Source organism: Bradyrhizobium sp. HKCCYLS20291 (genome assembly GCF_051167715.1).
Taxonomy (GTDB): domain Bacteria; phylum Pseudomonadota; class Alphaproteobacteria; order Rhizobiales; family Xanthobacteraceae; genus Bradyrhizobium.
This window is the reverse complement of sequence record NZ_JBNPTO010000027.1, coordinates 1-57,671: the sequence shown is the minus strand read 5'-3', so window position 1 is coordinate 57,671 and position 57,671 is coordinate 1. Positions and strand designations below refer to the sequence as shown.

Here is a 57,671-nt window from a genome sequence, read left to right as displayed (position 1 = left end):
AAGATCTGCACCGAAGCGGCCATCGCGCCAACCTCGTCACCGCGGCCAACGCCGGGAATCTCGCCATCGAGCTGGCCTTCGGCGAGCTCGCGCATACGGCTGCCGAGACGGTTGAGCGGCACGCTGATGCTGCGGCTGATCAGCCAGGCAATGCCGCCGGCGACGACCGCGATTCCCGCGCAGGCCAGCCACATCAACAGCTTCAACGGCTTCATCTTGGCATCGAGATCGTCGACATAGACGCCTGTGCCGACGAACGTATTCCAGCCGGGGATGGCTACCGCATAAGAGATCTTGCGGATCGGCTGCTCCTGGCCCGGCCGCAGATATTCATAGTGCAGGGTCACCTCGCCGTCCTTGGCGACGCCGTCGCGTAGCTCGACGACGAGCTTGCGGCCGTTGAGCTCGAAATCGATGACGTTCGAGCCGCGCAGCTTCGGGTCCTGGGACAACACGACGTTGCCCTCCATCGTGTAGGCGAACAGATAGCCCGAGCCCTTGTCGAAGGTCATCGTGCTGCCGCGCTTGACGAACTCGTCCAGCGCCGCCTCCTTCGTCAACTTGCCAGCCTCGACCTCCTTGATGAGGCCCATCGCCATGTTGCGCGCCGTCTCGACGATCGCCCGGCACTGCTCGATGCGGGCGTTGACCATCTCTCGATGCATCAGGTTGGCGGCGAACGTTCCGGCCGCAGCAAGACCCAGGAGCGCGACGCCGACCACGATCGCCAGCTTGGGAGCGATCTTCATGTTATTCAACAGCACGCGACGAACTCCTCGGCAAATGTCATCAATCGCCAGCGAAAAATCGTCGAACAATTCAACACGTGTTGGTTAGGGTTCCGTTGCGGAACTTGCCCGTAGAACCACGGGTCAGCCCGTCATCGCCGCCTCGCGGGAGGCGGCCGGCCGCAGCGGGGCAAACTCCTCGGCCGTCAGCGTCTCCTTGGCGATCAGCAGCGCAGCCCCGCGCTCGAGATCCGGGCGGTGGCGTTCGAGAATCGCGCGTGCCTGCTCATCGCCGTCGGCGATCAGCTGCCGCACGGCCAGGTCGATCTCGCGCCCGGTCTCCTCGGCCGCCGAGACGATCTGATCCTGCGGCTGCAGGAACGAAGCCTGCGGACGCGGCGCGTAGGTCCTCTGACCGACCGTCCCATCCATTCCGTATTTGGTGACCATCTCGATCGCGATCTCGGTCGCACGCTGCAGGTCGTCGGCTGCGCCGGTCGACACGTCGCCGTCGAAGATCAGTTGCTCCGACGCCCGCCCGCCCATCAGGACCGCGATGCGGTTCTTGAGCTCGCTGACGGCGAGCAGGAAGCGATCCTCGGTCGGACGCTGCATGGTGTAGCCGAGCGCGCCGACACCGCGGGGAATGATCGAGACCTTCTGCACCGGATCGACGCCGGTGAGATTGGCCGCGACCAGCGCGTGGCCCATCTCGTGATAGGCGACCCGGCGCCGCTCGGCGGCACTGAGCACACGGCTCTTCTTCTCGATACCGGCGACGATGCGCTCGATGGCCAAGGTGAAATCATCGAAAGTCACGTCGCTGCCGTTGCGGCGCGTCGCCGCGATCGCGGCCTCGTTGATGAGATTGGCGAGGTCGGCGCCGGTGAAGCCGGCCGTCAGCGCCGCGACCTTGTCGAGATCGACGCTCCCGGCCATCGTGATCCTGCGAACATGGACCTTCAGGATCGCGAGCCGGCCGCCCTTGTCGGGCCGGTCGACCAGCACCTGGCGATCGAAGCGGCCGGCGCGCAGCAGCGCCGGATCCAGGATCTCGGGCCGGTTGGTAGCGGCAAGCAGGATCACGCCGGCGCTCGGATCGAAGCCGTCGAGCTCGGCGAGCAGCTGATTGAGCGTCTGCTCCTTCTCGTCATAGCCGCCGAGCTGACCGCCGGCGGTACGGCTGCGGCCGAGCGCATCGAGCTCGTCGATGAAGATGATGCAGGGCGCGGCCTTGCGCGCCTGCTCGAACAGGTCGCGAACGCGGGCAGCGCCGACACCGACGAACATCTCGACGAACTCGGATCCCGAGATCGAGAAGAACGCAACCCCCGCTTCGCCGGCCACGGCCCGCGCCAGCAAGGTCTTGCCGGTGCCGGGCGGGCCGACCAGCAGGATGCCCTTCGGCACGTGCGCGCCGAGCCGGCCATAGCTCTTCGGATCCTTCAGGAACTGCACGACCTCCTGCAGCTCGAACTTCGCCTCGTCGACACCCGCGACGTCGGCAAAGGTCACCTTGGTGTCGGTCTCGACATAGACCTTGGCGCGCGACTTGCCGATCGACATCAGGCCGCCGAAGCCCTGCCGGTCCATGACCTTGCGGCCGAGAAACACCCAGATCAGGTAGAACATCAGCGCCGGCACGATCCAGGACAGCAAAGTCTGAATCGCGCCGCCGGAGGGGACGCCGGTCACGGTGACGCCCTTGGCCGCGAGCTTCTCGGCGAGCGGCGGATCGACCCGCGCCGTGATGAACGAGGTCTTGCCGTCGGCCTGCTTGTCCTTGAATTTGCCCTGGATCGTATCCTGGCTGACCGACACCTCGGCGATCTTCCCCTGCTCCACCAGTTGCTCGAACTGGCTATAGGGGATGGTCTCGACGGTGTTGTACGTGGTCAGCAGCCATTGCAGCAGCAGCATGCCGACGCCGGCAAGAAAGATGTAGCCGACGGCAATGGCCTGCTTGCGGACATTCGGATCGGATTCCATGTCGGCACACTCGGGTTGGCGTCCAGAGCTTGATTGCAGCCCCGGAACTGCACCAGCCTTAACAACCGGGCCTGTCCCCGCGCTTGTTCTGGATCAAGTCCGCCTCCCCGTCGCGGATGATCGATGCTTTGCTTTCGCCGTCATTTGCGTCACAACGGCCAACGTCTCCTCATTTCTTCGCAGGACGTTCTCATGACCGAGGTGCAGCCGCCGCCATCTGCCTCCGCCCAGCTGGAGGCGGTGTTCCGCCACATCGATGCGGAGAAAGAGCGCTTCCTGACCCGCGTGATGGACTACGTCCGGCATCCGTCCATCAGCGCGCACAATATTGGGATCGCCGAGGTCGCCGCACTTCTGGTCGACATGCTCAAGGGAATCGAGCTCGACGCGGAGACGCTGCCGACTGCCGGCCATCCGATGGTGCTCGGACGCTGGCAGAAGAAGCCGGGTGCGCCGACCGTGCTGCTCTACGGCCACTATGACGTTCAGCCGCCGGATCCGCTGGAGCTGTGGCTGAGCCCGCCGTTCGAGCCGACCATCCGCGACGGCCGCATCTATGCGCGCGGCATCGGCGACAACAAGGGCCAGCACTTCGCGCAGCTGATGGCGATCGAGTCCCACCTGAAGGTGCATGGCGAGCTGCCGTGCAACGTGATCTTCCTGCTCGAGGGCGAGGAGGAGATCGGCAGCCCGCGGATTGCCGATTTCGTCGCCGCCCACAAGGAGCGGCTCAAGGCCGATTTCGTCGTCACGGCCGACGGCCCGATGCATCCCTCGGGGCGGCCGACCATGACCTATGGCGTGCGCGGCATGTGCTCGTTCGAGCTGCGCGCCAGGCACGCCAGCCGTGACGTGCATTCGGGCAATCTCGGCGGCATCGTGCCGAACCCGATCTGGACGCTGGTGCATCTGCTGGCGACGATGAAGAATGCCGCCGGCGAGATCACGATCGACGGATTGCATGATGCGATCGTGCCGCCGAGCGAGCTGGACGTCGCCGCGGTGAAGCGCCTGCCGCTCGACCTCGACGCCGCCAAGACGAGCCTCGGTCTCAGCCGGCTCGATCAGCCGGCGGACCGTGGCTACTACGAACGGCTGATGTTTCACCCGACGCTGACCATCAACGGCCTGCATGGCGGCTATGGCGGCCCGGGCACCAAGACCGTGCTGCCGTGCGAGGCCGTCGCGAAATGCGACATCCGCCTGGTCGAGGCGATGACGCCCGCCGACGTGCTGGCCAAGGTCGAGGCCCATGTCAGGAAGCACGCGCCGGAGGTGGAGTTCATTCCCCACGGAGGCATGCTGCCGTCACGCGTGCCGATGGACTCGCCCTATGGCGCGATCATCCGCAGCGCCCTCGAGCTGGCGCAAGGCGTCTCGCCGTTCGAGATTCCCTGCACTGGCGGCAGCCTGCCGGACTACGTGTTCACCAAGATCCTGGGCGTGCCCGCCTTCGTCGTGCCCTATGCCAACGCCGACGAAGCCAACCATGCGCCGAACGAGAACATGACGATCGACTGCTTCTACAACGGCATCCGCACCGGAGCGGCCCTGCTCGACCGCGTCGGCGCCGGCCGTCGATGAACTCATGCGGAGGCGGGAACGAGCCCCGCCCCCGTAATCAGCAAGGTCCGGCACCTAGCCGGACGGCTGCATCACGATGGACTTGTCCTTGGGCCAGCGGACGCGCCACGCGAACGAGACCTCCTTGGTCTCGTTCGGCTTGGCGTCGAGCAGCCATTCGGTGACGCCGCGCCGGTCGCGCACATTGGTCGCGGTCGGCGGCGTGGTCGACGGCAGCATCTCGACGGTGATGTCCTCGTTCTCGCTGACCGGCAGCTGATCCTGGATCGCCACCTTGACCGGGAAGTCATGGGCGTTACGCACCGTCGTCTTGAAGGCACGCTCGTCGATCTTCGCCGTCGTCACGATCAGTCCCGCCGAGCCCTCGTTGCGCTTGACCACGCTGCGCTCGACCTTGACCTTGTCGTCGGCTCCGAAGCCGAGGCGAACGGTCTCGACCTTGCCGGAGGAAGCCAGCTTCGACGTGCCGACGAACATGCCATCGCGATAGATCGCGACCTTGCCGGGCAGCAGCGGCGCGTCCTCGCTCTGCGTGAAGCTCGCCTCGAGATAGGCGGTGGGGTCTGCCACCGGCGCCGAACGAATGATGAGCTCCGGCATGATCATTGCCGTCGAGATGCGCAGGCTCTTGGCGCCATCATGGGTGCCGAGGCTGACACGGCCGGGAAGGCGGAACGCGGTCTGGAAGGCGCTGATCTCGACAGCGGTCTCGCGTTCTTCTGCTCGCTTCGCCATCTCGGGAGCTGCGGCGCTCGGGGCGAGCGCTTCCACGCTGCGCTGCCTCGGTGCCTTGTCGGCCAGCGTCCCGAGCTGGGCCATGGGCGGAGCCGGCGGCGATGGATATTGCGCAATCACCGTCCTCAACTCCGGGGCGCTGCCGCCGCGCCCGGTCCTGACAGTTGAGACCGAGAGCGCCACATCCGACCAGTCCTCGCCGGTGCTCTGCTGAACCTCGGCACGGCGCACCAGTTCCAGCGCGGGCTTGCGGTCCTTCGCCGACGTATCGAGGCGCGCGTCGTAGAGCGGCACCCAGCGCGCGTTGCGCACGGCGTAGGTCACGCGGAGGGTCGCCTTCGTCGCAGCCGCAGCCGACAGCTCGATCTGGACCTCTAGCTTGCTCGGAGGCTTCGCGGCGCGATCGGCCTGCAGCCGCGCGATCTCGCGATCGATGTCGCGCTGCTTGCGCTCGGCGTCGCGAATGGCCCCGTCGGCCTGACCGACCTCCTCCGCAACGGCCGCGAAGGCAGTGCGCCATTCCGCGATCGGACGCGCTTCGCCCTTCTCGCCGAGACCGGCGGGAGAGGCCTCGGCAAAACGCTCGGCGAATTTCTTGCGCGCGAGCGCGGCGGCGATGGCGCCGTCGAGATTGGCGCGCTCGTCCTTCAACGCCTCGATGCGCTTGTCGATATCGGGCAGATTGACGGGCGGCGCCGCACGGGGAGGCTTGACATCCACGGTGCCGATCACGAGCTTCGTCCCGGCCTCGCCCTCGACACGCAGCGAAGCAATATCGAGGCCGAGCGGAAAGTCCTTGGCAAAGGCGGTGCTGTCACCGGCGGGAACATCGAGCGTGATCGCCCGCGTCACCGTCGCGCCATCCGGATAGACCGTCACGGCGTCGACCGTGGACGTTGCATCGAGGTTTGCAGCATGGCCGGGCGACGCCGTCAGCGCAGCACCCAGCACGAGACCCGTGGCAAGCAGGCCCTTGTTTCGCATGGTCATCACTTTCTCCGCAGCCCAACGCCCGCGGGACCGGGGCAGCCGGTCCTTCATCGGGCGTTAGACGCAGCGAAAGAAAGCCGGGTTCAATCGAGAGAAGTCTCCCCGTACCCGTTCAGAATCAAAAACGGCGGCAGGCCAGAGGCCGTGCCGCCGTTTCAAGTCATCCAATCAGGCGATCAGAACGCCAGCGCCTTGGCCTGCTTGACCTGCGGCAGCGCCTGGATCTTCGCCAGCAGCTCCGCCGGCACCGCGCCGTCGATTTCGACCAGCGCGATGGCGTCGCCGCCGGCGGCGACGCGGCCGAGGTGGAAGGTCGCGATGTTGATCTTTGCGTCGCCGAGCAGGCTCGCGAACTTGCCGATGAAGCCCGGCTTGTCCTCGTTGGTGACGTAGATCATCGCCGAGCCGAACTCGGCGTCGACACGAATGCCCTTGATGTCGACGAGGCGCGGCTTGCCGTCGGCATAGACCGTGCCCGACACCGCGCGCTCCTGGTGCTCGGTGGTGACCGACACCGTGATCAGGCTCTCATAGTCGCTCTCGCCGGCACGCAGCACCTCGTCGACGATCATGCCGCGCTCCTTGGCAATGACCGGCGCCGACACGACGTTGACCTCGCCCAGCATCGGCCTGAGCAGGCCGGCCAGCACCGCCGACGTGAGCGCCCGCGTCTTCATCTCCGCGACGTGGCCTTCGTAGGTGATCTGGATTTTGGTGATGCTGCTCTCGGTGAGCTGGCCCGCGAACGAGCCGAGCTTCTCGGCGAGCGCGATGAACGGCTTCAGCTTCGGCGCTTCCTCGGCGGTGATCGACGGGAAGTTGATCGCGTTGGAGATCGCGCCGGTCAGGAGATAGTCCGACATCTGCTCGGCGATCTGCAGCGCGACGTTTTCCTGCGCCTCGGTGGTGGACGCGCCGAGATGCGGCGTGCAGATCACGTTGGGGTGGCCGAACAGCGCATTGCTGGTCGCCGGCTCCTCGGCGAACACGTCGAGCGCCGCACCTGCGACATGCTTGCTGTCGAGCGCCGCGAGCAGCGCCTGCTCGTCGACGAGGCCGCCGCGCGCGCAGTTGATGAGACGCACGCCCTTCTTCATCTTGGCGAACGCCGCGGCGTCGATGATGTTGCGGGTCTTGTCGGTCAGCGGCGTATGCAGCGTGATGAAATCGGCGCGCTTCAGCAGCTCGTCGAGCTCGACCTTCTCGACGCCGAGATCGAGCGCGCGCTCCTCGGTGAGGAACGGGTCGAAGCCGATCACCTTCATGCGCAGGCCCTGCGCACGGTCGCAGACGATCGAGCCGATGTTGCCGCAGCCGATCACGCCCAGCGTCTTGCCGGTGATCTCGACGCCCATGAAGCGGTTCTTCTCCCACTTGCCGGCCTGGGTCGAGGCATCGGCCTGCGGGATCTCGCGCGCCAGCGACAGCATCAGCGTGATGGCATGCTCGGCGGTGGTGATCGAGTTGCCGAACGGCGTGTTCATGACGATGACGCCCTTGGCGGTCGCCGCGGGGATCTCGACATTGTCGACGCCGATGCCGGCGCGGCCGATCACCTTGAGCCGCTTGGCGCGCTCGATGATCTTGGCCGTGGCCTTGGTCGCGGAGCGGATCGCGAGGCCGTCATAGTCGCCGATGATGTCGGCGAGCTTGTCCTTGTCCTTGCCCAGATTGGGCTGGAAGTCGACCTCGACGCCGCGATCCTTGAAGATCTGCACGGCAGCCGGCGACAGTGCATCGGAGATGAGAACTCTGGGTTTGGTCATGGCGATGTTTCCTTCACGGCCTCCTCGACAGAGGCGCGGCGCACGGCGCCGAAATAAGGTGAAAGCTCGTAGGGTGGGCAAAGCGAAGCGTGCCCACCGCTCTCTCGCGTCAGGTCAGGTAGATGGTGGGCACGGCGCTGCGCGCCTTTGCCCACCCTACGCTGCTCATTTTCGTCATTGCGAGGAGCGAAGCGACGAAGCAATCCAGACTTTCTTCGTGGCCCTGGATTGCTTCCGCCTTCGCCCGTTGGGCTTCGGCGGACACGTCGCTGCGCTCGCAATGACGCAAGTGCCTCAGGCCACCTTCGGCAGCGCGGCCTTGGCCTCGGTGAACGCCCAGTCGATCCACTGCGTCAGCAGCGCAACGTCGCTGGCCTCCACGGTCGCGCCGCACCAGATCCGCAGGCCCGCCGGCGCATCGCGATAATGCGCGAAGTCGAAGCCGGCGTTCTCCTTCTCGACCAGCGACACCAGCTTCTTGGCAAACTCCGCCTGCGCATCGGCCGACAGCGCGGTGATCGCGGGATCGACCACTTTCAGGCACACCGACGTGTTGGAGCGGATCGCGGGATCCTGCGCGAGGAAGTCGATCCAGGGCGTACGCGCCTTCCAGTCCGCCAGCACCTTGGTGTTGGCGTCGGCACGAGCGATCAGCGCCTTCAGGCCGCCGATCGACTTGCCCCAGTTGAGCGCGTCCAGATAGTCCTCGACGCACAGCATCGACGGCGTGTTGATGGTCTCGCCTTCGAAGATGCCGGCATTGAGCTTGCCGCCCTTGGTGAGGCGGAAGATCTTCGGCAGCGGCCACGCCGGCTTGTAGGTTTCGAGGCGCTCTACCGCACGCGGCGACAGGATCAGCATGCCATGCGCGGCCTCGCCGCCGAGCGCCTTCTGCCAGGAGAAGGTGACGACGTCGAGCTTCGGCCAGTCGAGCGGTTGCGCGAACGCGGCCGAGGTCGCGTCGCAGATCGTGAGGCCTTCACGGCTCGCGCTGATCCAGTCGGCATTCGGCACGCGCACGCCCGAGGTGGTGCCGTTCCAGGTGAAGACGATGTCGCTGGCCGGATCGACCTTCGAGAGATCCGGGATCTCGCCATAGCCGGCATGCAGCTTGGTGACGTCCTTGAGCTTGAGTTCCTTGACGATGTCGCTGACCCAGCCCTCGCCGAACGATTCCCAGGCGATCGTGGTGACGGGTCGCGCACCGAGCAGCGACCACAGCGCCATCTCGACGGCACCGGTGTCCGACGCCGGCACGATGCCGATCTTGTAGTCGGCGGGCACTTCGAGCACGTCGCGCGTCAGCTCGATCGCCTGCTTGAGCTTGGCTTTGCCGACCTTCGCGCGATGCGAGCGGCCGAGGGGAGCGTCCTTGAGATTTTCGGAGGTCCATCCGGGGCGCTTGGCGCAGGGGCCGGAGGAGAAATGCGGCACGGCAGGCCGCTGCGAGGGCTTCGCTGCAGTCATCGTCTATCCTTCCAGATAGTAAGCCTCCCGTTGGGGGGAGGTGTCCCGCCGGCGTGATTAAGGGAACGGTCGTTCCTCGTCAAGGAACTTCGCGCGCGCTGATATCCCCGCTCACGCAGACGTGCTGGCATACAAGCAGCACTATTCCGGCGGCGATCCCACCGGCGCTTGGCCGGCGGGCGGACGGTGCAGGAACGTCATCGACGCGTAGGCGCCGATCCATGAGCCCACCGCCGCGAATGCGACGTAGATCCAGTTCTCGGTATAGCTGATGACGGCGAAGGACGAGAGCATGTACCAGATCGAGCTCCACGTCGCGGCCGACAACCGGCGCCGCGCGACCACCGCCGAGGTGAACATCACATAGACGGCGTCCGTCGCCGCAGTCGCCACCACGACGCCCAGCGCCGTCAGCGGATTGATCTCAGACATCGCCCCTCCAATTCCGTTCTCGTTGTGGCGCACCATGCGAGGTCATTGTCTGGCCGCATGCATCCATGCACAATGAGGTCATCCAAACGCGCCGAACAACAAGGATCAGAACAATGGAACGCGTCCGTCTGGGGAGGACCTCGCTCGACGTCACCCGGCTTGGCCTGGGCACAGCGCCGCTCGGCGGCCTGTTCGAGCCGGTGAGCGATCAAGATGCCGAGGCCACGATCGCGGCCGCTTGGTCAAACGGGGTGCGATTTTTCGACACCGCCCCCTTCTATGGCTTCGGCCTGGCCGAGCAGCGGCTCGGCGCATTTCTGCGCCAGCAGCCGCGCGACAGCTATGTGCTCTCGACCAAGGTCGGACGCCTACTGCGGCCTGAACCGAATCCAGCGGAAGACCCGCAATTCAAGGGCGTCCCACCGGTGCGGGCGTATTTCGACTATTCCTACGACGGCGTCATGCGTTCGGTCGAGGAGAGCCTGACCCGCCTCGGCTTCGATCGCATCGACATCCTGCTGGTGCACGATCCCGACGACCACTACGACGACGCCGTCGCCGGCGCGTTCCGCGCGCTGCAGCGGCTGCGGGACGACGGCAGCATCAAGGCGATCGGGGCCGGCATGAACCAGTCGGAGATGCTGGCGCGCTTCGCGGAAGCCGTTTCAGTCGATTGCTTCCTTCTGGCCGGCCGCTACACGCTGCTCGACCAGGGATCGCTGAACACGCTGCTTTCGTTGTGCCAGAGGCAGAGCATCGCCATCCTGCTCGGCGGCATCTACAACAGCGGCATTCTGGCGGATCCATTCGGGCAGGCGAAGTTCAACTACGAGGACGCCAATGCCGACCTCGTCGCCCGCGCACGCCAGCTCGATGCATTGTGCAAACAGCACGGCACCGAGCTCAAGGCCGCCGCGATCCAGTTCTGCCTCGCTCATCCCGCCATCACCGTCGGCCTGCAGGGCGCGCGAACCGCGCAGGAGGCGGCCGACAACATCGCGATGGCGCAGGCGCCGGTTCCGGCAGCGTTCTGGCGCGCGCTGCGCGACAGCAACCTGGTCGATGCGCGGGCGCCGCTGCCCGGAGGCGCCTGATGAGCCGCCGCATCGATGCGCATCAGCATTTCTGGGACCCCGCTCGCGCAGACTATCCGTGGATGGCCGGCGACGCGCTGGCGCCGATCCGGCGGCCGTTCGGCCCCGCCGATCTCGCGCCGCTGCTCGCGGACCACGCGCTCGATGTCAGCATCCTGGTGCAGACCAGATCGTCGCTCGACGAGACCGAGGAGTTCCTGCGCATCGCGCATGAGACGCCGTTCGTCGCGGGCGTCGTCGGCTGGGTCGACCTGACCGATCCATCGCTGGGAGCAACGATTGACCGGCTGCGCAGCCTGCCCGGCGGCGACAGGCTGATCGGAATCCGCCATCAGGTTCACGACGAGGCCGATCCTGATTGGCTGTCGCGCAGCGACGTGCGGCGTGGCCTCGAAGCCGTGTTCGCGCACGATCTGACCTACGATCTCCTGGTGCGCACACGCGAGCTGCCGTCGTCGATCGCCACCGTGCGCGCGTTCCCGACAGCGCGCTTCGTGCTCGACCACGCCGCCAAGCCCCCGATCGCAACCGGCTTCGATCAGGCCTGGGCCGATCGCATCGCTGAACTGGCAACCGCCGGCAAGGTCTGGTGCAAGGTCTCGGGGCTCGCCACGGAAGCTGACTGGACCGCCTGGGATGCCGAGCGGCTGCAACCCTATGTGATGCATGTCGCGCGCTGCTTTGGCCCGGACCGGCTGATCTTCGGCTCGGACTGGCCGGTCTGCCTGCTCGCCGGCAGCTATCACGAGATCAAACAGGCGCTCGACTCGTGCCTGACGCAACTCGGCCCCGACATCCGCAACAAGGCCTTCGGCCCGAATGCCATGGCGGCCTACCGGCTGCCGACGTAGCCAACGTCAGAACCGCATCACCATGCCGAAATGGCTCTTGGCAAAGCCGAGCCGCTCGTAGAAGCGTTGCGCGTCGGTGCGGCTCTGGTGCGTCATCAGCTCGATCAGATTGCAGCGCCGGCTTCGTGCCTCACCGATCGCCCATTGCAGCAGTAGCTCGCCGATGCCGCGGCTGCGGCGGTCGGTGGCGACACGGACATCCTCGACCAGCGCCCGTGATGCGCCTTGCGAACTGAGGCCGGGCAGGATGCACAATTGCAGGCAGCCGACCACCCTGCCCGCCTCCTCGGCCACCACCACGGTGATGTTCAAATCGCGCGAGATCGCTTCGAAGGCCGCGAAGTAGGATTCCGGCAGCGGATCCTCGAGGCGCTCGCGGGCTCGCCCGAGATGATCATCGGCGAGCATCGCGACGATGGCGCCGACATCCTCACGCCGCGCTGGCCGGATGGTGATCGACATTTTGTCCGACCCGTTCGGGACAGCCGGATCAGAACTTGTAGCCGACGCCGGCGCGCACCGTGTTGATATTGGTTTCGACGGTCGAGGTGAAGCGGACGTATTCGTATTCCGCACGCGCAAACAGGCCGCCGACCAGATTGACGTCGACGCCGAGGCCGGCACTGTAGCCGTAGATCAGGCGATTGTGGTTCAGATTGTTGGCGTTGAACGTACTGACGACCGTAAAGGGGCCGGCAGCCGCCGCCCCCGTCGAATCCTGAACGGTCGCAGTCTGACCGATGTTGGCATTCCCGATGGCCACGCCGAAGTGGGCATATGGCAGGAACGCGCCCATCACATAACCGGCGCGACCGCGTATCGTCGCCATGTCAGTGATGGACATCTGCGTCGTCTGCGTCACCGTGACACGATGAAACAAGGTGTCCGACAACGCAGCAGCTGAAACGAACGCCCTGGCCGCCGAAGGCTGGATCCCGAAGGGTCCGTGCATGTAGTTCGCTTCAACGCCCAGAACGACGTCGTCCCATTGCGAGTTGTAGCCGGCAAAGGCGCCCCAGCTCGAGGATCGGGAAGTTTGACTGCCGAAACCAGGCGACCAGTTCCAGGTGGACGAGGGCATCTCGGCCCCGATCACCGTCCCCTGAACCGCGCCGCTGGCAAGGCCCGCATTGGTGTTGCTGAAATGCTGGTCGGTCGAGCCGTAGCCGCCCTGGATACCCGCGTAGTAGCCGTCCCAGTTGACCCGTGAGTTGTTGAGACCTTCGGTCAGGCCGCCCCTCAGGATCGGCAGATCGGGCAAGTCGGCAGCCTGAGCAGCCGAGACCATGCCGAATACCGAAATCCCCACCATCAGGCTACGCATCGCAACGCTCCAAATTCCACTTGAACTCTCAGGCGTGATCATCGCGCGTTAACCTTAATCATCCGTTGCCGGAACACTGTCCGCGGTAATTCTTTCATCGCCGTACGGCTCGACTCGCGGCTCAAAAAGCAAACGGCGCGGGAGGCCCGCGCCGTCGCAACTCAGGATCAGGATCGTTCGGCTCAGCCCTTGCGGATGAGCGGCGGCATCGGAGGCGGCGGAGGATTGTCGAAGTTCCAGCGCACGCCGAGCTTCAGGTCGTGAGACGTGATGTCCCTGAACTTGAAGATGTTGCCGGTGGTGGTGCCGGTGTAGGTCGAGAGCACGCCGGTCTGTCCCTGCCCCAGGTCGACATAGCTGTAGGCCAGTTCGAGCACGAGGTTCGGATTGACGTTGTAGGCGAGACCCGCGTGCGCCGCCCAGGCGAGATTCCACTTCGAGGAGGTCGGAGCCGTCGCAAAGCTCGTCGTCGCGCCCGGGCTGTTGTTGATGCCCGTATCGGTGAAGTTCGAGATGGTCACCCGCGAGCCGCCGACACCGGCGCCAACGAACGGCGTGATGCACCACCAGGTGCCGAGGTCGACATAGACGTTGGCGAGCACCAGCCACTCCGACTTGCTGGCGCTGTAATTGTCGATGCCTTGATAGGTCGTGCCGGCCGAGGTGAAGTTGAAGCGGTCGGTGGCCTTGAAGTTCGAATTGCCGCGATACTGGCCAGTCACATCGGCGCGGAACCAGCTGTTGAAGCGGTAGCCGGCACCGATGCCGTAGATCCCGGCGGTGTCGAACGCCGACGTCTGCTGGAACGAGGTCATCGGCGCATAGAGCGCTGCGTTGGTATAACGGATGTCCTTGACCTTCTGGTTGCTGAAACCGATGTCGCCGCGCAGATACCAGCCGCCGAAATCAGCCGCGGGGGGCGGCGCGTAGACCGGGGGAGGCATGATGGGCATATCGGCCGCAAAGGCCAGGGTTGAAAACAGAGAGGCCGCTCCGGCGGCGATCAAAGACTTAACGCTACGCATTGGCTTCGTCCCTTTGGCCGGTGAGGCGTTCGGAATGGGCCCCACATCACAACTGACGGCTGTACAATCGCACCAAATGCTTAAGCAGCGCTTAACCCTAATAATTAAGGTTGATATTTCCTGATCACGACGGAACCGTTAACGCACGCGCAACGCATCCTAATGATTGGTTAGCGAGGGCATCTCTGTCGGACTGACAACCCACCAAGCTAAATCGTGCATAGACTAATTAGTTCGGACAGAGCATTCGCTTTGGATCCCACCCCGCTCTTCGGGAGATCGCGACACGAATTTTCACCGCACGCGAGTTGCGCTCCCTCTCCCCGTTCTTCACGGGGAGAGGGTCGGGGTGAGGGGCAGCCGCTCGGGCGGTGCCGCTTCAGTGAAACGAACTGATCCTCTGTTAGTTTAGCAAACGGACTCTCGCGATACTTTCCAGCAATGCGAAGGACGGCGCCCCGTCCGACAGACCTCGTTCCAGGCCTCTTATGTGCCATGCCCCTCACCCGGATTGCTGCGCAATCCGACCTCTCCCCGCGAAGAGCGGGGAGAGGTTTCACCGGCAATGACGACAGAGGGTGCCTCGATCGGAGGCCAAGAGCCTTGTTGTGATCGAGGCGACTGACGAACCCGCAAGAAAAAAGGCCTGCCATCGGATGACGGCAAGCCTCTGCAGCAAGCGGAAAGCAGATGATCAGGCGGCGGCGGCAGCGTTGCCCACTGCGGCGACGATCTCGTCGACGACCTCCTCGACCAGATCGCGGTCGTCGCCCTCGCCCATCACGCGGATGACCGGCTCGGTGCCGGAGGAGCGGACGAGCAGACGGCCGTGGCCGTTGAGGCGCTTCTGGCCGGTGTCGATCGCCGACTTCACCTCGTCGGCATCGAGCGGCTTGCCGCTGCGATAGCGCACGTTCTTGAGGATCTGCGGCAGCGGGTCGAACTTGTGACAGACCTCGGAGACCGGGCGGCGCAAGCGCTGCACCGTCGCAAGCACCTGCAGCGCCGCGACGAAGCCGTCGCCGGTCGTAGCATAGTCCGACAGGATGATGTGGCCGGACTGCTCGCCGCCGAGATTGTAGCCGTCGGCCAGCATGCGCTCGAGCACGTAGCGGTCGCCGACCGGCGTGCGCACCAGCTCCATCCCCTGCCCCTCGAGGAAGCGCTCGAGGCCGAGATTGGACATCACGGTGGCGACGATGCCGGGACGCGCCAGGCGGCCGTCTTCCTTCCAGCTCTGCGCGATCACGGCGAGCAGCTGATCGCCATCGACGATGTGGCCGCGCTCGTCGACCAGGATGACGCGGTCGGCGTCACCGTCCAGCGCGATGCCGATGTCGGCACGCATCTCGCGAACTTTCCGGCACAGCGCCTCCGGCGAGGTCGAACCGCATTCCTTGTTGATGTTGAAGCCGTCCGGCTCCACGCCGATCGAGATCACGTCGGCCCCGAGTTCCCACAGCGCTTCCGGCACCACCTTGTAGGCGGCGCCATTGGCGCAATCGACGACCACGCGCAGGCCGTCGAGCGATAGGTCACGCGGCAGCGTGCGCTTGGCAAATTCGATGTAGCGGTCGTGCACGCCGTCGATGCGGCGGGCGCGGCCAAGGCTCGCGCTCTGCGCCAGCTTCTTGTCGAGCGATTCATCGAGGAGCTGCTCGATCTGCTTTTCGACATCGTCGGACAGCTTGAAGCCCTGCGGGCCGAACAGCTTGATGCCGTTGTCCTCGAACAGGTTGTGCGACGCCGAGATCATGACGCCGAGATCGGCGCGCATCGACTTGGTCAGCATCGCGACCGCCGGCGTCGGCATCGGGCCGACCAGCAGCACGTCCATGCCCACCGAGGTGAAGCCCGCAACCATGGCGTATTCGATCATGTAGCCGGAGAGGCGTGTGTCCTTGCCGATCACGACGCGGTGGCGGTGCTCGCCGCGCTGAAACAGAAGGCCTGCGGCCTGCCCGACCTTGAGCGCGAGTTCCGGCGTGATCAGGCCGTTGGCGCGGCCACGAATCCCATCGGTCCCGAAATAGTTACGGCTCATACGACCCCCAGCAACAGCCCCTGGTTTCCCTGCACCGGTCGCGCTCGAATCACGGGATCGACGGTCCGGTCAGCCCGCGGGTTATAGTCGCCTTGAAGCTAAGATGGCTTCAAAAAATGTGATGAATCATTACCTCGAAACCGCCACCATAGACGTAAGGTACTGTTAAGACTAATTTTTCGCTTTCCGACGGTCCGCCGGGCAGGCTCGTCCCGCACCGCGGTGCGGCCTGCCACAGCAAAGCATCTCGCCCCCGCCGAGTTCCTGGACCGGCAAACAACCACACGTACGGCGGCCCCGATCGGGGGTTGCAGGTAATGGCCTCGCCCTGGATGCGGTTGCAGGCCCCAAGCCGGATTTGGCAGGCGCCGCAAAGATGCTAGATCACAGCCAGCTCGAGAAACGACACTCGGTGGGGAGCCGACGACCGCAATGAAGCACATCACCTGCATCGAAGATCTGCGCCTGCTGCACAAGCGGCGCGTCCCGAAGGCGTTCTTCGACTACGCCGATCGCGGCTCCTATGCCGAGGAAACGCTGCGCGCCAATCGCGACGACCTGCAGAAGATCAAGTTCCGGCAGCGCATCCTGGTCGATGTCTCGAAGCGCGATCTGTCGACCACGATCCTCGGCGAGCCCTCCTCGATGCCGCTGGTCCTGGCCCCGGTCGGCCTCTTGGGCATGCAGCATGGCGATGGCGAGATCCACGCCTGCCGGGCCGCGCAGGCCGCCGGCATTCCGTTCACCCAGAGCACGATGTCGATCTGCTCGATCGAGGACATCGCCGGCAGCGTCGAGAAACCGTTCTGGTTCCAGCTCTACGTCATGAAGGACCGCGGCTTCATCAAGGCGCTGGTCGAGCGCGCCATCGCCGCCAAGTGCACCGCGCTGTGCCTGACCGTCGACCTGCAGGTGATCGGCCAGCGCCACCAGGACATCAAGAACGGCATGAGCGTGCCGCCGGAATGGACGCTGTCGAAGCTGTTCGATTTCGCCACCAAGCCGGCCTGGGTGCAGGGCGTGCTGCAGGGCAAGCGCCGCACCTTCGGCAATATCGCGGGCCACGTGAAGAACACCGAGGATCTCACCAAGCTCTCGGCCTGGACGGCCGCGCAGTTCGACACCTCGCTGAACTGGAAGGACGTCGACTGGATCCGCTCGATCTGGCCGGGCAAGCTGATCATCAAGGGCATCCATGACATCGAGGACGCCAAGCTCGCGGTCGAGACCGGCGCGCAGGCGCTGGTCGTTTCCAACCATGGCGGCCGCCAGCTCGACGGCGCGCCGTCGTCGATCCACGTGCTGCCCGGCATTGCCGAGGCGGTCGGCGACAGGATCGAGATCATGTTCGACGGCGGCATCCGCTCCGGCCAGGACGTGATGCGCGCGCTCGCGCTCGGCGCCAAGTCCTGCATGCTCGGCCGCGCCTACGCCTACGGCCTCGGCGCCGGCGGCCAGGCCGGCGTCGCCAAGGCCATCGACATCATCCGCAACGAGCTACTGACCACGATGGGCCTGTGCGGCGTCAACACGGTGGCCGAGATCGACCGCAAGGTGCTGGCGGATTAGTTCGAGCCAGGTCGCAAGTCTGGTTATGCCGTGAGGCAATCGTCATTTAGCCGAGCTAACAGCTAATCAGTTGCACCATCCGTGCCGCTGCCCCTCACCCCAACCCTCTCCCCGTGAAGAACGGGGAGAGGGAGCGCACCACCGGTTCACCTCGGCGGCGTCAATCCGTCGCGGAGGCCGTCATGACAACGGATCATCGTCCTTGCGCACGATACGCCTGCATAAGATCGCCGACCTCCCTGACACGGCCGGAGGATGGACGCTCAGGGCGAGCTCCGTCGCGAATGACGGATCGCTGCTGTTCCTCTCCGTCGCTGACGCACGCAGGGAAACCAGCGAGGGCGCGCCATGCGGCGTTGGAACGTCCGATCCCCAGACTCCCACCGGCAAGGCCTTTCGGCTGTCGATCGTACCTGTCCAGGGAACGCCTCAAAGCGTGGCGCTGCCGCCGCTTGATATCGCGGCTCACTATGTCGACCTTTTTCCGGATGGACGGATCCTGCTCGTCTATCCTCGCTCATACCCTGAAGGCGTCGGAAACGCCGTCATCTACGACCCGGCTTCGGGACAGCACACGCGCATCGATCTCGACGATGGCATCAGCCACGTGTACGTCGATTCCCTCGCCCGCATCTGGGTCGGCTATTTCGACGAAGGGGTGTTCGGCGGCGGAGTTGGATCTGCGGGGCTGGTCTGTTTCTCGGCAGCAGGCGATATCATCTGGAGCTATCCGCCGGACGACGGGATGGCGGACTGTTACGCGCTGAACGTCAGCGGCGCGGAAGCCGCGATGTTCTTCTACACCGACTTTCCGCTGTGCAAGATTTCCTCGGATTTTCAGCTGTCCTATTGGACGACCGAGCTGGGTGGCTGTCATCGTTTTGCGTTGTCCGGATCAGACGTCCTTTTCTCACGTCAATACAAAGATCCCCCGGATGCGGCGTATTGGGGACAGCTGACGGCGGACGGGACGTTGCGCACGGAACGAGTGCAACTCCAGCTTCCGGACGGCTCCCCGCTCCCGAAGGGACAATTGCTCGGCCGGGGCCGAGATCTCACCTTTTTCGGCGCCGAAGCAGTGTACCGCATCAGCCTGACTTGAGATTCCACCCGACAAATTAGGTGCGTCCCCGAACACCATCGCCGCGCATCCGGGGACCATGAGCTCAGCCTCACATCGGCGGTGTCAACCCGTCGCGGCCGACGCTGACGCGGCTGGTTTCGAGGGAGCCGTCGGGCAGTTGCTTGACGGTCGCGATCACCTTGGCGCCCGGCTTCAGCTCGGACTTGTCGCCGGGGACGAAGGTGACGATCGGGGTGTCCGGCGTGATGTCGACGCGCTTCTCGCCGCCCTTGTACTTCACCAGCAGCGTGTGGCCATCCGTCGAGACCGAGCTTTCCGCCACGGTCGCGTTGGTCATGCTGGAGTTCGGCTTGAGATCCCAGGGCCGCGAGCCCTCGCCGGTGCCGCGCATGGCCTCCGGGAAGATGTGGATCTCGACGGCCTTGGGCGCGCCGTCCGGGCCCGGCACCGTGGTGGCGCCGATGAAAGATCCCGGCTTGATGTCGGAGAGCTCCGCCTTCACGACACCGCTCACGCTCATGTCGCCGGCGACGTGCAGCTTGAACAGCTCGCCGCTGCGGGCCTTCACCGTCATCGTGTCGGCATCGATGCTCTCGATGGCGCCGCGGATTCGCGTCGGCACCGGGGCCTGCTGGCAGATCGCAAGAGCGGACGTCGCCGCAACCATCGCGAGCGCGATGGCCGGACGGATCAGAAGGGTACGGACAAACATGCAGGGGGGCTCCGGGACTGAGGCGAACGCTCCGCGCTTCATAGTCTGGGCGCGGACGCATGAGGAGTGAAACGCCAGTGTGGGGAGCTTATTCCGCGCTCAAGCCTTTGTGAGATCGGCCTCGATCAGCGCGCGAAGCTCGGCCGTGACCTGCGGACGCTCGCCGAACCACAGCTGAAAGCCGCGCACGGCCTGATGCAGCAGCATACCGAGGCCATCAGCGGTGCGCAGTCCCCGCGCTTGCGCGGCGGCGAGCAATGGCGTCTGCAGCGGCACATAAACGAGATCGGCGACGACGGCCTCTCGCGGCAGCTGAGCGAGATCGATCTGCAGCGGCGGCTGACCATGCATGCCGAGCGACGTCGTGTTCACCAGCAGGCCCGCATGCGGCAGCAGCGCGGCGACGCGCTCCCAGCCCTCGGCGACGACGCGGTCGCCGAACTGATCCGCCAGCGCCTGCGCGCGCGCGGCGGTGCGGTTGACGACATGAATGCGGCCGATGCCGCGCTCCAGCAGGCCGAACACGACGGCACGAGCCGAGCCGCCGGAGCCGAGCACGACGGCCGTGTCGGTACGATCCCAGCCCGGCGCCACCGCATCGAGATTGCCGATGAAGCCCTCGACATCGGTATTGGTCGCGCGCAGGTGTCCGTGCTCGTACCACAGCGTGTTCGCGGCACCGACGGCGCGGGCCCGCGCGTCGGGCTCGGTCAGCTCCAGCACGCGCTCCTTGTGCGGGATCGTGACGTTGGCGCCGACGAAGCCGCGCCGGTCGAGATGCAGGACGAATTCAGCCAACTCTTCCGGCGGCACCGCCTCGATCGAGTAGCCGCCGGCAAGGCCGAGCTTGTGCAGCCAATGATGATGGATCAGCGGCGAGCGCGAATGGGCGGCGGGCCATCCGATCAGGCAGGCGGCACGGGGTTTGGCGGCGGCGGTCATGGCGGTGACATCGGACAAGCTCCGGCCGGAGTCAATGGTCCCGGGCGGAGGCGCGGCCTCGGCTCTGCCGCCTGTCGGCAGCACCTCGGTCCCGGCCAGCGTGCAGTCAGGCGCTCAGCTCGCGGCCAGCCCGTCGGCGGAAATGTCCTCCTGCGGCGTCTCCTTGCCCTTGATGTCGGCCACTGCGCGCTCGATGGTCTCGCGGTAGCGCACCAGCGGCGGCCGCACGCCGTGGGTCAGCAGCGCGCGGCGCACCGTCGGCGACGCGCCGGTGATGAACAGCCGGATGCCCTGCTGCTTGGCCTTGGCGGCGACTCGGCTCATCGCATTGGCCGCTGTCGAATCCAGGAACGGCACGGCGGCGAAATCGACCACGAAGGCCTTGCGGCGGTCGGCGATGGAGTCGAGCACGGTGCCCACGGTCGAGGCCGCACCGAAGAAGAACGCGCCGGTGATGCGATAGACCAGCACGTCCTTGTCGGCGCTGAGCTTCGGATTGTACGGCACGCGCACGCCGTCCTCGAAGTCTGCTCGGTCCTCGGCGACCAGGGGCGATCCGTCCTCGACGCCGGTCATCTGCGCCATCCGGTTGATGAAGAGCACGGCGCCGAGCGCGAAGCCGACCAGGATGCCCTCGGTGAGATCGCGGAAGATCGTCAGCCCGAAGGTCGCGAGCAGCACCGTGGCATCGCCCCAGGAGGAGCGGATCAGGGTCGCGAACTCATGCTTCTCGGCCATGTTCCAGGCGACCACGACCAGCACGGCGGCCAGCGCCGCCAGCGGGATGTAGCTCGCGAGCGGCGCCGCGATCAGCATGAACACCAGCAGGAACAGCGAGTGCAGCATGCCCGAAACCGGGCCGCGCGCGCCGGCGCGGACATTGGTCGCGGTGCGCGCGATCGTCCCGGTGACGCAGATGCCGCCGAACAGCGCCGAGCCGACATTGGCGAAACCCTGAGCGACCAGCTCGCAATTCGAGCGGTGACGGCGCCCGGTCATGCCGTCGGCCACGACGGCCGACAGCAGCGACTCGATCGCGCCGAGCAGCGCGAAGGCAATCGCGTCGGGAAACACCGCCTGGATCTTGGCGAGCGAGAACGCGGGCAGCGCCGGCGCTGGCAGCTCACGCGGGATGCCGCCGAATTTGGTACCGATGGTTTCGACCGGCAGCTGCAGCGCATAGGTGAAGATCGCCGCGACCACGACGGCGATCAGGATGCCGGGCCAGGTCGGCCGCAGCTGCTTGAGGCCGACGATGATCGTGATCGACATCGTGGCCAGCGCGACTGCGGCGAGGCTCGCCGTCGGTGCGCCATGCGCCAGCGCGATCAGCTTCGGGATCAGCTCGCCGGGCTCCTTGGCCGTCAGCGTGATGCCGAACAGGTCCTTCAACTGACTGGCGAAGATGATCACGGCGATACCGGCGGTGAAGCCGACCGTGACCGGATAGGGGATGAACTTGATGTAGGTGCCGAGCCGCAAGTACCCGGCGATCACCAGTATCACGCCGGACATCATGGTCGCGAGCAGCAGGCCGTCGAGGCCCTGGCGATCGACGGTGGCGGCGACGAGGACGATGAAGGCGCCGGCGGGACCGCCGATCTGGAAGCGGCTGCCGCCGAGCAGCGAGATCAGGAAGCCGCCGATCACGGCGGTGTACAGGCCGCGCCCCGGCGAGACGCCGGAGGCGATCGCGATCGCCATCGACAGCGGCAGCGCGACGATGGCCACCGTCAGACCCGCGAGCGCATCGGCGCGGAAATCCGCGACGCCATAGCCCTCGCGCAGGACGGTCAGAAGTTTCGGAGAATACAGCTCGGCAAAGGTCGGCTCATGATGTCCGACCCGCCCCCGCGCGCCGTGCCCGTCTGCGATGCTCATGCCCATCACGCTCCCACCGCAGGCCGCAATGCGGCTCACGGCGCGTCTCACACGACGGGCTCAGCAGCCGTCGTGCCGCGCGATGAAGCTAGCTCGCGCCATCGCGCGCAGTGTCAGTTTGACGGCCCACGGTTGGGCGGTCCCGGGTCCTTCAGGCGAACGCCACGCCCGCCATCCTCGCTGCGGGCACGCTCGCCGATCAGATCCACGCCCGCACGATTGAGCGCATCGACGACCTTGGTCAGCGAGTCCACCACGCCGCGGACGTTGCCCGTGGAGGCTTCCATCCGCTGGATCGTCGGCAGCGACACGCCGGCCAGCTCGGCCAAGGTTTTCTGATCAATCCCGAGCAGCGCACGCGCTGCCCGCATCTGGAACGACGTGATCACGATGGCCTCACGTAACACACACCATAATTGATGCGTAAAACAAAGACAATGATGTAAAATACATCATCTCCAGCGAGGAAGGCAAGGCTTGGTTGCGCCGGCGCTGCGCGGAAAGTCTGCCATCGGCATCTGACCGCGGCGACGACGCTGGCCTCGCGGCCCGGGACTGAGGTCAGGCCGCGTGTCGGATCGGACCGGTCGGCCTCATCATCGATTCGACATCTGCCAACCGCAGGTCGAGCGGGTCGGCCCTCCGCCGAAGTCCGAGGTGGTGCAGACCCACGTGGCGGATCCGCCACGCAGGCTCGGCGCCAGGTTCGGCATGTCCGGCACGGTCACGCGCCACACGGCGGACGACGTCGCAGCGACGACGTAGTTCGGGTTCGTCTGAGTCCCCGCAACCGTGAGCGCATAGCTGCCGAGCGGCGTCCATGGCGTGATACCGTAGCTGCTCGACAGGCCCGTGAGCACGCTCACGCTTTCGCCGTTCTGCAGGCCGGTCGCCGCAAGCCCGGGATCGGAGGATGGCACGCCGATCACCGATGTGCCGCCGAGCGGCCGCACCATCACTTGCGCGGGCGTCACGCTCAACGCGCCGCTGCCGAAGCCGAATGCATAGCCCGCAGCCGACGCGAGCGAGCCCTGTGCGACGTTGATCGCATAGGGGCTGCCGGCGACACCTGCGGTCGCCGCCGCCCCGCCGGAGGTCAACGAGGGCACCCCGGTGAAGGCCGTTGCGGCGGCATCGCCGAGGAAGGCATTGGCGGCGCCGGACTGATAGCCGGACACGCCATAGCTGGTCGCCAGCGTGGCCGTCGCATCGGCGCCGTAGGTCTTGCTGAAGCTGATCGGGCTGAAGGTCAGCGTCGGCTGCATCGCGAACAGATAGCGGTTGCCCGAGGCCGTGACGCTGGCGGGCGGCAGGCTGGCATAGGTCGCATTCCAGATCGCGGTGTTGCCGCTGTTGAGGCTCCCAAAGCTGTCGGAGCCCGGCGCGCTGGAATAGATCAGCCAGCGGCCCGAGGTTGCCGTCACGGCGTTAGCGCCGGCATTGTTGATGAAGGCCAGCGCAGTGGACAGGACCGGGCTCGTGGCGGAGACGATCGCTCCGCTGGCAAGGGTCAGGTTGCCTGTGGTGAGGACGGTAGCGGCGCCACTCGCGCTGATCCCGGTCGTCCCCTGCACGGTGCCGATCGTCAGAGCTTGCGCGTTGGAGAAGCCGAGCGAGCCGATTCCGCTGGCCGCCAGCGTGCCGACCAGATTGTTGGCGTTCAGCGCATAGCTTGCCGAGCCCGAAAGCTTCAGCCCGGTGGTAGTGACGGCGCCGCCGGTCTGCGTCACCGTCCCGGTCCCGGTGAGCACCACGGGTGCAGCATTGGACGTGATCGTGGCTCCGAGCTTGCCGCCACCGCTGCCGGCCAGCGTGAGCACGCCCGCGCCGTTGTTGGTGATCGTCGTTCCGCTGGCCGACATGTCATAGCCGAACGCCGCTCCGGATGACGTGGCTCCCGACAGCGTCAATGCGCCTGATGTCATCGTGATCGCATTGCTGCCGCCGGCGACGAGACCCGATCCGCTGCTGCTGGAGCCCGAGAACTGGACGCCGCCTCCGATGGTGGTCAGTGAGGCTCCGTTTCCGATCGTGAGCCCCGAGCCGCTGGTGCTGTTGCCAGCGAGCGTCACGGCGCTACCGGTCTGATTGTCGACGGTCATGCTCGCGAGGGAGATGCCTGCACCGGTCGTCGAGGTCCCCGCGATCGTCGGCGCGCCGCCGGCAATGGTAAGCGCATTGCTGCCGAGCCAATACAGGCCGGCGTCGCTTGCCGATGAGCCGGACATGTTGACGCCGCCGGACAACGACAAGCTGGTCGCGCCATTGAAGGCGATGCCGCTGAAGCTGCTGCTCGAACCGCTGAGGCCGAGCGTCCCGGCACCGGAATTGACCAGGCTCGAACTGCCGCTGTTGAACCAGACGCCATGATTGCTCTGCGAGGTTCCGGACCAGGTCGCATTGCCGGCACTGCTGGAAATTGCGTTCGCGCCCAGGAAGTAGATCGCAACCCCACTGTTCGACGTTCCCGAGATGCCGATGTTGCCGGAGGTGGTCACGGTCGCGCCGGAGACGACGAAGCCCTGGCTGCTGGTGCTGGTTCCGGTCAGCGAGAACGTCCCGGCGCCGGCATTGGTCAGGGCGGAGGTTCCCGCGAGGAAGGCGCCATGCCCTGAGGTCGACAATCCGGCCAAGGTCAGATTGCCGGCGCTATCGGTGATCGTGTTCACACCATTCAGCACCAGCCCCGTGCCGCTGGTCGAGGTGCCGGTCATCGACACGGCGCCCGAGGTGCCGATCGATCCGCCCGACGTGAGATTGATGCCGTCGGTCGAGCTGCTGGTTCCCGACAGGCTCAGCGCCCCCGAAGCCGCTGTGAGCGTGTCGCCACCCACGGCGACCAGGCCCAATCCGCTCGCGCTCGTTCCGGAGAGCTGCACGGCGCCGTGGCTCGTGAGATTCGCTCCGTTCTCGATCTTCAATCCATACCCGCTCGAGCTCGTCCCCGCGAAGGTGATCGCCGCGCCGGTCTGATTGTCGATCGTCGCGGAGCCCTGGAAGTAGACGCCATTTCCAGAGGTCGAAGTCCCGCTGAGGGTCGGCGTGCCGCTCGCAATGGTGATGGTGTTGCTGCCCTTGAACGACAGGCCATCGCTGCCGCTGGATGTGCCATGCACCGTCACGGTGCCCGACGTCGTCAGGTTGGCGCCGGTGTTGAAACGGACGCCGCGACCGGTTGCGCTCGGCGTAGTTCCGGTGAGTTGCAGCGTGCCGGCACTATTATTGACGAGATCCAAAGTATTGCCCTGGATCCAGACCGCATTGTTATTGGAGGCTGTTCCGTTGAGCGTCAGGTTGCCGGCATTGTCGGTGATCGTCGTGCCATTGAGATAGAGGCCATAGGCTGCATTTGTGTTGTTGCCGGTGACCGTGATGTTGCCCGAGGTGGTCAGGTTGGAAGCGATCGCAATACCGTACTGGGCGGAAGCGGCGGAGGTACCGGCCAGCGACATAGCTCCTGCGCCAGCGTTGACCAGCGTCACAGTCCCGGACGCAAGATTCAAGCTGGTACCTGACGTTGAAGTCGCCGTGACGGTCAGATCTCCGGATTGATCGGTGATCGAGGTCGTTGAGCCCACGTTCACACCATCCCCTGCGCCGGACTGTCCAGCGATGGCGATCGCCCCCGAAGTTGTGATGCTCGCGCCACTCTTGATCTGGGTTCCGTAGCCGGAGGTGTTGAGTCCGGTAACGGTGAAGCTGCCCGCGCCCGTGTTGGAGAGCGCGGTGGCTCCGGTCATCAATGCACCAACGCTGCCACTGTTCGTAGTTGCGCCGCTGTCATTGGACGTTCCTGTCAGAGACAGCGTGCCGCTCCCGGAATTTCTGACGGTTGCGCTGGCGAGTCGAAGGCCGATCGTGGCCCCCGTTCCGGTCGTTGCTGTGGAGGTGCCGTTCACACTCACGTTCCCACCGGTCACATCGAAGCTCGATCCGAAGAAAGCTCCCGTTCCAGTGCTGGAAATGCCAGCGAGTGCAGCATTGCCGGACACGGTGACGGTCGAGCCGCTGAAGAAATCAAGCCCCCGATAGCTGCTTGTCGTGCCGTTCAACCCAAGCGCGCCGACGCCAGAGTTGACGATGGACACCGTGCCTCGCAGTTGAAGCCCTGCATCACTCGTCGCATGACCGCTGAAGGTCAAATTGCCGCTGGACGCCGTGACCGTATTGTTGCCCTCAAACTCCATTCCGATGTAGGACGATGAGGTACTGTTCAGGCTGACGGATCCGGCGGTGGTCAGGTTTGCACCAGGCGCGAAATCCGTCGCCGCCGTCGTGGTGCTTCCCGTGTTCGTGCCTCCGACGACCAGCGTTCCGCCGCCGGTCGTTGTCAGGCTGGTGTTGCCCGCAAGAAGAGCTCCATAACCTGTGCTGGAGGTGCCGCTCACCGTACTTGAGCCGGCTCCGACGGCTATGCTACCACCATTGAAGCTGAGGGCCGTATTGGCTCCGCTCGCCGTCGAAGTCGCGGTCAGCGTGCCGCCGAGATTGACCGAGCTGTTGAAGGAAATCTGCGATCCGGTCAGCTGCAGGCTGCCATTGCTCGCGGTGATACCGGCGTTGAGCAGGATCGCGCCAGCGGCATTGAGCGACAGCGAATTGCCGCTGCTCCAGGTCAGCGCGTTGGCCAGCGTGATGTTGCCGCTCTGCGCGCCGGAGCTGCCGGTGTCGACGGTGACATTGGCGCTTGCGAGCGCGGTCTGCAGCGTCGCGACCGAAAGGATCGACGAGTTGGCGGTCGGCGAGTAGGTGCCGCCGGCGTTCGACACCGTGGTGTCGCTGCCGGTCGAGATGGTGATGTCGTAGGGATCGAGCAGCAGCGTCCCGGTGCGGCCGTTCTGCGCGGTGACGTCGACCGTGCCCCGATAGTTCAGCACGCCGTGGCTCGAGGTTTCGACCGCGCCGCCATTGCCCGTGCCAGCGCCCGTTGCGCTGATCGTGCCGCGAAACTCGGTAAACTCGTCGGACCACAGCACGACCTTGCCGCCATCGCCGCCACTGCCGTTGGCCGAGATCACAGCGCCCTGCGCGACGGTCGTGGTCTGCGCGTTCTGGACATCGGCACCGACCAGCTTGGCCGCGGCATCGCTGCCGCCGCGCTGGTCGCCGCCGATCAGGATCTTGCCGCCGCTCCTGCCGTTGGCGCTGATCCGCGCCGTCTCGGTCAGCGCCACCCTGCTGCCGGTCACCACGATCGTGCCGCCGGCATGCCGGCGGCCGCCATTGGCTGCGAGCCGGCCGGAGACCGTCACGGCGCCACCGCCGCCGCCGAGCACGATGTTGCCGGAGCGGCCGGACACCGAGCGGGCCGAGACCGTACCCGACACATTGACGACGTCGCGGGCGGCCTGCTGCGCGGCCGCGGCCCTGATCTCGACCCGTCCGCCGGCGGCCCTGATCCGGCCGGAGACGTCGAGCAGCGCCTTGCCGCCCGCCGCCGTGGCGCTGGTCGGCAGCGCGACCTGCAGGAAGCCGTCACCGCTCGGATCGAGCGTGACCTGCTCGCCGGCGCCGAGGCCGACCTTGCCGAGCGGCACGCTGATGGTGCCGCTATTGCTGACCGAGCCGCCGATCAGGCCGACATAGGATCCGGCCGCACCGCTGATCGTGCCGGCATTGCTGACCGCGGCCGATGATCCGCGGCCGCTGAAACTGAGCCGGCCGGCGTTGAAGTCCGCATCGCTGATATCGAGGGTCGAGGCGACGAAGCCGCCGCCGACCCGCACGTTGCCGGTCGGCGTGATCGCGATGCCGTTCGGGTTGACCAGATAGACCTGGCCGTTGCCGGTGATCTGTCCGGCGATCGTCGACGAGATGCTGCCGGTGACGCGGTTGAGGATCGCCGCATTGGCATTCGGCTGCGCGAAGTTGACGCTGGCATTGCTGCCGACCGAGAAGCTGTTCCAGTTGACGATCGCCTTCGCCGAGCTCTGGGTGATCGTCAGCGCGTTACTGGCGGGATTGGAGAAGCTCACCTGGCCCGAGGCGACCGAGGCGCCCTGCGGCAGCGCGCTCTGAGCGCCGGCAGGCGACGACAGCACCAGAACCGACGCGGTCCCGAGCAGGACGGCTGCGCTGAGACGCCGGCGGGTGCCGGCCTGAGATCGCTGCGTCCGAGCTTTGCACATCAACATGATACTCGATACTCGACACCGATATGCGGGCCCTGGGCCGCGCCCCAGAACCCCGAACTCCATGTTGCGGCCGCAACAAACCGGATTCGACCCGGTTCGAACTGATATTCGATTAAAGCTTTCTCGATCGAGGCAGCTCCCGCGTTAGCGCCTTGGTCACCACGACGAGGCGCGGCGCGGAAGCGGGCCGTTCAGAACGCCACGTTGAGCAGCATCGTCCCCCTCCATCCAGCCTTGACGCCAGCGAGATCGGTAAAGCCGCGCGCCACCTCCAGCGTGAGGTTCGCGGCCGTCCAGCCGGTCGCCGCGCCGAGGCCGCTGCGAACGCCGGCGCCGACGGATTCGGCGTTGAAGCTCGGCTGCTCGAGCGCGGTCGCGTTCACGATCCAGCCGTGGCCGTAGGCGCCGAACAGATAGGGCGACAGGTTCATGCTGCTGGTGTTGAAGGGAAGCGCGAAGGCACGCGACAGCTCGCCGCGCAACGTGACGCCCTGGTCGGCGGTGAATGTTCCCGAGGCGAAGGCGGTCAGCGCGTCGCTGCCATCGAGCGCAATCTGTTCGGGCCGCAGCAGCGGGCGGCCGTGCGAATATTGGCCGGCGGAGAGCACATCGAGTTGCAGCCCGCCGGGCAACGGTTGCGACAGCCGGGCGTTGGCGGACCATTTGACGAATTGCGGGCTCGCGCTTTGCCGCGACAGCGGGATGCCGGACGCGTCGGCGTCGAGCGTCCCGCGGCCGCCGAGACCGAACGAGCCTTGCGCGCCCAGTTGCACTCCGGCTCCCCAAGGCAGCATGGTCGCGTATTCGGAGCCCAGGCGCAGCGCGCCGTAATGATCGTGATTGAGCGCGACGCCGAAATCGGAGGCCTGCGACTGCTGATCGATCAGCTCGAGCGCCGCGTTGGCGTACAGCGAGCCGGTCCGCGTCAGCCTGATCGGATCGCGCAGACGCAGCGAATAGCGCTCGAACGTCCCGAGCGTCGCCGGCACGTTCGCAGCCGCCGCGGTGCGCGTGATCGACTTCGTATACTCGGGATTGACGGTCAGGCCGTCGCTGCCGAACGGCAGCACCGCGCCGACGCCATAGAGCAGCAGCGGCGGACGGCCGGCAACGAAATCGTTGGGATTTGCGCCGCTGCCGGCCGATGCGTAGACCTGCTCGCCCCACCCGAGCGCGCTGTTCACCGTGACCGACCCGCGCGCCTGCCAGATCCCAAGCGACTTGGACAGGCGGTTGTCGGTGCCAGCAGAGACCGACACGAGATGATGCTCGCCATCCAGGATCAGCCGGGTGCCGCCCTCGGCCACGCCGCGCGCCAGCGAGCTCTTCAATTTGACGCCAGGCACCTCGGCCGCGATCAGCAGCGCATGCTCGATCTGCGCCTGGGTGACATGACGGCGTCCGACCAGCGCGGCGGTGCGTCGCTGGATCACGCCACGCACCTGCGCCGGCAGCGCCGAGACGTCGACCTGCTCGATGAAGCCGTCGATCACGGCCACCCGCAGCGGCCCGCGATCCACCAGATGCTGCGCAGGCAGCACCACGCGCACCAGCGAAAAGCCGGCCTGCACATAGGCCTGCTCGAGCCGGGCCGCGGCCGCATAGATCGCCTCGACGCTGACGCGCTTGCCCGTCAGTTGGGCCGTGAAGGTTTCGGAAGCCCCGGCGAGCTCGGGAAAGGAGCCCTCGACGAGCACCGTGCCAATCAGCACGGTCAGGTCACGCGCGCCGGGCGGTGCGGTCAGAGGGGATGTCCGCGGACTCACGATGACGGCGCCGGCGGGCGGCTGCGCCGGGCGCAGGCTCGGCGGTGTCACCTGGCTCGGCGCGATCGCCTGCGCCCGTGCGTCCGAGCTCGCCGCGGTCAAGGCGGCGAGTCCGGCACCGACACAGATGACAGCATCGCGCCACCGCGACCACATCCTACGCGCCCCGAGGCAAATTGAGCGAACGGCCCCGCGCCTTCAGCGCAGCGCCGGGAACATCCTCGGAACCTTGAATTTTCGTAGTTACCCAGTGCTTAACGCGCGGCCGCCGGAAAGCCGCTGGTAACCAAAGCAAGGCCGCGTGACGCGGCCGGCGCGTGTTCCAAGTCTCTAGGATTGCTCATCATTCGAGACTGTGCGGGGACGCCGCCAATGCCGTTCCCGTATGACTACGGCGTCGTATCCGGCCAGGCGAGCGCTGCCGCTCGCTCCGCTGCTGCACAGAGCGACAACGGCCCGCCAAGCTTCGAGGCGAGAAGCTTGACGGGCCGGCTTTCAGGCGCGCTGGCGCAGGGCCCTACGCCGCGTCGCGGTGCGAGGCGATGATGTGGTCGGCGGCGCGGCCCGTCACTTCGGCCATGTGGTCGAACTGGCGGGTGAAGCTGCCGGCGCCGGCGGTGGCCGAGCGCAGCTCGACGATCAGTTCGCCGATCTCCGCTTCCGGCATCATCGCGCGGACGCAATCCCAGCCGGGCCAGCCGTCACGGGTGTCGAACGACAGGATCTGGCCGCGCCGGGCCGACAGGATCGCGTTGATCCTGGCGGTGGCCTCGCTCGGGCAGACGATCTCCACGGTGTGGATCGGCTCCAGCAGCACCGGCGCGCATTGCGGCAGGCCCTCGCTGACGCCGGCCCGCGCCGCTGTCCGGAACGCGAGGTCGGAGGAATCGACGCTGTGATAGGAGCCATCCGTCAGCGTCACCGCCACGTCGATCACGGGGAAGCCGAGCGGGCCGCGCACCAACGCATCGACGACACCCTCCTCCACCGCCGGGATGTAGTTGCGCGGCACTGCGCCGCCGACCACCTTCTCGGTGAACTGGAAGCCTTCGCCGCGCGGCAGCGGCTTGATGTCGAGCACGACGTCGCCGAACTGGCCGTGGCCGCCGGACTGCTTCTTGTGCCGGCCGCGCTGCGTGATCGCCTTGCGGATGGTCTCCTGATAGCCGATCGCCGGCGTGTGCGATTTGACGTTGACGCCGAAGCGATCGCGCAGCCGCTCGAGCGCGACGCGCAGATGCATCTCGCCCTGCCCCCACAGTACCGTGTCGTGGGTCCGCGGGTTCTGTACCATGGTCAGCGACGGATCCTCCTCGTGGAGCCGCTGCAACGCCTGGCCGAGCTTGACGTCATCCTTGCGGTCGACGGCGGCGATCGAGATCGCCAGCACCGGAGGACACGGATCGATCTTGGCCAGCGCCGCCGGCGCGAGCTTGCCGGTCGCAACCGTATCACCGGTCTTGACCGCATCGAGCTTGCCGAGCGCGACCGTATCGCCGGCCGCGGCCGCCGCGCGCTTGCTGTCATAGGCGCCGGTCGCGGCCAGGATGCCGGAGACACGCCCCGCCTCGCCCGCGGCGGCGTGCACCGTCGCGCCGTCGTCGAGATGGCCGCACAGCACGCGCGTCAGCGACAGCTTGCCGCCGTGTTGCAGATGCAGCGTCTTGAAGACGTAGCCGAGCGCCTCCTTGGTCTCCTTCACCCCGAGCCGCTTGGCGGTGTCGGCAATGCCGGGCGCCTCGTGGCGCAGCGCCTTCATCAGCCGGAGCACGCCGTTCTCGCGCAGCGCCGAGCCGAGCAGCACCGGGCAGATCAGCCCCTCGCGCAATTCGCGGGCGAGATCGTCGAACACGGCGTCGCGCGGTGGCGGGATGTCCTCCAGCAACTGCTCCATCAGCGCGTCGTCGTGATCGGCGAGCTTCTCCAGCATCGAGAACCGCGCTTCCTTCTCGCGATCGAGATCACCGCCTTCGAGCGCGATCACCTCACTCGCCTTGTGCTCGCGATAGATGAAGGCGCGCTCCAGCGCGAGATCGACGAAGCCCTCGATCAATTCGCCATGCCAGATCGGAATCTGGCGCAGCACCAGCGGCACGCGCGAGGCCGGCTGCAAGGTTGCGAGCGTCTCGCGGATCCGCGCGTTGGCGCGATCGATCTTGTTGAGGAACAGGAAGCGCGGGATACGCAACTCTTCGAGTTCACGGAGAATGATCTGCAGTTGCGGCAGCTTCTTCTCGTCGGCCTCGCACACCACGATGGCGGCATCGACCGCCGGCAGCGCAGCGCGCATGTCGTGCGCGAATTCGATCGAGCCGGGACAATCCAGGAATGTGTAGCTGTCGCCCATGAAGGTCGTGCTCGCCGCGGTCATCGCGACGCTCATCTTGTGTTGACGCGCCTCGGGACTGGCATCGCCGACGCATGTGCCGGCATCGACGCTGCCGGCGCGCGCGATGGCGCCCGTCCGCGCCAGGATTGCCTCCAACAGAGTGGTTTTACCGCTTTGGAAAGGGCCCACCAGTGCGATGCACCGTGGACCTCGGGGACTTCTCAGGTCTTGTCCCATTTCGCCGCCTCCTGTTTCTGGAGCTCGGCCCGTGATTGGGTCGGCAAAGCCGAATGCTCTGCCTCGCCGGCTGCTTTGGCAAGCAGGTGGCTCGCGAAAAACAATGCTGCAGCGCAAAGAGTCCGTCACTCTTCCCGCACAATTGCGGGAAGAGCGAGTGTTCACGGCAAAGGGAAGATCAGCGCCCCGGACGCAATTCGAGGCTCTCGAGTCCGGCCGAGACGGCGAGGCCGACCTGCCCCTGCACGCTCAGCGGCTGCAACGCGATCGAGTTGGCCGAGCCGCCGACCAGGACATTGCCGCCGAGGCCGACGCCGACCGACGCCGAGCCCTGCGCGCCGGCATAGTCGCCGGAGAGATCGCCCGTCCCGAGCCGCGCGACCGGCGCATAGACCACCCAGGCCAGCAGCGATTCCTGGGTGATGCCGATATCGAGCCCAACCTTGCGAATGGTCGCGACGTAGCGGTCCTCGGGAATGCCATCGGCGCGCAGCACGCAGCCGAGATGCGTGACCGAGCCGACGATGAAGCCGACACTGGCGCCGCCGCGGCATTCGAGGACACCGACCCGCACGCGATTCTGCGCCTCGGCAGCGCCGGCGATGCAGAGGACCGCAGCAGTGAGCCCGGCGAGGATGATCGAGCGCATGACTAAACTCCGGCTGAAATGAAGGTGTGATGCATCCCCGTCGATCGAACTGACGATCACGGGCGATCACATCTATGCCACAAGGCTTACAGCCGCACCAGAAGCGACACGCCGTTCATCAGGCTGAACGAACCACCTCTGATCCAGCGTCGCCGCTGCGAGGCGTTGGCGTGGTGCTCAGCGATAGTAGCGGGAGAAGTAGGACGAGGGCTGGCTCGGGCTTGGATGGATCGGCAGCATCGGCACCAGCTCGACTTCGGTGATGCCAGCGGCGATGTTCATGCCGGTCTGCCCCTGCAGGCTGATCGGCTGCAGCTGGGTGGCACGATCGCTGTCGCGCACCAGGAAGCTGCCGCCGAAGCCGATCAGCGCGGCGGCGCTGGCGGACAATCCGCCGTAGCGTCCGCGCAGCTCGCTGCGGCCGAAATCATTCACGGGCGCGTAGACCGCCCACGCCATCCTGGTCTGATCCGTCAGTCCGAGATCGAGCCCGTAGCGGCGAACACGGGCGACATAACGCTCGGGCGCGCGACCCTGGCTGCGGAAGACGCAACGCAGACGGGCCTGCGACATCACGAGCCTGCCGGTCGTCCGGTGCCCCTCGCACTCCAGAACCCCCGCTCGCATCGGCCGGCCCTGGTGGGCCTGCGCGAGCGGCACGATCATCACCATCGCCACGATCGACAGCACAAGCAGCCGCATCGAACTCCAACCTTACGCAACGCAACTTCGTCCGGACAAAAGGAAAGCGCCATGTTCAAAACATGGCGCTTTCCCGAGTGGAAATTGACCGACCGAAATTCGGGCGGGTTGTTGCCCAATTACCTCAGATTACCGCAGAAGCGCTGGATGCGCTTGCAGGCATCCTCGAGATCCGAGGTCTTGGTCGCATAGGAGATGCGGAACGCCGGGCCGAGGCCGAACGCCGAACCGTGCACGACGGCAACGCCCTCGGTCTCCAGCAGCTCGGTGACGAAGGCCTCGTCATTGTCGATCACCTTGCCCGACGGCGCGGTCTTCCCGATCGTGCCGGCGCAGGACGGATAGACGTAGAACGCACCCTCCGGCCGCGGGCATTCGATGCCATTGGCCTGGTTCAGCATCGAGACCACGAGGTCACGGCGCTCCTTGAACACCTTGTTGTTCGCCGGGATGAAGTTCTGCGGACCGTTGAGAGCTTCCACCGCTGCCCACTGCGCGATCGAGCACGGGTTCGAGGTCGACTGCGACTGGATCGTCGCCATCGCCTTGATCAGCTGCGCCGGACCACCGGCATAGCCGATGCGCCAGCCGGTCATGCAATAGGCCTTGGAGACGCCGTTCACGGTCAGCGTCCGATCGTACAGTGACGGCTCGACCTGCGCGGGCGTGGTGAAGACGAAGTCGTCATAGACCAGGTGCTCGTACATGTCGTCGGTCATGATCCAGACATGCGGATGCTTGACCAGCACCTCGGTGAGCGCCTTGAGCTCCGCCTTGGTGTAGGCCGCGCCGGTCGGGTTCGACGGCGAGCACAGGATCAGCCATTTGGTCTTCGGCGTGATCGCCTTCTCGAGCGCAGCCGGCTGCAGCTTGAAGCCATCAGCGGCAGTGCAGACCACCGGCACCGGCTCGCCGCCGGCAAGCGCCACCATCTCGGGATAGCTGACCCAGTACGGCGCCGGGATGATCACCTGGTCGCCGGGATTGATGGTCGCCATCAGCGCGTTGTACAGCACCTGCTTGCCGCCGACGCCGACGATCACCTGGTTCGGCTTGTAGGTCAGGCCGTTCTCGCGCTGGAACTTGCCGATGATGGCTTCCTTCAGCTCGGGGATGCCGTCGACCGCGGTATACTTGGTCTTGCCGTCCTGGATCGCCTTGATCGCGGCCTGCTTGATGTTGTCGGGCGTGTCGAAATCCGGCTCGCCAGCGCCGAGACCGATGACGTTGCGGCCCGCCGCTTTGAGGACGCGCGCTTTATCCGTGACCGCGATGGTCGCGGACGGCTTCACACGGTCGAGCGCAGCGGCGAGAAAGGACATCATCAGCTCCTATGCAGGCGTCGTGGATCACCCGGTTTCGGGCCACGACGGTTCATGTCAGGGAAACGCCCATTTGTAAGGCCCCGCGCGCTGCATCGCAAGAAGCTTGGGCACATGGCTCCCAAGACTTTAGGGAACGTTAAAGCCACCCCGCTAGCGTGGGCCCACGATTGTCCCGATTTTCAGGCCGAAATGACCACTCTCGCGTGCGCCCTGCGATCCGGCGACTGGCTCACGGTCGCACGGATCAAGTCCTACAGCTGGATCCTGCTCGCCGTCACGGTCGCCGCGATCGCCGGCTGGATCGCGCTGTCCGATGGCCTGATCGACCGCAACGGCAAGCCGCTCGGCACCGATTTCTCAAACGTGTATGCGGCAGGCGTATTGACCCTTCAGGGCCAGGCGGCCGACGCCTACGACCCGCCGCTGCAGCACGCGATGGAGAAGGCCGTGTTCGACGGCCGCGACGTGCCATTTTTCGGCTGGCACTATCCCCCATTCTTCTTCGCCATCGCCGCGATCACCGCCCTGCTGCCCTATGCGGGCGGGCTGGCGCTGTGGGTGGTGTCGAGCCTGATCGCCTATCTCGCCGTGATGCGCGCAATCCTGCCGCGTCCCCAGACGCTGCTCGTCGCCGCAGCGTTTCCAGCCGTGTTCGTCAACATCGGCCACGGCCAGAACGCGTTCTTCACCGCGGCGCTGCTCGGCGGCGCATTGCTGCTGATCGATCGCAGACCGTGGCTGGCCGGCATCCTGATCGGGCTCCTTGCCTACAAGCCGCAATTCGGTGTGCTCATCCCGGTGGCGCTGGTCGCGGGCACACGATGGCCGACGATCGCAGCCGCGGCCGCCACGGTCGCGGCCCTGGTCGCGATCAGCTTCGCCGTGCTCGGCAGCGATGTCTGGCATGCCTTCTTCCAGTCGATGAGCTTCACACAGAACGTCGTTCTCGAACAAGGCGGCACCGGCTGGGAAAAGATCCAGTCGGCGTTTTCAGCCGCGCGTCACTGGGGAGCTGATATCCGCACCGCCTACACCGTGCAGGGCTTGCTCGCGCTATCGCTCGCCGCCGGCCTCGCCTGGCTGTGGCAGAGCGACGCTGCAATCGATCTCAAGGCGTCGGCGCTGGCGAGCGCGAGCCTGCTGGCGACGCCCTACGTGCTCGACTACGACCTCATGGTCATCTCGGTCGCGATCGTGTTCTTCGTCCGGCATGGCCTGGCCCATGGCTTCCGCGACTATGAGATCAGCCTGCTGGCAGCGGCGTGGATCGTGCCGCTGCTGTCGCGCAGCATCGCGGGGCTCACCACGATTCCACTCGGATTGATCGTGCTGATCGGGCTGTTTGCGCTGACGCTACGCCGCGCGTCCACCGATCGGACCACCGAGATCAGCGGAGAACACGTGCGTATCGCACAAGCGTGATCTCGATTGCTCGAAGTTGATGGAAAGTTGTTGCGCGCGCGTGCACTGCAGTAGTGCTTTTCGACTTTTTCCATCCATCGGCTCTTGCAGCCCGCGTCCATCGGCATCATTGTCTGGCCGCATTGCGGGACGATCTGGCGTCCCGTCGCGTGATTCTGCGCCGCGAATGATTCCTCGAACTCGACATTGGCCGGATGTACAAGCTCTATTCGATGCAGCGATCAGGCAACAGCTACAAGGTCCGCCTTGCGCTGGCGCTCCTGAACGCGCCTTATCAAGCGATCGAGATCGACATCCTGCGCGGTGAGAGCCGCACGCCGGACTTCCTCGCCAAGAATCCGAGCGGCCAGGTGCCGCTGCTGGAGGTCGGTGAGGATCGCTTCATCGCCGAATCCAACGCGATCCTGTGGTATGTCGCCGGCGGCACGCCGCTGGTGCCGGAGTCGCGCATCGAGCGCGCCGAAGCGCTGCAATGGATGTTCTTCGAACAGCATGCGCTGGAGCCCAACATCGGCGCCGCCTATTTCTGGCTGCTGCTGGTGAAAGGCGGACGCGACCTGCAGACCCATGCGCTGGAAGACTGGATGGAGCGCGGCTACGCGGCGCTGCAGGTGATGGAAAATCATCTCAAGAGCAACGACTACTTCGCCGCGCGGCAGCTCACGGTCGCCGACATTGCGCTCTACGGCTACACGCATGTCGCTGACCGCTGCGACTTCGACCTCTCGACCTTCCCCAGGATCCGCAGCTGGCTGCGCCGGGTCGAACAGACACCGGGATTCGTCGCGATGGACTGGCACCCGGCCCTGATCGATTCGGCCGGAATCGCTGCAGATTACGGTTAGGACGCGGCCCGTAAGACTACCGGCCGCCCGTAGAAGCGCGGAGAAAATACACGTCCAGGCGGGAACAGATACCTTCAACGCCATCCTTTCGCCGTTTTCAGCCCGCCACCGCCGCAATCCTGCCTGTCATTACTGCAGAATTTACCTCTGCTAGTGATTCGCTCGCCGATGTACAGGTAAGGGATTCGACTAATGTACGGGTGGCGTCGTGCTTCCGTTCCGAACGTCTCTTGCGTCCGAGACCGCGCCTGGTCACTCCGGCCGGGACGCCCCGACGAGCCGTCGCGTGCCAGCGAAGGCTTTCACGATACCGCGACACTCACGCTCCCGCCGCGCCTGACCAGCGTCGTTGCCGCGAGCATTGCCGCCGGCACGCTGTCGCTCGGCGTCAGCGTCAGCCTGGCCATGATTTCGATCCGCACGCTCATGTCGATCCCCGCTTAGCAGGAAGCCATTTTGACAACCCTTCGCGGTTTTCGCGACAACAGGCGATGATTGTCTCGCGCTCCAAATGGCGATGAAATCAACGGTCGTAATCGTTGCCGTGACTCTGGCACTCGCGATCCTGCTGGCAGCGTCACTGCTTGTCATCATCGAGCGGCGCGGCGAGCTTTCGCTGTCGCCGCTCACCGCGGAAGATCGGACGATCCTCGCCGAGCGGGTGAGGCCTCCGGCGCCGGATCCGGCGTCGCCGGTCACGGATTGATCGCCAGCCGTTCTCCGCGTATCGACAACCCGTTGACGGCCAACAGCGGGTGAAGCCCTCATGCATGAAGCACTCACGGTGCGTCCCATCGCGCGCGCGGATTATCAGCGCTGGCTGCCGTTGTGGGACGGCTACAATGCCTTCTACGGCCGCTCGGGTCCGACCGCTCTGCCGGCCGAGATCACCGCCGTCACCTGGGAGCGCTTCTTCGATCCCGGTGAGCCGGTGCACGCGCTCGTCGCCGAGAGCCGCGGCGAGCTGATCGGCCTTGCGCATTATCTGTATCACCGCGCGACCACCACGATCGCGCCGCTGTGCTATCTCAACGACCTGTTCACGAGCGAAGCCGCCCGCGGCAAGGGCGTCGGGCGCGCGTTGATCGAGGCGGTCTATGCAGAAGCCCGGCAGGCCGGCGCGCCGCGGGTCTACTGGCAGACCCACGAGACCAACACGACGGCGCGGGCGCTCTACGACAAGCTCGCCGAACGCTCCGGCTTCATCGTCTACCGGAAAGCGTTGTAGCGCGAGCAGCTGTCACGCAGCCGTCACGCCGCGAGCCTAGTCTCCCCTCCAGCGCCTGATCACCCCCGTCACCGATCACGCGCTTTCAGCGGTCCCCGTCAGACGCCGTCTCTGACCGGGGCCGTTTTTTTTTATGGGAAAGCGGTTGCTGAATATGTCTACGCTAGCTGCCGCCCCAATCGACGCTGCGCCCCCTCTCCCCGCTCTTCACGGGGAGAGGGTCGGGGTGAGGGGCAGCCGCACGGGCGGTGTCGCCTCCGCTCGACGAACTAATCATCGCTCGAGAGTTCTTGCTGGATAACCGTGAGCACGCCTTCGATGTTCCCCAATACATCGTTGTTCCAGAAGCGAACCACCCGATAACCTTCCTCTGCCAAACGGCGATCACGAACGACATCCTGCTTGGACTCGTTGTGCTGTCCACCGTCGACCTCGACGACCGAACTCTTATCCCGACAAACGAAATCGCAGATGTATCCAGCGACTGGAAGCTGCCGAACAAACTTATGACCATCCAGCTGACGGTTGCGAATTCTGTTCCACAGCAGCGTCTCCGCATCCGTCTGATCGACGCGGAGCCGTCGTGCCCGTCCGATGGATTTGAGATCCGGGCCCCGCATGTGCCATGCCCCTCACCCGGATTGCTACGCAATCCGACCTCTCCCCGCAGAAGGGCGGGGAGAGGTTGAACCGTCCGTGTCGAGATAGATTGCCTTAGTGACATGCCGGAGGCAACATCAACCACTCAATCACGCGTACTGATATTATCCAGTCGCGGCTCTTTTCGTTGAGCGTGTCATCCGAGCGGCTGCAGCACGGCCGGTGCGCTCCCTCTCCCCGTTCTTCACGGGGAGAGGGTTGGGGTGAGGGGCAGCGGCACGGGAGGTGCCGACATCTGCAAGGACTAATTCCATCGCTGAAGATGAAGTCGGCGGCGCCGATGCGAGTCCGATGGATCTGTGACCTGCGCTCCGCATGTGCCATGCCCCTCACCCGGATTGCTGCGCAATCCGACCTCTCCCCGCAGAAGGGCGGGGAGAGGTTAGTACCATCGGTGTCGAAACAGAATGCCCTTGTCCGAGCGTGGCGAGCTACTTCTTCCCACCCACCGTCTGCCTCACTTCAAATCCTTCGAATTGCGGGGGGCCGAGATAGAGCGGCTTGTTGTCGCCGGCGCCCTTGTGGGCCATGCGGAAGGCTTCGGATTTGGTCCAGTCCTCGAAGGCGGTCTTCGAGGCCCAGATGGTGTGCGAGGCGTAGAGCGTGTGGTCTTCGGCCTCCGGTCCCTTCAAGAGGTGAAACTCGACGAAGCCGGGCACCTTGTCGAGATGGCTGTCGCGCGACAGCCAGACCTGCTCGAAGGCGGCTTCCGAGCCCTTGGCGACGCGAAAACGATTCATGGCGATGAACATGGTGGTCTCCTGGATGATGTGCCGCGGGTCCAGGAATAGCAGACTTCACGCCGCAATGCGCCTCAGGACAGCGCGGCCGGTGCGGCGCTGTCATGCGCGATCGATGTCTTGCATGATCGACGTCTGACACGATCGAAGGCGGCCATGAGCGATGCGCCGCAGGCGGGGACTTACGCCACCAGCCCCTTGATCGGCTTCACGGTCGCGCTCTCGGGAAACACGCTGTCGCCGAGCGCACGCTCGCTGACGCCGAGATGATCGGTGAGCACGCCCTTGAACACCGCGCGCAGATCCGTGGTCGGCGCGAGATCGCGGCCTTGATAGAGGCTCGCCATCTTCAGGGTAGGCCAATCGGCGACGACACGGCCGCCCTTCACGGCGCCGCCGGCGAGCAGCGCGATCGTGCCGGTGCCGTGATCGGTGCCCTGCGTGCCGTTGATCCGCGCGGTGCGGCCGAACTCGGTTGCGACCACCACCACCGTGTCGCGCCAGCGCGGACCGAGCCCGCTCTCGAATTCGGCGAGCGCGCCGTCCAGGCCCGACAGCAGTTGTGCGAGCCGCCCGATTGCGCCGCCTTCATTGGCATGCGTATCCCAGCCGTCGAACGCCAGCGCCGCGATGCGCGGACCATCATCGGCCGCCATCAGCTTCGCGGCCCCGCGCGCGACCTGGCGCATCGCCGCGATCTGGTTGCCGCCGGGCTTCGGCTTCATGTCGTCGCCGAACGCGACCTTCTCCAGCTTCAGCCCTTGCGACAAGGCTGACGCGAGCGCGGGATCACGATGCGCATAGAGATCGACCAGCCGCATCGCGGTGTCGTCGTCGGCCTGCGGCAGGGTCACGGGCGCCCAGCCGACGGTGGGCGCTGAGCCGCGCAGCACCAGCGGCGCGGTCGGTCCAACGGCGAGCGCACTGGAGACGCGCGGGCCGCGCGGCAGGGCTTCCAGCGCGCGATTGAGCCAGCCGGACTGCACGCGACCCGGTCCGGCGAAGCCGCTTTCGAGCACGTCCTGGCCGTCGAAATGCGAGCGCTCGCGATACGGCGTCGCGACAGCATGGATCACCGCCGCCTGCTTGTCGCGATACATGCGCGCGAATTCCGGCATCGACGGATGCAGCGCAAAGAACGAGTCGAGCGGCAACGCCGGATGCGCGCCGTCGGATGCCAGCGCGATCGCGCCATGCAGTCCGGCATAATCGGGATCGCCGATCGGCGCGACGGTGGCGAGCCCGTCGAGCGCACCGCGCAGGATCACGACGATCAGCCGCGGATCGCGCTGGTCGGCGGCGCGGGCGAATTTCGGCACATGGGCCCAGGCGGCGAAGGACGCGCCTGCCAGCAGCAGCTGACGCCGCGAGGTCATGATCCGCTGCATCATCATCTCCTCTGGAATTCCGGCGACATCAGCAGCAGCGCCAGCGCCTGCTGGCGCGACTCTGCACGTTCGATGGTCCGTCGCGTCTCGGTCGAGGCCGCGTCGCCCGCGACGAGATCGAGCAGCTCGCGCGGATCGAGGTTGTTGCCGAGGCGCGAGGCGAGCTGCGCGGAGATGTCGAGCCGCAGCTTCATGCCTTCCGCCGCGGCCCACATCGCATTGCTGTCGGCAAATCCGTTCGGCCCCGCCGGCGCCCATAGCGGCTGACCGAGCGTGTTGAGCGAATTGAGATAGAAGCCGGGGTCCTCGGGTACGCGCGCCAACAGACGGCCGCCGGCAATCAGGAACTCATAGGGCGAGCGGATCTTTGTCTGCGGCGCGGACCAGGCTTCATCGGCATCGACCAGCGCCAGCGTAACCGCCTTGAGATCGCCGTCGGTCTTCTTGAAGACGGCCTCGAGCCTGGCCACGAGCCCAGGGGGCGGATCGTCGGCGACGAAATGGCGGACCAGCTTGGTGGCGATGAATTTCGCCGTCGAAGGGTGGCGCGCGATGTCGGCGAGCGCGGCCTCGCCCTGTGCGAGGCCGTCGTCCTGATAGATCTTGCCGAGCAGCGTCTGCGGTCCCGGCTGATGCGCATTGGCGTTGAACACGAAGCTGCCGGGGGCGCCGTTGCGGGCATTGCGGCCGGCAAAGCTCCAGCCGGTGATGATGCGCGCCAGCGACGTCACGTCGTCCTGCGTATAGCCGCCGCCGACGCCGAGCGTATGCAGCTCCATGATCTCGCGCGCGAGGTTCTCGTTGAGGCCGCGCTTGCGGTTCTGGCCGGCACGCGAGTCCGGACCGAGCGATTCCTGGTTGTCGAGAAAGAACAGCATCGCCGGATGCTGCTCGACCGCCTTGAGCATGTCGGCGAAGCGGCCGAGCAGATGCGGCCGGATCGCCTCGCGCTCGAACGCGCCGGCCCACATCCGCGCCAGCTCGCCCTTGCCCGCGGAGACGCAGAAATGGTTCGACCAGAACGCCACCAGCCGTTCGGTGACGCCGCAATCGGCGAGCACGGTACGCTGGAAGCGCGCCAGCGCTTCGGCGCGGAACGTCTTCTGCACCACGTTGAGCGGCTGCTGCGGAGGCTTGGCCGGCATTGGCATTGGCTGCATCGCAGGCGCCGCCTCACCTGGCGCCGATGTCATGCTGGGGGTCGGGGTTGCCGACGGTGCTGATGTCGGCGCGTCGGCGGTCGTCATCGACAGGCCACGCGTCTGGCCGGGTTGCTCCAGCGGCGGCTCCGACTTTGCCGCCGCTTCGCGCGCCCGCTTCACCTCGTCTTGATAGGCAAACACCGCCTCCGCAAGTGCCGGGGTGCCTTGCAGGCCCGGCACCTCGAGCAGCGCGCCGGTGGGACGGCTGAGCTCGGCCTTGACGAAGCCGCGCGGATCCGACGCCGCATTGACGAGATCGCCGGACGCGCCGCCGCGCGCGCCGAAGCCGAAGCGGTTCAGCGCCACCAGGGCTGCCTGCGGATCACGCGCCATGCCACGTCCTCGTCGTCTGCACCAGCATGAGTGCGTTACCATCATCGAAGGGTTCGACGGCGACGCGCTGGCATCCGGTATTGCTGCGCATTATAGTTGGCCCAGCAGATGAACCGGACATGAAAAGGACGGGCCGGACGTGGTTCCGAAGGTGACAAATCGTTTAGCAAACGTTACCGCGCGACAGCTCGTTTGCGAATCTTGTGGTACCTCGTTCAGCTGTGATCCCGGCGGTTCCTGCTGGTGCTTCACGGAACAGGCGCGGCTGCCGCTGCCAAAGGCGGGTCAGAGTGGCTTCAAGGATTGCCTGTGCGTGAACTGCCTTAAACGGCTGGCCGCCGAGGCGGAGCCGGCACGATGACGCGCTGGCATGTCGAGGCCGTCCTGATCGACATGGACGGCACGCTGCTCGACACCGAAAAGGTCTATCTGGAAGCCTCGATCGCAGCGCTGAACGCGCTCGGCTACACCGACGGCGTCACCGAGCTGTGCCATGCCATGATCGGCATTCCCGGGCCTGACAACGAGAAGACGCTGCGCGATCGTTTCGGCGACGATTTTCCGATGTTCGAAGTCAATCGCTTGTTCGCCGCCAAGACGGTCGAGATCCTGCAGGCCGGCATGCCGCTGAAGCGCGGCGTCATCGCGCTGCTCGATGCGATCGAGGCGGCCGGGCTGCCGAAGGCCGTCGTCACCGCGTCGTCGCGCAGCACGGCGGCGGAGCATCTTCGCCTCGCGCGCATCGATCACCGCTTCGACGCTATCCTGACACGCGACGATGTCAGCCGCGCCAAGCCGCATCCCGATCTCTATCTGCTCGCCGCGGAACGGCTGGGGACCCGCGCGCCGGCCTGTGTCGCGATCGAGGATTCCAATCCCGGCGTCGCCGCGGCCCATGCGGCCGGCGCGATCACGCTGATGGTGCCGGACATCGTGCCGCCGACGGCCCAGTCGCGCGACAAATGCGTGGCCGTGCTGCCGCATCTCGATGCCGTGCGCGAGATGCTCGGACTGCGCCTGCAACCGGTGCCTTCGCCGTGACGGACGCCTAGCCGGACCGCCGCGCGGGAGCGGTCCGCGCGCGGCGCGGCTGGGCCGCTGCGACCAGCGCGCGCGCCGCCTCGCCCGCCGTTTCCATGTAGCTCGCATCCCGGTGTAGCAGCACGACGGCGAAGGCGCCGTCGAGCAGCAGCAGCATCTGCCGCGCCAGCTCGCCTGAGCCTGCGATCCCCTCCGCCTCGAAGGTCGCCTGCAGCCAGGCCTCGAACTTCTTCTTGTGCGCGGCGCCGATCTTGATCGCGGGGTGGCCGGGCAGATTGGCGAGCTCGGCGGTGGTGCGCAGGAAGCCGCAGCCGCGCCATTTCGGATGGCGGGCCGACTCCGCGAGGTGGCGGAAGATCGCGGCGACCTTGTCGGGCAGCGCTCCCGCGGCCTCCTCGAACCAGCGCTTGAACAGCGCGAGGTTCGGCTGGTCGCGCGCCGCGAGATAGGCCGCGACCAGATCGTCCTTGCTGCGGAAGTGATAGTACAGCGTCTTCTTGGTGATCCCGGCCTTGTCGGCGACGGCATCGACGCTGACGGCGCGAATGCCGTCGGCATAGAACAACCGGTTGGCCGCGGCGAGAATGCGGGCGCGGGTCGGATCGGAGGAACGGGCCATGGTTTCGCTCGCGGCAAGGTATACTGACTAGTGAATATACCTTGCCGCGCGCGGCGCCTAGTCTCGACCTGATTCAACCGCCAGCCCGCGAGGCGCCGTCATGACCGCTCCCGTTCTGCTCGACATCTCCGACCGCATCGCTTTGCTCACGCTCAACCGGCCGGAACGGCTGAATGCGCTGAGCTATGGCCTGATCGATGCGCTGATGGCCGCGCTCGACCGCATCGAGACCGATCCCGACGTCAGGGCCGTGATCCTGACCGGCGCCGGCGACCGCGCCTTCTCGGCCGGCGCCGACATCAGCGAATTTTCCGACAGCGTCCGTCACGGCCGCGCCACTGCGCTGCGCGACTTCGTGCGCCGCGGCCAGGCGATGACGGCGCGGCTGGAGGCGTTCAGGAAGCCGGTGATCGCCGCGATCAACGGGCTCGCTTTCGGCGGCGGCTGCGAGATCACCGAGGCCGTGCATCTGGCCTTAGCCAGCGACCGCGCCAGCTTCGCCAAGCCGGAGATCCGGCTCGGCATGCCGCCGACCTTCGGCGGCACGCAGCGGCTGCCGCGGCTGGTCGGGCGCAAGCGCGGGCTCGAGCTGCTGCTGACGGGCGATCCGTTTCCGGCTCATCGCGCGCTGGACATCGGCCTCGTCAACGCCGTCGTGCCGCACGACGAGCTGCTGCCGGCCGCGCAAGCAATCGCCGGCCGCATCATCCGTCACGGCGCCGATGCCGTGGCGAGCGTCATCACCGCCGCGACGCGCGGGCTGAACATGGCGATCAGCGAGGGCCTGCAGCTCGAGGCCGAGCAGTTCGCGAGTCTCGTCGGCAGCCGCGACCTGGAGGACGGGCTGAGGGCCTGGCGCGACCGTCGTGATCAGACTGGATGGCCCGGCGACTTGCGCGCCAAGCCGTCGAACGCGTCGAGCAGCCGCTCGCGCCAGGCGTAGACGCTGTCGCTCTCTTCCAGCAGCCTGAACGGGCTGACCACGCGCGCCCATTGGAAGCCGCCGAACACGATGTAGTCGGCATAGTCGGGCGCGTCGCCGCCGATGAAGGGTTGCGTCTTCAAGGTCTGGCGCAGCGGCTCCAGCGACTTGCGGAAGCCAAGAACCGCCTGGTCGCGCGAGGCCATGATCTCCTCGAGGCTCTTGCCGAACCGCGCCTCGCGCGAGGCGCGGAAATAGGCGGCGTCCTCAGCGGCGAGGTTGGTCGGGATGTCGGCGATGATCAGCGGAAAGATGCCGCCGACGATTGCGATGTCGCCCCAGGCATTCATGAAGCGGGCCATCGCGCGGCCGCCGGCGCCGCCGAACAGCGACGGCCGGTCCGGATAGCTGTCTTCGAGATAGTTCGCGATGGTCCAGGAATCGGCCACGGCCCGATCGCCGTCGAGCATCACCGGCACCTTTTCCGATCCGTGCGCCGCGATCGCGCTCTTCTCGGTGAAGCGCCAGGGCACGGACTCGACGCTCAGGCCCTTGTGCGCCAGCGCCATGCGCGTGCGCCAGCAGAATGGGCTGAACGGGCGCCCTGCATCGGTCCCGACGAGTTCGAACAGCTTCAGTGCCATGCCCGGTCGATCCTCCAGTTGAGGGAGCCGTTCTACCTCACGGCACGGCCATTGTCGCGCAGCAGCTGCGCGCCGGCATCGGTGACGACGATGCAGAGGCCCGCCCCCGCGATCGCCTCTCGCGCGACGTAGCCGAGATCGGCGGCATCCTCCCACACCGTCAGGCGCGGACAGCTGGTCCGCCAGCTGTCGATCACCTCGGCATGGCTGCGCGGCGCGCGCGCCACCCATTCGACGAAATCCAGCACCAGGGGATCTGCGCTCATGTCAGCCTCGCTCCGCCGCCACCGGGCTCTGCATCAGCCTGCCGGCCATGCCGTACGGGAGCGCCGTTGCGACCATCAGCAATCCAAGCGCTGCAATCAGAACGGGCGTCACAGCCGGCTCGTTCGCGCAGCAGGATGACGTACTAGCCGCGCCGGCACAAACCGGGTTATCTTGCCCTCCATCAGTTTTCCTGAGGGCTGGCATGCGGCGGCTTCTGTTCCTGAACGGCATCAAGGCATTCGAGGCGGCGGCGCGCACCGGCAGCTTCGCCGCGGCAGGCACCGAGCTCAACGTCTCCGCGGCCGCGATCAGCCGGATGGTCAACCTGCTCGAGCAGCGCCTCGGCGTGGTGCTGTTCGAGCGCAAGGCCAACCGGCTGGCGCTGACGGCCGCCGGCCGCGCCTATCAGAGCGGGCTGACGCCGATCTTCGATGCGCTGTCGAGCCTGACCGCGCAGATCATGGCGCCGTCGTCGATGCGCGTGCTGACGCTCGGCGTCGGTCCGACCTTCGCGATGAAATGGCTGATCCCCCGGCTCGCCGCTTTCAGCAAGGAGGAGCCCGACATCGAGGTCCGCATCACCACCGGCGGCGCGGCCGTGCCGTTCGGCGACGATTGGAGTTGCGGCATCAGGCTCGGCGACGGCGCCTGGCCGGGCCTCGTCGCTGAGCCGCTGTTCGCCGCCGACCTCGTGCCGGTGTGCACGCCGCGGCTCGCGGCCACGCTGAAGCGCCCGAGCGACCTGAAGGGACCGAGCCTGCTGCGCGTGTCGCATGCCGCCGAGGACTGGTCGCTCTGGTTGAAGGCGGCCGGGATCACCCGCGTCACCGCGCGCGGCACCGAGTTCGAATATTATGGACATGCCCTGCAGGCGGCGATCGACGGGCTCGGCGTCGCGATGGGCATCCGCCCCTATATCGACGACGACCTCGCGGCCGGACGATTGGTTGCACCGTTTGCGCTGACGGTCCCCAAAGGCGAGCGATGGTATTTGGTCTACCGCAGCTTTCAGGCGGGCCAGCGCGATTTCGCGGCATTCCGTCGCTGGGTCATGCGCGCGGCGGCACGGTCCGCGACCGGGAACTCACAGCGACGCGATACAACAAAAAAAGATCCCGCGCTGTGAACCTGTTCACATTTCCGCAGACGTAATTGATGCTGTCATTGCGATCCGGAACATCCTGGATCTGCCATGACGCATGTTTACGACGATTTCGCCATCGAGCCCTTCGAAGCAGGTCGAGGCTTGTGGCACGCGCGGATTCGCCGCGCGGACAGGACTCCGGTGGTGATCAATGGTGTTTCGTTTCCTTCAGTTGAAGTCGGCTTTGCATGGTGTGATGCAGAGAAAGCCATCGCCGATGCCAAGAACCACATCGATCGGTTCCGCGAGCGATGGTCATAGTGCGGCTAATTTGCAGCCATTGCAGGATATCGATCAAACCCCGGGAAACGACGGATAGCGCAGTCCGGAACAATTTCGGAGAGTGAAAATATCGAGCGATGATCTCTCCGATACGAGCATTCATCCATCATTCGAACTGCCAAATGTATTCGTAATGCGGACTGCAATTCATGGCTGAGCCTGCAATCAGACACCTCACTTTTTCGGTCCGTACGCGATGCCCGGATTGCGACGCGGAACTCAGCATTCTGAGTGTCATCAACGGGCGTGCTGGCTCTGAATACTGGGCTCTGCAGTGCGTCGCGTGCGAGGGCGTTCATCTCGACATCGTCGAGCCCCCGACCCGACACTGATCATTCGCCGCGGGAACCTGTTTCCGCCCCGCGGATTGACCTGCAATCGATTGTTCAAGTCCTTGCTGCTGCCAGCATGCTGTCAGCAAGCTGCCCGGCGATGAGCAATCAGTCTTTCATGTCGGCGCGTTCGGTCCCATATTCGGGCCATGGCGAAGACCCCCGAGACCCCCAAGAAGCCCGGCCGAACACCGAAATCCAAAGCGCATCGGCCTGATGTTCAGCCGATCGCGCCGGCGCTGGCCGAGTTGCTCAATCCAGCGATCAACCGGGGCGAGAGCGGAATCGGTTCCTCAACTGGACTGCAGCCGCCGCCTGACAATTCGTGGGACCGCCGCAGCGGCGGCGAAGCGGCCGCCCATCGCGCGCGCGCGTCGACGCGCGGCAAGAGCGCTGATGTCGCGACGGGTGACGCGTCGGCACGGCCCATTCCGCTGCGGCCGAATCCACAGCCGGTCGGCGGGCGCGCGCCCGCGACGGATGAAGGCGAATCGCGCGACCTGCCCGCACAGGGCGAGGGTGCAACCGGCTTCGCCGAAGCGCCGCAAGCCAACTACGGCACGGCGGCCACCATTCCGACGCTCGATCCCGAACTGGCGCGGCAGCTCGGCCTGCCCACGGCCGAGGACGACGACGAAGCGCTGGCGCGGCCGCCGCGCAGCAAGATGGAGGCGCTCGGCGTCAAGGCGACGGCCGAGGCGCTGGAGGCGCTGATTCGCGAAGGCCGGCCCGAATTTCGCACCAACGACGGCGCGCTGAAGGTCTGGACCCCGCACCGGCCGCCGCGTCCGGAGAAGTCCGAAGGCGGCGTTCGCTTCGAGATCAAGTCGGCCTATGAGCCGAAGGGCGATCAGCCGCAGGCGATCAAGGAACTGGTCGAGGGCATCGACCGTAACGACCGCACCCAGGTGCTGCTCGGCGTCACCGGTTCGGGCAAGACCTACACCATGGCCAAGGTGATCGAGGCGACGCAGCGCCCTGCCCTGATCCTGGCGCCGAACAAGACCTTGGCGGCCCAGCTCTACGGCGAGTTCAAGAGCTTCTTCCCGGACAACGCGGTCGAGTACTTCGTCTCCTATTACGACTACTACCAGCCCGAAGCCTACGTCCCGCGCACTGACACCTATATCGAGAAGGATTCCTCGATCAACGAGCAGATCGACCGGATGCGCCATTCGGCAACGCGCGCGCTCTTGGAGCGCGACGACGTCATCATCGTCGCCTCGGTGTCCTGCATCTACGGTATCGGCTCGGTCGAGACCTACACCGCGATGACCTTCGCGCTCAAGAAGGGCGAGCGCATCGACCAGCGCCAGCTGATCGCGGACCTCGTTGCCCTGCAATACAAGCGCACGCAACACGACTTTACCCGCGGGACCTTCCGCGTCAGGGGCGACGTCATCGACATCTTCCCGGCGCACTATGAGGACCGCGCCTGGCGCGTGAACCTGTTCGGCGACACGGTCGAGAACATCGAGGAGTTCGATCCGCTCACCGGCCACAAGCAGGACGAGCTGGAGTTCATCAAGGTCTACGCCAATTCGCACTACGTGACGCCGCGCCCGACCCTGGTGCAGGCGATGAAGTCGATCAAATCAGAGCTGAAGATCCGGCTCGACCAGCTGCACGCCCAGGGCCGCCTGCTCGAAGCGCAGCGGCTGGAGCAGCGCACGACGTTCGACATCGAGATGATGGAAGCGACCGGCAGTTGCGCCGGCATCGAGAACTACTCGCGCTATTTGACCGGACGCCGCCCCGGCGAGCCGCCGCCGACCTTGTTCGAATACGTGCCCGACAACGCGCTGGTGTTCGCCGACGAGAGCCACGTCACCATCCCGCAGATCGGCGGCATGTTCCGCGGCGACTTCCGCCGCAAGGCGACCTTGGCCGAATACGGCTTCCGCCTGCCGTCCTGCATGGACAACCGCCCGCTGCGGTTCGAGGAATGGGACATGATGCGGCCGCAGACGGTCGCGGTGTCGGCGACCCCGAGCGGCTGGGAGCTCAACGAGGCTGGCGGCGTGTTCGTCGAGCAGGTCATCCGTCCGACCGGCCTCATTGATCCTCCCGTCGACATTCGCCCTGCCCGCACCCAGGTCGACGACCTCCTGGGCGAGGTCCGCGCGACCGCGCAGAAAGGCTATCGCTCGCTGATCACGGTGCTGACCAAACGCATGGCCGAGGACCTCACCGAATATCTGCACGAGCAGGGCATCCGCGTCCGCTACATGCACAGTGACATCGACACCATCGAGCGCATCGAGATCATCCGCGACCTCAGGCTCGGCGCGTTCGACGCGCTGGTCGGCATCAACCTGCTGCGCGAGGGCCTCGACATTCCCGAATGCGCGCTGGTCGCGATCCTCGACGCCGACAAGGAAGGTTTTCTGCGCAGCGAGACGTCGCTGATCCAGACCATCGGCCGCGCCGCCCGCAACGTCGACGGCAAGGTGATCCTCTATGCCGACCAGGTCACCGGCTCGATGGAGCGCGCGATGGCCGAGACCACGCGCCGCCGCGAGAAGCAGGTCGAGTACAACACCGCCCATGGCATCACGCCGGAGAGCGTGAAGAAGTCGATCGGCGACATTCTCAACTCGGTCTACGAGCGCGACCACGTGCTGATCGAAACCGGCGGCGGTACCACCACCGACGACATCATCTCGATCGGGCACAATTTCGAGGCCGTGCTGGCCGATCTCGAAACCCGCATGCGCGAGGCCGCCGCCGACCTGAACTTCGAGGAGGCCGCCCGCCTCCGCGACGAGGTCAAGCGCCTGCGCGCCACCGAGCTCGCCGTCGTCGACGACCCCACCGCCAAGCAGCGCGCCGTCCAGGACAAGGCCGGCGCCTACGCCGGCACCAAGCAATACGGCGCCGCCGCCAACCTGCCGACCACGGCGATGAAGGGCCGCGGCGGCGCGGCCGCGCGAGGCGGTTCGAAGTCGCGCGAGCGAGACCCGCTGCTGCCCTCTCTTGATGACATCACGGGTGGTGCCTCTTCCCCCTCTCCCCGTCCTTCACGGGGGCGGGACGAGCGAAGCTCGCCCTTGGAGGGTCGGGGTGAGGGGCGCCCCACGGGGACTCCCTCCAAAGTCCACAAACCCCACCTCGACGAAATGCACGGCCCGGAATCCCTGCCCTACCGCCCCAACGCCAAGCTCCCACCAAAACCCTTCGGCGGCAGCAGCAAGATCATCCAGCCAACCAACTCGCGCGAGTCCGGCCCCGAATTCGGCCCCGCCCCACGCTCGACCGGCGGCGCGCCGGGGAAGCGGGGCGGGTGGAAGAAGCGGTGAGCTGATTGCGTGGTAGGGAGCGAAAGGCGTGAACACGAAGCGGTTCGACAAACTGGTTCAGCGGCTGGCCACGACGGACACCCAATTCGCCGAAGCGCTTCTTCGCGAAGGCGTCGACGCGATGCTCAGCGGCGACATGGAAACGGGAAAGACCATTCTTCGCGACTACATCAAGGCGACCATCGGATTCGAAAAGCTCGGAGAAGCGATCGACACACCGCCCAAGAGCTTGATCCGCATGTTCGGACCGCAGAGTAATCCTCTGGCCAAAAACCTCTTCAGCGTGATCGGCTATCTGCAGAAGCGGGCTGGATTGCAGTTCCACGTCACCGGTTAGATGACCGATCGAGCATAGACCAGCCCGCCAGCGCGATCTCGGCGCAGTCTTCCTGCTCTTCCGCCCCAACCTCAAGCCTGGTAGCCGCAGACACGCTAGTCGTACGCGGCAAACCAAACAGGTCGGTCTTACGCAAGGCAAAGCCGGAACGTAGCGATCAGGAACGATTTTCGCGCGATCCAGCCTTATCCGCTTCAATAGAGGAAGTTCGATCTCGCGGTTCCCTGGAGTGCACAGAATCAACAGCTGCCTTGTAAGAAGCCTGAATTGCATTACTCCAGCTCTTGGCCGTCGCGTCGATCGAATCCAACTCGATCGAAAGCCACCGCGGATTGAGCGAGCCCATGGCTTCACCTTATAGTCATTGATCGATTCTCGATACAACGTATCATTGTCTAAACTCGGCACCAAAAAGAAAAAGCCCCAAAGGGAGAAAAGTTCATGCTTCCTGCCCTTCCGGACCCAGAGTTGTTTTTTGGATTTTGCTCACCCATTGGGGTCGAAAACAAAAAGGCATATGAAATCCTCAGTAACGCTCTACGAAAATACCAGTACAGCACGGAGTATTTCAAGGTAACGAGCCTTATGAAGTCCCTGCGACCATCTGGGTTTTCTGTAACTGAAAGCCCCCTCGAAGATCGTTACGACACCTACATCAAATACGCGAACAAGATTCGCGACACCCTAGAAATGCCACACGCGCTCGCAGCGCTCTGCTGCACCGCAGTTCGGAGCCTTCGCAGACAAGAAACAGGAGAGGCCGACACCTACCTACCAAAGCGTGCATACGTGTTTGATCAATTCAAGCGCAAGGAGGAGATCGATCTCCTCAGGCAGGTCTACGGCAGACTTTTCATCGTAGTCTCCCTTTATTCCGAAAAGAAGAATAGACTCGACTTACTAGCCAGCCGAATTGCGCAAGATCATTCAGACGCTCGGTTAGCCGATACTCACTCGTCTATTGCAGGAGCCTTGATCAAGCGAGACCAGTCGGAAGAAAATGAACCCAATGGGCAGCGTCTTGAGCAAGCATTTCCGAGCGCAGATCTATTCCTAAATATTGATGACCTTGACGGAGCCGCTAGGCTACTCACCCGTTTTCTCGACGCCTTGTTTGGCTCAAATTCCGTTAGCCCTACACATGACGAATATGGAATGTACCTTGCACGCAACGCAGCACTTAGATCGGTTGACTTATCTCGCCAAGTCGGGGCAGCAATCTTTTCGCAAGAAGGAGAAGTTGTCACTCTCGGATGCAACGAGGTCCCAAAGGCTCTCGGAGGCACATACTGGCCGGGCGACACTCCCGATGCTCGCGACTTTCAGAAAAACTACGATTCAAACGAGCGCATAAAAAAATCGCTGCTCGTCGACTTCACAAAGCGCCTAAAAGAGGCAGGCTTCCTCAAAGAACAAGAAAAAGAGCTCGATGTAGCAAGATTTATTCTGAAGGAGACTGCGCGCGGAGGAGCACTACGAGACGCGCAGCTAATGGATCTTCTCGAATTTGGAAGAATGATCCACGCTGAAATGTCTGCGATCTGCGATGCAGCCCGCCTAGGAAAAAGTGTAAGGCAATCCACATTATATTGCACGACCTTCCCATGCCATTTATGCGCCAAGCATATTGTCGCCGCGGGAATTAAGAGGGTCGTCTACATCGAGCCTTTTCCCAAAAGCTACGCCGAGCAACTGCACGGCGACGCGATAGTCGTGGGCAGGTCTGACGACGTTAAGAAAGTTGTATTTGAGCCATTTATCGGCATCTCGCCCTATCGATATAGGGACCTCTTTGCTCGCGATAGACGCAAGACTGATGAAGGCGAATTTAGACCCTGGATTGATAACGACCCTCGCCCGACCATACGACTAACAGTCGCGACCTATGTCGAGAATGAAGCCGCGGTCATCAAAATGCTAAACGACAAAGTAAGGACAAAGGTCGAGAAGAAAGTGATCGAGATTGTCCCGGCCGAGCAAGAGCCCCCGATCTAAGTCACGCCATGAAACTCGGCTTCGAAGAACCTCAGACCGCCTATACCAGCGGCACACAGAAGGCGCGGGCCTGGACCGAAGCCTGGGTCGGCGCGCAAGCGTACTGTCCGAACTGCGGCCAACCAAACATGACGCAGTTTCCCAACAACAGCCCGCTGGCGGATTTCTTCTGCACGGCCTGTAGCGAAGAGTTCGAGCTGAAGAGCCAGAAGAAGGCATTCGGCGCCAGGGTTGCCGACGGCGCCTATGGAACGAAATGCGAGCGGCTCGCCGCCAGCAACAATCCCAATCTCCTGTTGATGAACTACGACCATGACACCCGGTCTGTCATCAACCTGTTCGTCGTGCCGAAGCACTTCTTCGTCTATGACATCATCGAGCAGCGCAAGCCGCTCGCGGCGACAGCGCGTCGCGCGGGATGGATCGGCTCGAACATCCTCCTGGATCGCGTTCCCGAGTCGGGCAAGATACACATCGTGCAAAACCGCGTCGTCCGGGCCAAGGAGGTGGTGCTGCAGGAATGGAGCAGGATGCTCTTCCTCCGCAACGAATCATTGGATGCACGGGGCTGGCTCATCGAGGTTCTGAAATGCGTCGAGGCGATCGGCAAGCCGGAATTCACGCTGGACGAAGTCTATTCATTCGATCGTCATCTCAGCCTGCTCTATCCTGGCAATCAGAACGTCCGGCCCAAAATTCGCCAGCAGCTCCAGGTTCTGCGTGACCAGGGTTTCCTGGAGTTCGTATCGCGCGGCCGCTATCGCCTGAAGACATGAGGTCGGGCAATGGCCTGGTTTCTTAACTTCTATCACTGCGAACGCTGCGGGCGTGCCTGGACCGACGAATGGTCGTGCATGTGTGACGACGAGTGTCCAGAATGCGGTGCTCGCGACATGTCTCCGTCGCGCAGCGAGGATCTGACAGAGCTGATTGTGAGACGAGAGGATCGGTTCGTCGTCCTACGATCGCCGGATGACGCAGAAGACGAGCCGGGCTACGAAGAGCTTGGGCGTTTTCCCAGCAGGGGCAAGGCTGAAGAATTTCTCGCAGCTTACGGCCCTGATTAGTCAGGATCATCGCACACGGTGATCATAGGCCTTTCGGCGCAGGAAACTCGTCATGCCCGGGCTTGTCCCGGGCATGACGATGTGGGAGCGGTCGGGCTCCTCAGCAGCAGTCGGCCTATGCGCTTTGACTTCGCAGTCGGCAGCGAGGTTCGCTCTTCAGCATCTCTGCAATCACTCGACAAGTAACGCTCGATCTCAGCTCGACACCGCGGTCCGGTGATCGCGAACCTCGTCGTCGGCCGGCTGCAGCCCCGGCGCATCACTCAGCCCGCGGCTTCGCCTGACAAGCTCCACCAGACCCGCCGCCAGCCGCGGCTCGACGCGGTTGCGGCCGGATTGCTTGGCCCGGTACATCGCTTCGTCCGCCTCGGCCAGCAGCGCCTCGATCGAATAGGCTGACGGGCCGTTGGTCGCCCAGCCGATGCTGGCCGTCACGCTCAGCACGTGACCCGCGACCACCGGACGCGCAGCTTCGACCGTTCCGCGCAAATGTTCGGCCATGGCGAAGGCATCGGCCGCGTCGGTGTCCGGCAGCAGCACGACGATCTCCTCGCCGCCGATCCGGGCCACCACGTCGTCGGCGCGAACGGCGCTCGCGATCGCCGATGCGACCGCGACCAGGGTGTCGTCTCCGCCCTTGTGGCCATGACGGTCGTTGATGGTCTTGAAGCGGTCGACGTCGATGAACAGCAAGGACACCGGCTGCATCGCGCTCTCCGCCGCGGACAGCACTTCGCAACCACGGTCCATGAAGGCCGGACGGTTGAGCAGGCCGGTCAGGCCATCATGCGAGGCGGCATATTCCAGCTGGTTGCGGCCGAGCTCGATCCGTCGCAGGAAAGCGGCTGTGCGAACATTGTAGCACTGGTACAGGGCTCCGATGGCGACGAGACCGAAGCAGAACGTCGGCAGCGCGTTGTCCGACAGCACGACGAGGCCTGCGATGCGGGACGCCACGACGATGGTCGCGGTGACGGCGAGCGTCGCCCAGCCGGCCCGTGATCCCAGCAGCAGGAAGGTGCTGCCGGCATGGGTGAAGAACCAGACATAGCGCAGCTCGTCGCCGGGCATGGTGTACAGCGCGATCAGGAACAGCAGATAGGCGTTGCCCGCGGCGACCCAGGCGAGCGCCTTCGACCATTGCGGTCGGACGTGCAGCAGCGTCGCCGTGGCGATGCTGACCGACATGCTGACGAGATTGGCCGTGAAGATGACAGGCGACAGCCAGAACAGGCCGAACACCGCCGAAAGGTCAAACAGCGCGGTGAACGCGGCCGTGACCAGCGCGACGAGGAGAGAAAACATCCTCTTGAACTCGTCGTGCTCCGCCGATGCGACCGAGGCCTGGGGTATCATCCGTCCCTTCATGTCCAGGTCCTTTGCCCCCAACGCGGACGGGCTGCGCTTCGGCGATCTCGTCATCGACGGGTTCTCGAGGAAAGTAGCGGCGAAGCGCGCAAAGGAGCGTGCGCCGCCGCGCTACAAATAGAACGAAAGTGTAAGCTTGCTGTTTACATCAGCGGCATGGCGGGCTTCGATGGCGGTGTGAGAACACCTATTGTCACGCCATGCCCCGGGTCGCACCAGGATCTCACCAGCACGGACAACAACGGCAGTTGCAGCTGGAGATGCGCCCCACCCCACCGCCGTCATCCCGGACAAGCCATGACGCGCGCAGCGCGGCATGGCGCAGATCCGGGATCCATACGCCGCAGCGGACCTGATGAGCAAAAGGCCCATCGCCAGCGTGCCTCAAACCTCTCCCTGGGGGTATGGGTCCCGGCGTTCGCCGGGACGACAGCGGAGGGAGATGCTACCATCTTCTGATAAAAATAAATGCCTTGCGTAATTTCGGAAATCATGATTATCTCCGCGCATCCCGCCTCACCGCAGAGGGGCGCAGCGCGCGATCGTCACGACACGCGAGGTGGGGAAGCGATGGCCGCGATGGAGCCGCAGCATGCTGATCCAGCATGCCGACGAACGGCTCGGCGCGGACGTGAAGTCGCAGGGTCCTGATACCCCGACGCTGGTATCAAGCCGCATGGCGCTGATGCGCCGCGTGGTGATGGTGGCCAACAAGCCCGGCGCACCAGGGAGACTGCGTATAAGCGTGAAACCCATCGCGCAGGGAATGCCGGCGTGTTCGGCTTTGCCTGTGGTACTGCCGCCTGCATTGCTTTCTGCAGGCGGGCCATGGGTGAGGCCCTCACCCGGCATTCCCTGCGCCCTCTGCACTGTTTGCGAGGGACGAACTAAGAGCAGACCTCGGGCGCGTCGCGCCGCGGGATGCGTCCTCCTGTCGATCGCTGTTTGAGATGTAAATCGGACACGAGCAACGCTGCCGTAGGGTGGGCAAAGCAGACGCCCGCAGGGCGGCCGCGTGCCCACCATGCGGCCGAGTCTGCGGTGGCAATGGTGGGCACGGCGCGCGCCAGAGCGCGTGACAAGGTGTGCAGCATCGCAGGCGCGCCTTTGCCCACCCTACGAGGCTGTGAATCTTTTGATGCCAGCCGTGGTGCGAATATGATTCTCTGAGCGGAGC

The 57,671-nt window shown here is 65.3% G+C and carries 49 protein-coding genes (1 of these 49 running past the window's edge); 19 read left to right on the top strand and 30 right to left on the bottom strand.

Translation table 11 applies throughout. The features are described 5' to 3' along the window. A protein-coding gene (locus ACQR07_RS35275) for a methyl-accepting chemotaxis protein (RefSeq protein ID WP_434906648.1) crosses the window boundary here: on the bottom strand, positions 1-764 show its beginning. It extends 922 nt beyond the left edge of the window; 764 of the gene's 1,686 nt are visible here — the first part of the coding sequence; the start codon lies at positions 762-764; the stop codon falls past the left edge of the window. A gap of 108 nt (positions 765-872) precedes the next feature. Further along, positions 873-2,717, bottom strand: a complete 1,845-nt coding sequence (ftsH, locus tag ACQR07_RS35270; RefSeq protein WP_434906647.1) for an ATP-dependent zinc metalloprotease FtsH — start codon at positions 2,715-2,717, stop codon at positions 873-875. 192 nt (positions 2,718-2,909) lie between these two features. On the opposite strand from ftsH, the gene ACQR07_RS35265 reads away from it, so the two are divergent. Next, positions 2,910-4,301 (top strand): M20/M25/M40 family metallo-hydrolase, encoded by a 1,392-nt coding sequence (locus ACQR07_RS35265; RefSeq protein WP_434906646.1) that lies wholly within the window; start codon positions 2,910-2,912, stop codon positions 4,299-4,301. 54 nt (positions 4,302-4,355) lie between these two features. Here the strand turns inward: ACQR07_RS35265 and ACQR07_RS35260 are convergent, their stop codons facing one another. The 5 genes from ACQR07_RS35260 to ACQR07_RS35240 all read right to left on the bottom strand — a co-directional run bounded on the left by ACQR07_RS35260 (position 4,356) and on the right by ACQR07_RS35240 (position 9,691). Further along, positions 4,356-6,020: a mucoidy inhibitor MuiA family protein gene (locus ACQR07_RS35260; protein ID WP_434906666.1), complete on the bottom strand. Its 1,665-nt coding sequence runs from the start codon at positions 6,018-6,020 to the stop codon at positions 4,356-4,358. A gap of 182 nt (positions 6,021-6,202) precedes the next feature. Then, on the bottom strand, positions 6,203-7,792 hold the full coding sequence (serA, locus tag ACQR07_RS35255) for a phosphoglycerate dehydrogenase (RefSeq protein ID WP_434906645.1): 1,590 nt from the start codon (positions 7,790-7,792) through the stop codon (positions 6,203-6,205). A 109-nt stretch (positions 7,793-7,901) separates the two neighbouring features. After that, complete coding sequence (locus ACQR07_RS35250; RefSeq protein WP_434906644.1) at positions 7,902-8,057, bottom strand: hypothetical protein; 156 nt, start codon at positions 8,055-8,057, stop codon at positions 7,902-7,904. A gap of 29 nt (positions 8,058-8,086) precedes the next feature. Continuing rightward, positions 8,087-9,259 carry a phosphoserine transaminase gene (locus tag ACQR07_RS35245; RefSeq protein ID WP_434906643.1) on the bottom strand — a complete coding sequence of 391 codons (1,173 nt, stop codon included), beginning with the start codon at positions 9,257-9,259 and terminating at the stop codon, positions 8,087-8,089. A 141-nt stretch (positions 9,260-9,400) separates the two neighbouring features. After that, the gene (locus ACQR07_RS35240) at positions 9,401-9,691 is read right to left on the bottom strand and encodes a hypothetical protein (RefSeq protein WP_434906642.1); all 291 of its coding nucleotides are present in this window, start codon (positions 9,689-9,691) and stop codon (positions 9,401-9,403) included. Between the two features lie 113 nt (positions 9,692-9,804). On the opposite strand from ACQR07_RS35240, the gene ACQR07_RS35235 reads away from it, so the two are divergent. Then, a complete protein-coding gene (locus tag ACQR07_RS35235) occupies positions 9,805-10,785 on the top strand; it encodes an aldo/keto reductase (protein WP_434906641.1) in 981 nt (326 codons plus the stop codon). Continuing rightward, positions 10,785-11,636, top strand: coding sequence for an amidohydrolase family protein (locus ACQR07_RS35230; protein ID WP_434906640.1), 852 nt, complete (start codon positions 10,785-10,787; stop codon positions 11,634-11,636). Before ACQR07_RS35235 ends, ACQR07_RS35230 begins: the two co-directional genes overlap by 1 nt. Before the next feature lie 6 nt (positions 11,637-11,642). Here the strand turns inward: ACQR07_RS35230 and ACQR07_RS35225 are convergent, their stop codons facing one another. From ACQR07_RS35225 to glmM, 4 genes are all read right to left on the bottom strand, one after another. Next, positions 11,643-12,098 (bottom strand): GNAT family N-acetyltransferase, encoded by a 456-nt coding sequence (locus ACQR07_RS35225; RefSeq protein WP_434906639.1) that lies wholly within the window; start codon positions 12,096-12,098, stop codon positions 11,643-11,645. A 28-nt stretch (positions 12,099-12,126) separates the two neighbouring features. Further along, entirely contained in the window at positions 12,127-12,960 is an 834-nt protein-coding gene (locus ACQR07_RS35220; RefSeq protein WP_434906638.1) for an outer membrane protein, read from the bottom strand. Between the two features lie 182 nt (positions 12,961-13,142). Next, positions 13,143-13,985, bottom strand: a complete 843-nt coding sequence (locus ACQR07_RS35215) for an outer membrane protein (RefSeq protein ID WP_434906637.1) — start codon at positions 13,983-13,985, stop codon at positions 13,143-13,145. 694 nt (positions 13,986-14,679) lie between these two features. Continuing rightward, the gene (gene glmM, locus ACQR07_RS35210; RefSeq protein ID WP_434906636.1) at positions 14,680-16,029 is read right to left on the bottom strand and encodes a phosphoglucosamine mutase; all 1,350 of its coding nucleotides are present in this window, start codon (positions 16,027-16,029) and stop codon (positions 14,680-14,682) included. A 432-nt stretch (positions 16,030-16,461) separates the two neighbouring features. On the opposite strand from glmM, the gene ACQR07_RS35205 reads away from it, so the two are divergent. Continuing rightward, positions 16,462-17,598 carry an alpha-hydroxy acid oxidase gene (locus tag ACQR07_RS35205; protein WP_434906635.1) on the top strand — a complete coding sequence of 379 codons (1,137 nt, stop codon included), beginning with the start codon at positions 16,462-16,464 and terminating at the stop codon, positions 17,596-17,598. Positions 17,599-17,800: 202 nt separating this feature from the next. Further along, positions 17,801-18,700: a hypothetical protein gene (locus ACQR07_RS35200; protein ID WP_434906634.1), complete on the top strand. Its 900-nt coding sequence runs from the start codon at positions 17,801-17,803 to the stop codon at positions 18,698-18,700. Between the two features lie 70 nt (positions 18,701-18,770). Here the strand turns inward: ACQR07_RS35200 and ACQR07_RS35195 are convergent, their stop codons facing one another. From ACQR07_RS35195 to ACQR07_RS35150, 10 genes are all read right to left on the bottom strand, one after another. After that, the gene (locus tag ACQR07_RS35195; RefSeq protein ID WP_434906665.1) at positions 18,771-19,349 is read right to left on the bottom strand and encodes a hypothetical protein; all 579 of its coding nucleotides are present in this window, start codon (positions 19,347-19,349) and stop codon (positions 18,771-18,773) included. Between the two features lie 144 nt (positions 19,350-19,493). After that, the gene (locus ACQR07_RS35190) at positions 19,494-20,336 is read right to left on the bottom strand and encodes a shikimate dehydrogenase (protein ID WP_434906633.1); all 843 of its coding nucleotides are present in this window, start codon (positions 20,334-20,336) and stop codon (positions 19,494-19,496) included. 114 nt (positions 20,337-20,450) lie between these two features. Beyond that, positions 20,451-22,217 carry a SulP family inorganic anion transporter gene (locus tag ACQR07_RS35185; RefSeq protein WP_434906632.1) on the bottom strand — a complete coding sequence of 589 codons (1,767 nt, stop codon included), beginning with the start codon at positions 22,215-22,217 and terminating at the stop codon, positions 20,451-20,453. A 113-nt stretch (positions 22,218-22,330) separates the two neighbouring features. Next, positions 22,331-22,606, bottom strand: a complete 276-nt coding sequence (locus ACQR07_RS35180; RefSeq protein WP_434906631.1) for a helix-turn-helix domain-containing protein — start codon at positions 22,604-22,606, stop codon at positions 22,331-22,333. 207 nt (positions 22,607-22,813) lie between these two features. Continuing rightward, the gene (locus tag ACQR07_RS35175) at positions 22,814-28,345 is read right to left on the bottom strand and encodes a beta strand repeat-containing protein (RefSeq protein WP_434906630.1); all 5,532 of its coding nucleotides are present in this window, start codon (positions 28,343-28,345) and stop codon (positions 22,814-22,816) included. 197 nt (positions 28,346-28,542) lie between these two features. Then, complete coding sequence (locus ACQR07_RS35170; RefSeq protein ID WP_434906629.1) at positions 28,543-30,219, bottom strand: ShlB/FhaC/HecB family hemolysin secretion/activation protein; 1,677 nt, start codon at positions 30,217-30,219, stop codon at positions 28,543-28,545. A gap of 415 nt (positions 30,220-30,634) precedes the next feature. Next, positions 30,635-32,683 (bottom strand): elongation factor G, encoded by a 2,049-nt coding sequence (locus ACQR07_RS35165; RefSeq protein ID WP_434906628.1) that lies wholly within the window; start codon positions 32,681-32,683, stop codon positions 30,635-30,637. Positions 32,684-32,861: 178 nt separating this feature from the next. Continuing rightward, entirely contained in the window at positions 32,862-33,332 is a 471-nt protein-coding gene (locus ACQR07_RS35160) for a DUF992 domain-containing protein (RefSeq protein WP_434906627.1), read from the bottom strand. 177 nt (positions 33,333-33,509) lie between these two features. Next, positions 33,510-34,034, bottom strand: a complete 525-nt coding sequence (locus ACQR07_RS35155) for a DUF992 domain-containing protein (RefSeq protein ID WP_434906626.1) — start codon at positions 34,032-34,034, stop codon at positions 33,510-33,512. A 119-nt stretch (positions 34,035-34,153) separates the two neighbouring features. Next, entirely contained in the window at positions 34,154-35,356 is a 1,203-nt protein-coding gene (locus ACQR07_RS35150) for a pyridoxal phosphate-dependent aminotransferase (RefSeq protein WP_434906625.1), read from the bottom strand. Between the two features lie 192 nt (positions 35,357-35,548). Here ACQR07_RS35150 and ACQR07_RS35145 point away from each other — a divergent pair, with 192 nt between their 5' ends. Then, a complete protein-coding gene (locus ACQR07_RS35145) occupies positions 35,549-36,781 on the top strand; it encodes a glycosyltransferase family 87 protein (protein WP_434906624.1) in 1,233 nt (410 codons plus the stop codon). 194 nt (positions 36,782-36,975) lie between these two features. After that, on the top strand, positions 36,976-37,626 hold the full coding sequence (locus tag ACQR07_RS35140; RefSeq protein ID WP_434906623.1) for a glutathione S-transferase family protein: 651 nt from the start codon (positions 36,976-36,978) through the stop codon (positions 37,624-37,626). 302 nt (positions 37,627-37,928) lie between these two features. On the opposite strand, the gene ACQR07_RS35135 is transcribed toward ACQR07_RS35140, so the two are convergent. Beyond that, positions 37,929-38,054: a hypothetical protein gene (locus ACQR07_RS35135; RefSeq protein WP_434906622.1), complete on the bottom strand. Its 126-nt coding sequence runs from the start codon at positions 38,052-38,054 to the stop codon at positions 37,929-37,931. Between the two features lie 83 nt (positions 38,055-38,137). Here ACQR07_RS35135 and ACQR07_RS35130 point away from each other — a divergent pair, with 83 nt between their 5' ends. Beyond that, on the top strand, positions 38,138-38,332 hold the full coding sequence (locus tag ACQR07_RS35130) for a hypothetical protein (RefSeq protein ID WP_434906621.1): 195 nt from the start codon (positions 38,138-38,140) through the stop codon (positions 38,330-38,332). Positions 38,333-38,392: 60 nt separating this feature from the next. Then, positions 38,393-38,854, top strand: coding sequence for a GNAT family N-acetyltransferase (locus ACQR07_RS35125; RefSeq protein ID WP_434906620.1), 462 nt, complete (start codon positions 38,393-38,395; stop codon positions 38,852-38,854). Positions 38,855-39,123: 269 nt separating this feature from the next. On the opposite strand, the gene ACQR07_RS35120 is transcribed toward ACQR07_RS35125, so the two are convergent. From ACQR07_RS35120 to ACQR07_RS35105, 4 genes are all read right to left on the bottom strand, one after another. Then, positions 39,124-39,474 carry an endonuclease domain-containing protein gene (locus ACQR07_RS35120; protein WP_434906619.1) on the bottom strand — a complete coding sequence of 117 codons (351 nt, stop codon included), beginning with the start codon at positions 39,472-39,474 and terminating at the stop codon, positions 39,124-39,126. A gap of 471 nt (positions 39,475-39,945) precedes the next feature. Further along, entirely contained in the window at positions 39,946-40,266 is a 321-nt protein-coding gene (locus ACQR07_RS35115) for an antibiotic biosynthesis monooxygenase family protein (RefSeq protein WP_009026294.1), read from the bottom strand. Between the two features lie 170 nt (positions 40,267-40,436). Continuing rightward, complete coding sequence (locus ACQR07_RS35110) at positions 40,437-41,648, bottom strand: DUF1501 domain-containing protein (RefSeq protein WP_434906618.1); 1,212 nt, start codon at positions 41,646-41,648, stop codon at positions 40,437-40,439. Continuing rightward, entirely contained in the window at positions 41,645-43,177 is a 1,533-nt protein-coding gene (locus tag ACQR07_RS35105) for a DUF1800 family protein (protein ID WP_434906617.1), read from the bottom strand. Before ACQR07_RS35105 ends, ACQR07_RS35110 begins: the two co-directional genes overlap by 4 nt. Before the next feature lie 139 nt (positions 43,178-43,316). On the opposite strand from ACQR07_RS35105, the gene ACQR07_RS35100 reads away from it, so the two are divergent. Then, on the top strand, positions 43,317-43,538 hold the full coding sequence (locus ACQR07_RS35100; RefSeq protein WP_434906616.1) for a cysteine-rich CWC family protein: 222 nt from the start codon (positions 43,317-43,319) through the stop codon (positions 43,536-43,538). Then, positions 43,535-44,218, top strand: coding sequence for an HAD family hydrolase (locus ACQR07_RS35095; protein ID WP_434906615.1), 684 nt, complete (start codon positions 43,535-43,537; stop codon positions 44,216-44,218). Before ACQR07_RS35100 ends, ACQR07_RS35095 begins: the two co-directional genes overlap by 4 nt. Positions 44,219-44,225: 7 nt before the next feature. Here the strand turns inward: ACQR07_RS35095 and ACQR07_RS35090 are convergent, their stop codons facing one another. Continuing rightward, complete coding sequence (locus ACQR07_RS35090; RefSeq protein WP_434906614.1) at positions 44,226-44,837, bottom strand: TetR/AcrR family transcriptional regulator; 612 nt, start codon at positions 44,835-44,837, stop codon at positions 44,226-44,228. Between the two features lie 100 nt (positions 44,838-44,937). Here ACQR07_RS35090 and ACQR07_RS35085 point away from each other — a divergent pair, with 100 nt between their 5' ends. Next, on the top strand, positions 44,938-45,780 hold the full coding sequence (locus ACQR07_RS35085; protein WP_434906613.1) for a crotonase/enoyl-CoA hydratase family protein: 843 nt from the start codon (positions 44,938-44,940) through the stop codon (positions 45,778-45,780). On the opposite strand, the gene ACQR07_RS35080 is transcribed toward ACQR07_RS35085, so the two are convergent. Beyond that, positions 45,708-46,403, bottom strand: a complete 696-nt coding sequence (locus tag ACQR07_RS35080) for a glutathione S-transferase family protein (protein ID WP_434906612.1) — start codon at positions 46,401-46,403, stop codon at positions 45,708-45,710. The two genes, ACQR07_RS35085 and ACQR07_RS35080, sit on opposite strands and share 73 nt — an antisense overlap. A gap of 32 nt (positions 46,404-46,435) precedes the next feature. Further along, complete coding sequence (locus ACQR07_RS35075) at positions 46,436-46,669, bottom strand: hypothetical protein (RefSeq protein WP_434906611.1); 234 nt, start codon at positions 46,667-46,669, stop codon at positions 46,436-46,438. Between the two features lie 203 nt (positions 46,670-46,872). Between ACQR07_RS35075 and ACQR07_RS35070 the strand changes: the two genes are divergently transcribed. The 6 genes from ACQR07_RS35070 (at position 46,873) to ACQR07_RS35045 (ending at position 54,835) form a co-directional block, all read left to right on the top strand. Next, positions 46,873-47,796, top strand: a complete 924-nt coding sequence (locus tag ACQR07_RS35070) for a LysR substrate-binding domain-containing protein (RefSeq protein WP_434906610.1) — start codon at positions 46,873-46,875, stop codon at positions 47,794-47,796. 66 nt (positions 47,797-47,862) lie between these two features. Next, on the top strand, positions 47,863-48,075 hold the full coding sequence (locus ACQR07_RS35065; RefSeq protein ID WP_434906609.1) for a hypothetical protein: 213 nt from the start codon (positions 47,863-47,865) through the stop codon (positions 48,073-48,075). 502 nt (positions 48,076-48,577) lie between these two features. Further along, on the top strand, positions 48,578-51,727 hold the full coding sequence (gene uvrB / locus ACQR07_RS35060) for an excinuclease ABC subunit UvrB (protein WP_434906608.1): 3,150 nt from the start codon (positions 48,578-48,580) through the stop codon (positions 51,725-51,727). A 28-nt stretch (positions 51,728-51,755) separates the two neighbouring features. Continuing rightward, positions 51,756-52,064 carry a transcriptional regulator gene (locus ACQR07_RS35055; RefSeq protein WP_434906607.1) on the top strand — a complete coding sequence of 103 codons (309 nt, stop codon included), beginning with the start codon at positions 51,756-51,758 and terminating at the stop codon, positions 52,062-52,064. A 441-nt stretch (positions 52,065-52,505) separates the two neighbouring features. Beyond that, positions 52,506-54,059, top strand: coding sequence for an anti-phage dCTP deaminase (locus ACQR07_RS35050; RefSeq protein ID WP_434906606.1), 1,554 nt, complete (start codon positions 52,506-52,508; stop codon positions 54,057-54,059). An 8-nt stretch (positions 54,060-54,067) separates the two neighbouring features. After that, positions 54,068-54,835, top strand: a complete 768-nt coding sequence (locus ACQR07_RS35045) for a DpnI domain-containing protein (protein WP_434906605.1) — start codon at positions 54,068-54,070, stop codon at positions 54,833-54,835. Positions 54,836-55,321: 486 nt separating this feature from the next. On the opposite strand, the gene ACQR07_RS35040 is transcribed toward ACQR07_RS35045, so the two are convergent. Then, on the bottom strand, positions 55,322-56,494 hold the full coding sequence (locus tag ACQR07_RS35040) for a GGDEF domain-containing protein (protein ID WP_434906604.1): 1,173 nt from the start codon (positions 56,492-56,494) through the stop codon (positions 55,322-55,324). A 592-nt stretch (positions 56,495-57,086) separates the two neighbouring features. Here ACQR07_RS35040 and ACQR07_RS35035 point away from each other — a divergent pair. Further along, entirely contained in the window at positions 57,087-57,443 is a 357-nt protein-coding gene (locus ACQR07_RS35035; protein WP_434906603.1) for a hypothetical protein, read from the top strand. The last annotated feature ends 228 nt before the right edge of the window (positions 57,444-57,671 follow it).

What these genes read in the sequence shown, in the direction of transcription:
- ftsH (WP_434906647.1), bottom strand. Translation starts at nt 2,717, where the DNA reads ATGGAATCCGATCCGAATGTCCGCAAGCAGGCCATTGCCGTCGGCTAC.
- ACQR07_RS35265 (WP_434906646.1), top strand. Translation starts at nt 2,910, where the DNA reads ATGACCGAGGTGCAGCCGCCGCCATCTGCCTCCGCCCAGCTGGAGGCG.
- ACQR07_RS35260 (WP_434906666.1), bottom strand. Translation starts at nt 6,020, where the DNA reads ATGCGAAACAAGGGCCTGCTTGCCACGGGTCTCGTGCTGGGTGCTGCG.
- serA (WP_434906645.1), bottom strand. Translation starts at nt 7,792, where the DNA reads ATGACCAAACCCAGAGTTCTCATCTCCGATGCACTGTCGCCGGCTGCC.
- ACQR07_RS35245 (WP_434906643.1), bottom strand. Translation starts at nt 9,259, where the DNA reads ATGACTGCAGCGAAGCCCTCGCAGCGGCCTGCCGTGCCGCATTTCTCC.
- ACQR07_RS35240 (WP_434906642.1), bottom strand. Translation starts at nt 9,691, where the DNA reads ATGTCTGAGATCAATCCGCTGACGGCGCTGGGCGTCGTGGTGGCGACT.
- ACQR07_RS35235 (WP_434906641.1), top strand. Translation starts at nt 9,805, where the DNA reads ATGGAACGCGTCCGTCTGGGGAGGACCTCGCTCGACGTCACCCGGCTT.
- ACQR07_RS35230 (WP_434906640.1), top strand. Translation starts at nt 10,785, where the DNA reads ATGAGCCGCCGCATCGATGCGCATCAGCATTTCTGGGACCCCGCTCGC.
- ACQR07_RS35225 (WP_434906639.1), bottom strand. Translation starts at nt 12,098, where the DNA reads ATGTCGATCACCATCCGGCCAGCGCGGCGTGAGGATGTCGGCGCCATC.
- ACQR07_RS35220 (WP_434906638.1), bottom strand. Translation starts at nt 12,960, where the DNA reads ATGCGTAGCCTGATGGTGGGGATTTCGGTATTCGGCATGGTCTCGGCT.
- ACQR07_RS35215 (WP_434906637.1), bottom strand. Translation starts at nt 13,985, where the DNA reads ATGCGTAGCGTTAAGTCTTTGATCGCCGCCGGAGCGGCCTCTCTGTTT.
- glmM (WP_434906636.1), bottom strand. Translation starts at nt 16,029, where the DNA reads ATGAGCCGTAACTATTTCGGGACCGATGGGATTCGTGGCCGCGCCAAC.
- ACQR07_RS35205 (WP_434906635.1), top strand. Translation starts at nt 16,462, where the DNA reads ATGAAGCACATCACCTGCATCGAAGATCTGCGCCTGCTGCACAAGCGG.
- ACQR07_RS35195 (WP_434906665.1), bottom strand. Translation starts at nt 19,349, where the DNA reads ATGGTTGCGGCGACGTCCGCTCTTGCGATCTGCCAGCAGGCCCCGGTG.
- ACQR07_RS35190 (WP_434906633.1), bottom strand. Translation starts at nt 20,336, where the DNA reads ATGACCGCCGCCGCCAAACCCCGTGCCGCCTGCCTGATCGGATGGCCC.
- ACQR07_RS35185 (WP_434906632.1), bottom strand. Translation starts at nt 22,217, where the DNA reads ATGAGCATCGCAGACGGGCACGGCGCGCGGGGGCGGGTCGGACATCAT.
- ACQR07_RS35175 (WP_434906630.1), bottom strand. Translation starts at nt 28,345, where the DNA reads ATGTGCAAAGCTCGGACGCAGCGATCTCAGGCCGGCACCCGCCGGCGT.
- ACQR07_RS35165 (WP_434906628.1), bottom strand. Translation starts at nt 32,683, where the DNA reads ATGGGACAAGACCTGAGAAGTCCCCGAGGTCCACGGTGCATCGCACTG.
- ACQR07_RS35160 (WP_434906627.1), bottom strand. Translation starts at nt 33,332, where the DNA reads ATGCGCTCGATCATCCTCGCCGGGCTCACTGCTGCGGTCCTCTGCATC.
- ACQR07_RS35155 (WP_434906626.1), bottom strand. Translation starts at nt 34,034, where the DNA reads ATGCGGCTGCTTGTGCTGTCGATCGTGGCGATGGTGATGATCGTGCCG.
- ACQR07_RS35150 (WP_434906625.1), bottom strand. Translation starts at nt 35,356, where the DNA reads ATGTCCTTTCTCGCCGCTGCGCTCGACCGTGTGAAGCCGTCCGCGACC.
- ACQR07_RS35145 (WP_434906624.1), top strand. Translation starts at nt 35,549, where the DNA reads ATGACCACTCTCGCGTGCGCCCTGCGATCCGGCGACTGGCTCACGGTC.
- ACQR07_RS35140 (WP_434906623.1), top strand. Translation starts at nt 36,976, where the DNA reads ATGTACAAGCTCTATTCGATGCAGCGATCAGGCAACAGCTACAAGGTC.
- ACQR07_RS35135 (WP_434906622.1), bottom strand. Translation starts at nt 38,054, where the DNA reads ATGAGCGTGCGGATCGAAATCATGGCCAGGCTGACGCTGACGCCGAGC.
- ACQR07_RS35130 (WP_434906621.1), top strand. Translation starts at nt 38,138, where the DNA reads ATGGCGATGAAATCAACGGTCGTAATCGTTGCCGTGACTCTGGCACTC.
- ACQR07_RS35125 (WP_434906620.1), top strand. Translation starts at nt 38,393, where the DNA reads ATGCATGAAGCACTCACGGTGCGTCCCATCGCGCGCGCGGATTATCAG.
- ACQR07_RS35120 (WP_434906619.1), bottom strand. Translation starts at nt 39,474, where the DNA reads ATGCGGGGCCCGGATCTCAAATCCATCGGACGGGCACGACGGCTCCGC.
- ACQR07_RS35115 (WP_009026294.1), bottom strand. Translation starts at nt 40,266, where the DNA reads ATGTTCATCGCCATGAATCGTTTTCGCGTCGCCAAGGGCTCGGAAGCC.
- ACQR07_RS35110 (WP_434906618.1), bottom strand. Translation starts at nt 41,648, where the DNA reads ATGATGATGCAGCGGATCATGACCTCGCGGCGTCAGCTGCTGCTGGCA.
- ACQR07_RS35105 (WP_434906617.1), bottom strand. Translation starts at nt 43,177, where the DNA reads ATGGCGCGTGATCCGCAGGCAGCCCTGGTGGCGCTGAACCGCTTCGGC.
- ACQR07_RS35095 (WP_434906615.1), top strand. Translation starts at nt 43,535, where the DNA reads ATGACGCGCTGGCATGTCGAGGCCGTCCTGATCGACATGGACGGCACG.
- ACQR07_RS35090 (WP_434906614.1), bottom strand. Translation starts at nt 44,837, where the DNA reads ATGGCCCGTTCCTCCGATCCGACCCGCGCCCGCATTCTCGCCGCGGCC.
- ACQR07_RS35085 (WP_434906613.1), top strand. Translation starts at nt 44,938, where the DNA reads ATGACCGCTCCCGTTCTGCTCGACATCTCCGACCGCATCGCTTTGCTC.
- ACQR07_RS35080 (WP_434906612.1), bottom strand. Translation starts at nt 46,403, where the DNA reads ATGGCACTGAAGCTGTTCGAACTCGTCGGGACCGATGCAGGGCGCCCG.
- ACQR07_RS35075 (WP_434906611.1), bottom strand. Translation starts at nt 46,669, where the DNA reads ATGAGCGCAGATCCCCTGGTGCTGGATTTCGTCGAATGGGTGGCGCGC.
- ACQR07_RS35070 (WP_434906610.1), top strand. Translation starts at nt 46,873, where the DNA reads ATGCGGCGGCTTCTGTTCCTGAACGGCATCAAGGCATTCGAGGCGGCG.
- ACQR07_RS35065 (WP_434906609.1), top strand. Translation starts at nt 47,863, where the DNA reads ATGACGCATGTTTACGACGATTTCGCCATCGAGCCCTTCGAAGCAGGT.
- uvrB (WP_434906608.1), top strand. Translation starts at nt 48,578, where the DNA reads ATGGCGAAGACCCCCGAGACCCCCAAGAAGCCCGGCCGAACACCGAAA.
- ACQR07_RS35050 (WP_434906606.1), top strand. Translation starts at nt 52,506, where the DNA reads ATGCTTCCTGCCCTTCCGGACCCAGAGTTGTTTTTTGGATTTTGCTCA.
- ACQR07_RS35045 (WP_434906605.1), top strand. Translation starts at nt 54,068, where the DNA reads ATGAAACTCGGCTTCGAAGAACCTCAGACCGCCTATACCAGCGGCACA.
- ACQR07_RS35040 (WP_434906604.1), bottom strand. Translation starts at nt 56,494, where the DNA reads ATGAAGGGACGGATGATACCCCAGGCCTCGGTCGCATCGGCGGAGCAC.
- ACQR07_RS35035 (WP_434906603.1), top strand. Translation starts at nt 57,087, where the DNA reads ATGCTGATCCAGCATGCCGACGAACGGCTCGGCGCGGACGTGAAGTCG.